The organism is Mesorhizobium sp. WSM4833 (genome assembly GCF_055811095.1).
In genome coordinates this window covers 110,967-166,458 of record NZ_JBVVQG010000008.1, presented here as the reverse complement: position 1 = coordinate 166,458, position 55,492 = coordinate 110,967, and the positions used below count along the sequence as shown (strand labels likewise).

The following is a 55,492-nucleotide window of genomic DNA, read 5'->3' as shown; positions in this document are numbered from 1 at the left end:
ACCACAATGGCGACGTGCCGTTGCTGAGGCTGATCGAGACCCTGTCCACGGCCCCGGCAAAACTGTTCGGACTGCCCGGTGGCACGCTGAAGCCCGGCGCTGTCGCCGATCTTGCGCTTGTCGACCTCGACGAACCCTGGATCGTCAGCGAAAGCGGCATTCGTTCGCGCTCGAAAAACACCTGTTTCGAAGGTGCGCGCCTGCAAGGCAAGGTCTTGCAAACGCTGGTTGCGGGCCGCACACTGTTCTCCGTCTGAGCCGGACAACCCGCGCACCGCGCCTGATCCGGCCAAACTGGGGGAAATGCGGGGGAAACAATGACTTACAGCCTCATCCCATCGCTTGTGTTCGGCTATCTCCTGGGCTCGATTCCGTTCGGGCTTCTGCTCACCCGCGCGGCCGGCCTTGGCGATGTGCGCCAGATCGGCTCGGGCAACATCGGCGCCACCAATGTTCTGCGCACCGGCAACAAGGGCCTAGCCGCGGCGACGCTGTTGCTCGACGTGCTGAAGGGCACGGCCGCCGTGCTGATTGCTGGCTATTTCGCGCCTGACCTGGCGATCTGGGCCGGTCTCGGCGCCTTTCTCGGTCATCTCTTCCCGGTATGGCTGGGCTTCAAGGGCGGCAAGGGCGTCGCCACCTATCTCGGCGTGCTGATCGGCCTTGCCTGGCAGGTAGCGCTGATCTTCGCCGTCGTCTGGCTGGTGATGGCATTCCTCTTCCGTTATTCCTCGCTTGCGGCGCTGACGGCGGCGGTCATCGTGCCGATCGCCCTCTATGTCCTGAGCACGCCGCAAATTGCCGGATTGTTCGTGGTGATGAGCGTCATCGTTTTCATCAAGCACCGGGAAAACATTTCGCGCCTGCTTGCCGGCACCGAGGGCAAGATCGGAGCCAAGGGATGAGCGAGCCGACCGCCGGGCCGCGCCTCAGCGACCGGCAGCGGCTGAGCTGGCTACGACTGATCCGCACCCAGAATGTCGGCCCTGCCTCCTTTCGCGACCTGATCAACCGCTTCGGCTCAGCCGAAGCGGCGCTTGAAATACTGCCGGAACTGATGATTTCGGGCGGCGCCATCCGGATCGCCCGCATCCCGTCCGTTGCCGAGGCCGAGGCCGAACTGGAAACAGCTGGAAAGGCCGGCGCCCGCTTTGTCGGCATCGGTGAAGCAGACTACCCACCCCTCTTGCGCAACATGGATCATCCGCCGCCCCTGCTGGCGGTAAAGGGCAACGCAGCTGTTTTCCGGCTGCCGGGTGTCGCCATAGTCGGGGCACGCAACGCGTCGCTGGCCGGCATCAAGATGGCGCGCATGCTGGCAGCCGACCTCGGCCGCGACGGCTACGCAATCGTCTCCGGCCTGGCGCGCGGCATCGACACAGCGGCGCATCAGGGCAGTCTTGCGACCGGCACGATCGGCGTGCTGGCCGGCGGCCTCGACCAGCCTTATCCGCCTGAAAATGCAGGCCTGTGCGAAGAGATTGCCGAGCGTGGCGCCATCATTTCGGAGATGCCCTTCGGCTGGCAGCCGCGCGCTCAGGATTTTCCGCGCCGCAACCGCCTTGTCGCGGGTGCGGTCCTTGGGCTGGTGGTGGTCGAGGCAGCGCAACGCTCTGGGTCCCTGATCAGCGCCAGGCTTGCCGGCGAAATGGGCCGACTGGTCTTCGCTGTACCGGGCTCACCGCTCGATCCACGCGCCGCCGGCGCCAATGGCCTGCTCAAGGATGGCGCCACCCTGGTCACCGAGGCATCGGATATTTCCAGGGCAATCGCGCCGCTGACCGGCATGCGAGCGCCCGACGTGCCGCCGTTCGAAGAGCCGCCCGACTTCTTGGCCGCACCACCGCCCGGCGAAAGCGACCGCGCCCGCGTCATCGAGGCGCTCGGCCCGACCCCAGTGCCGGTCGACGAGATCATCCGCCATACCCGCCTGCACCCGGCCCAAGTGTTCATGGTGCTGCTGGAACTCGATCTCGCCGGCCGGCTCGAGCGCCACGCCGGAGGACATGTATCGCTGGCGTTTGGGGATTCTTGAAGGGCAGCGTCGATCCGCGATCCGTCCGCCGCATGCGCACAGGCTCTATACGAGATCCAGCGTGTTTGGATTACCTCGCTCGCGCCTGAAACGATCGGCCCATTCGAGACTGATTGAATCTCGCTGTTGTTGGATCCCGACGCTAGAATCCGGGCTGCGTTGAAGCGTCACGTCCATCATGTCCGCGACTTGGCGGACGGCATGCCGTGGGTTTGCGACTATCGACTCATATTCAAGTCTGAGAGGATCAATCCCGGTTCGTGCAAAAAACATCTCCCAACGCGCCTTTTCCCGGACCAGTGCATCGAGTTGCCTCTGAATCAGCTCGGCGTCGAACACCGATTCTTGGCTCATCGGTTGAGTCGATCGGTATTGACCGGTCTGGAGTGCCCTCGCCCAGGATATGGCCTGACCGAGAAGATCTCGCCTTGATAGAAAGACGAACCGAAGCTTCGGAAGCGCGTCGAACCAGCCTATTTCTCCTGAAATCCAATCATGCTGGTGAGCAAATATTTTCAGGCCGTATATCTTGTTGGAGGTTGCTCCCATGGTGAGAATCTTTTCGACCTGCCCGACTACATCTTCGGGAAAGTCTGGGTCGTCGAAAAATCGGCGCGCCCTCCAATTGAAATACTCGAGTGGGTGCCCGAGTACACCAGTGCCATTTAGGTGCTGGCACAGAAAATTGCTGCCGGATCTCGGCGATGTGCAAATTGCATAGCCGCGAACGCTGTCGGACACCGTCAACCTCGCCCTCGGGCTCGAAGCAACATTTTTCTTATAAACCGCGGGATTATACCGTTGTAGAGTCGTTTGCTCTCGTTGACGAAATTGGAAAGGCCCAAAAGCTCTGCATCTATTCGATGCAATGCAGCCTGGCTCTCCTGGGCAGCGCTGTTGAGCGAAGCGGAGATATCAAGGATCGGGCCAATTTTTGCAATTTCAGGTCCAACGGATTTGACCTGCTCGCCAAGCTCCATCAACGACGCGGCATTGGTCTCCAGCGTTTTTGTGTTTGATCGCAACAATTCCACAAGCGCTGCCTGGTCCGGCGAAACTTTCCATCCATGCAGCTCCTTCACGATGGCGGCCCATCTGCGCGGTGCAAGCGAAACACCGAGTTCCTCGACCCAGCACGCGGTTGCCAATGACCGCTCGTCCGCCGTCGTGTCCACTTCGACCTCGATGGCCCGACTGTAGACCCTGAGATGCTCTTCGACGAAGCGCGAAACATCAGTCATTTCACGAAAATAGGTGGAAACTTTTGCGGCGTCGCCGGCATCGAACCGCGAGATTGCCTCCATCAGAATTTCGATGGTGGTCGGTCTCGTTAGAAGACCAACCCCGAGGTTCATTTGCCGCCACGCGTCCATGTTTGCCGTATCGAGCAAGCCAGCGAAGCCGCGCGCGTCGCAGACCACGACCGAGCATCCCACCGCAGCGGCTTCAAGGGCCATGCGGGCGGTTGCAAACACGATGTCGTATTCAAGCAAATCCTTTTCGAGTTGATGGGAAAAGCGTCCTGTAGCCGGACCCAACTCATCCAGCAGAACGTTGCTTTTCGAGCAAGCTTCGCGCACCGCCTGCTGGTGTTCGAAATTCTTGGTCAGTAGCAGCCCCCTGGCGGGTCTGGAAGGCAGCGGCAGGCGGGGCTTGAAACGTTGAAGGTCGACCGCGTTGTAGATGAGGTCCAATCTATCCCCCGGTACACCGCGTGACAGGCATTTGGCCTTGCACGCTTCATCGACCGCTATCCAGCGGCGTATCTGTGGATGAAGCATGGGAGCTTCGACCTCGAAGAAAGCGCTGTGGCAGGAAAACACGGCTGGCACGTCAGGAAACCGCGCCAGCGCGGTCAGGCAAGGCGCTAAATGCTGGCCATGGATTATGTCGGGCTTTTCGACGATCTCCGCAATCCGGTCGACCACATGGTGTCCGCGGCGGCGCATTCTGTCAGCCATATCGCCAAGGGTTGGAGCCAGCACCATGGTTTGATGACCGGCACCGCGAAGTCCGTCGGCCAGCAATTCGACAACGGCTTCGGTACCACTGTTGTGCGATACGAACAGATTGGTAATGAGAATGCGCAAACGCCACCTCCTTAGCTGTTTCGCAACCGCATTGGCGGCGCGGATAATAGGTGCTAGGCAGCGTTCTTAGTTTGAAGGCATTGACCAGACAAGTTTGGACAAAATTGACCGGCGCAAACTCGATGCTGGGAAACCCTTTGATGCCTGGTCTCTTTGGATCCAAACTAAAACGCGGATGTATGCCGAGACCTGGATTGGAGCCGCCGCTTGCCCGAAAAGTTGCAATATGTGCTGATCCTTGCACATCCAGGGCATGAACTTAGGATTCATCACTGGCTTGAGCTCACGAAACCGCGAATCTACCTTTTGACGGATGGTTCAGGCGGACGCCAGTCTGCCCGAACCCAATACTCACGCGACGTGGTGGAAGCTGCTGGCGCAACCGCCGGGGCAGTGTTTGGCGATATTCCGGACGCCGCTTGGTATAAAGCGCTGTTGGCCAGGGATAGTGGCATCTTTGCCGATGTGCTGGCGAGAATCAGCGCCGATGTCCCTGATACGCAGGACGCGCAAATCGTCTCGGACGCGGTCGATGGCTACAATCCAATGCACGATCTGGCATATGCATTCGGCAATGCCCTCAACAGGCTGCTGCAAAGCACACCGCCAGGACGCAAGCAGCTTTGCTCGGCTGCGGTTCCCAACGTGCCGGGGGTTGTCGAAGTGGAAATTCAGCTGGATTCTGCTGCTCGCGCCCGAAAGATGGCTGCGGTCAAAGCCTACACGCCATTGACGGATGAAGCGCGCCAGATTTTGGAACGGGATCCGCAGTGCTTCGACAGAGAACTTCTCATCTCGCAGCACTTTGACTGGGGTGCGCCCTGGACGCCAGAGTGGGAGCGAATTGGCAAAGAGCGTGTAGCGGACAAAATTTACGACAGGTGCATTACCTACAAGGAAAATGTGCAGCCGGTTGCGCAGCAACTTGTGTCGGGAAACGACCGAAAACACACGTAACGGAGAGCCGTCCGTCATCCGGATGCATCACTGCCTTCGAACCTCTTTCGGAGACTTCCGGTGACATCACGCTTTGGCCTTTCAGCCGCCCTTGCCACGCCTTTTGATGCCTCCGGGCAGATCGCCACCGCGCTCATGGTCGCCCAGGCCAGGCGTTGCCTGGCGGAGGGGTGCACCAGTGTTACGCTTTTTGGCACCACCGGCGAAGGCGCATCGGTTGGCACCGGGGAGCGGCGGTCGGTGACCGAAGCCATGCTGGCTGCCGGCATCCTGCCGCATCAGCTTGTTGCCGGCGTGCTGGTCGATGCGGCCGAAGACGCCGCTGAGCAGGCCCGGCATGCCTTGCAGCGCGGCGCCCGCAACATTCTGCTGGCGCCGCCGAGCTACTTCAAGAATGTCGGCGACGATGGTCTTTTCGGCTGGTTTTCCACTGTCTTTGCCGTGCTCGGTCCCCTCGCCCGTGGCGTTCTGCTCTACAACATTCCGTCGGTCACCATGGTGCAGCTCTCGCTTGACCTGATCGGCCGATTGCGTACGGCTTTTCCGGATGTCATTGCGGGGGTCAAGGATTCCGGCGGGGACTGGGACTATAGCGAGGCGCTGCTCGGCGCCCATGGCGATCTGGTGATCCTGATCGGTGACGAGCGGCATCTGGCACGAGCCGTGCGAATTGGCGCTCAAGGCGCAATCTCCGGCATGGCCAATTTCGTTACCAGCGAAATCCGCGCCATGGCCGAGGACGGGCGCGACGACACACGCGTCGAGCGTTTCGTGCTCGAATTGCTCAAATATCCGGTCACGCCGGCGGTGAAGGTCATGGTGGCGCGCAAGACCGGCGACGACCGCTGGCTGGCGGTCCGCCCGCCCCTGGAGCCGATCGGTTCGCAGGGGCGACAACAGCTGGCTGACGCCTATGATGGGCTGTTTGCCAGGGAATCAGCCTGACCAGCAAAGGGATACGCGCTGAAATGGAAGACGGCAGCGAGCCGACCACGCTTAGGGAAAAAGCCTATGCCAGCTTCACGCGGCATTTGCTGGCCCGCGATCTGCTGCCGGGCCAGTTCGTATCGCAGCGCGAACTGGTCGCCTTCACCGGTCTGCCGCTCGGCGCCATTCGCGAAATCGTGCCGCGTCTCGAGGCCGAAGGGCTTCTGACGACGATCCCGCAGCGCGGCATGCAGATCGCCCATATCGACATCAGCCTGATCCGCGAGGCTTTTCAGTTCCGCCTGTTCATGGAGCGCGAAGCGGTGGCGCTGTTCACCGCCAGCGCTTCCGATGACGAACTTGCCCGCCTGCGGCGCGAACACGAGGAGATGCTGGCTCAAGCCCTTTCGCAGGCGCCGACGCCGGAAATGGAAGCCAGGGCGCAGAGCATCGACTGGGCGATGCACCACACTTTCATCGATGCGCTGGGCAACGAGATCATCGCCAAGGCCTATCTGGTCAACTCGGTGAAGATCCGGCTGATCCATCAGGAGCGCTTCCGCATCGACGGGCGCGTCGTGCCGGTCATGCGTGAGCACCTTGCGGTCATCGAAGCCATGGAAAGCCGCGACCCGCAGAAGGCGGTCGAGGCGATCAGCCTGCACATCGACAAGGCGCGCCGGCTGGCGCTGCAAATCTGAGGAAGCATGAGCCGCGTCGCGGTCGCGACGCATTCGACAACGACAGCAACCGGGAGGAAGAAATGTCGTCCAATCTGTTCAACCCAACCAGGAGGCAACTCCTCCAGGGAACCGCGGCACTTGCCGCCGCCGGCCTTGTGGGTGTTCGCCCAGGCTTTGCCGCGGCCGTCGACTGGAAGCGCTTTGCCGGCACGACGCTTGACGTCAATCTGGTGAAAAGCCCGCGCAGCGACACCCTGATAAAATATCTCGCCGAGTTCGAGGAGTTGACCGGGATCAAGGTCAATGCCGAGGCAACGCCTGAGCAGCAGCAGCGCCAGAAGACGGTGATCGAATTGAGCTCCGGCAAGCCGAGCTTCGACGTCGTGCATCTGAGCTACCATGTGCAGAAGCGGCAGTTCGAAAAAGGCGGCTGGCTTGCCGACATATCAGGCTATCTCGCCGACCCCACCCTTACCGATCCGGGTCTGGTCGAAAACGATTTCGCCGACGCCGGCATGCTGTTCGCCAAGGACGGTCAGGGCGTGCTGCGCTCGCTGCCCTTCTCGGTCGACTACTGGATCGTTTACTGGAACAAGGAGTTGTTCGAGGCCAAGGGCCTCAAATATCCCGAAACCTTCGAGCAGCTGGTGGCCGCGGCCGAGGCGCTGACCGACCCGTCGACCAATACTTACGGTTTCGTCGCCCGCGGCATCAAGAACGCCAACACGCCGGTGTGGACATCGCTCATGCTCGGCTACGACATGACGCCACTCGACGCTCAGGGCAAGCTGCGCACGACGTCGCCCGAGGCGATCGAGGCCGCCGGCCTCTACCAGCGGCTGATGACCAAATCCGCGCCTCCAGGCGTCACTGGCTTCAACTGGGCCGAAGCGCAGTCCGCCTTCCTGCAAGGCAAGATCGGCATGTGGTTCGATGGCGTCGGCTTTGCCCCGCCGATGGAAAATCCGGAAAAATCGCGGGTGGTCGGCAAGGTCGGCTATGGCGTCATGCCCAAGGGTCCCAAGGCGCACGCGGCTGGCACCTTCGGCGACGGTATCGGCGTGACGGCCACCAGCGAGAAGAAGGAGGCCGCCTATCTGTTCTGCCAGTGGGCAGTGTCGCCGGTCATGGGCGCGCGCCTGCTGCAGGCAGGCGCCGGCGTACCGTTCCGCAAATCGGTGCTCGAAGATCCAAAGGTGCGCGAAGGTGTCACCATGCCGGCAAGCTGGCTCGATGCGGTGGTCGGCTCCGGCAATGTCAGCCGGCTGTCGCTGCCGGTCATCATCCCGGTCACAGAGTTCCGCGACATCTACGGCGTGGCGCTGACCAATTTGATCGCCGGCGCCGATCCCGCCGAGGAGTTGAAGAAGGCTACCGACCAATTCCAGCCGGTCCTCGACAGGAGCGAGCAAGGCTGATGTCCGCCACCACCCCAGAACGCACCGGGGTGACGACGCAAGCCATCGAAGGGAGCCAGACGATCCGGCTGGCTCCCAACTACTGGCCTTTCGTCGTTCCGGCGCTCGTCGTCGTCGGCGCCGTGATCGTCTTTCCCTGGGCCTTCACGCTGTGGATGAGCGTCAACCGCTGGACGCTCGGCCAGTCGCGAAGCTTTGCCGGGATGGAGAATTATCTGCGGCTGGCGTACGACCAACGCTTCTGGGAATCGCTTCTCCATACGTTGAGCTACACCTTCCTTTCGGTTGCCGCGCCGATGTTGCTCGGCACCATCGCCGCCCTGATCTTCGACGCCAGGTTTCCGCTGCGTGGCCTGCTGCGCGGCGTCTTCGTGATGCCTATGATGGCAACGCCCGTCGCCGTGGCGCTGGTCTGGACGATGATGTTCCACCCCCAGCTCGGCGTCCTCAACTATCTTCTGTCGCTGGTCGGCATTCCGGCGCAGGAATGGATCTTCAACGCCAACACGGTCATCCCGTCGCTGGTTGCGGTCGAGACCTGGCAGTGGACGCCGCTGGTGATGCTGATCGTGCTCGGCGGCCTGGCGTCCGTGCCGCGCGAGCCGTTCGAAAGCGCCGAAATCGACGGCGCCAATGCCTGGCAGCAATTCCGCTATCTCACCTTGCCGATGATCGCGCCGCTCCTGATGATCGCGGTGATCATCCGCACCATCGACGCACTGAAGAGTTTCGACATCATCTACGCGATGACCCAGGGCGGGCCGGGCACGGCCTCGGAGACCATCAACATCTATCTCTACAACACCGCCTTCTCCTACTACGACATCGGCTATGGCTCGGCCATGGCCGTGGTGTTCTTCATCGTCATCGTCGCCCTGTCCTTCATCCTCCTGATGTTGCGCCAGCGCTCGCAGTGGATCGGCGTGGAGGGCAAATAGATGAGTTCACGACTGCTCAACCGGATCGGGCTGTTCTTCGCGGCCCTGGTCTTCGTCTCGCCGGCGATCCTGTTCTTCCTCTGGATGATCTCGCTGTCGCTGAAATTCGAGATCGACAACGGCGCCTATCCGCCGATCCTGATCCCCGAACATCTCGCCTGGTCGAACTATGCAAAAGTGTTCGAGGAGAACAATTTCCTGCTCTATCTCTGGAATTCGGTTCTGGTGACAGGTACGGCGACGCTTTTGGCGCTGCTGATCGGCGTGCCGGCCGGCTATGGCATCGCGCGGCTCAAGGCGGAGCGATCGGCGGTGGTCATCATGATCGCCCGCATGACGCCGGGGCTTTCCTATCTCATCCCGCTGTTCCTGCTGTTCCAATGGGTCGGCATTCTCGGCACGCTGTGGCCGCAGATCATCATCCATCTGGTGGTGACCGTGCCGATCGTCGTCTGGGTGATGATCGGCTATTTCGAGACCACCCCGATGGAACTGGAAGAGGCCGCCAACATCGACGGCGCCAGTTCCTGGCAGGTGTTCCGGCTGGTCGCCTTGCCCATCGCCAAGCCGGGCATAGTGGTCGCCTTTATCCTGTCCGTCATCTTCTCATGGAACAATTTCGTCTTCGGCGTGGTGCTCGCCAGCCGTGAGACGCGCACGCTGCCGGTCGCCGTCTACAACATGCTCTCCTACGAGCAAGTGAGCTGGGGGCCGCTCGCCGCCGCGGCCCTGGTGGTGACACTGCCGGTACTGGTCCTGACCATGTTCGCACAAAGGCAGATCGTCGCCGGACTGACCGCGGGCGCCGTCAAGGGCGGCTGAAGGCACGCTACGGCATCGCACTCTTTTTCGAGGAAAACCCAATGGCATCGGTCACAATCAACAACGTGCAAAAGGCTTTCGGAACGGCCAGGATTATCCACGATGTCAGCGTCGATATCGCTGACGGCGAGTTCGTCATCCTGGTCGGCCCGTCGGGCTGCGGGAAGTCGACGCTGCTGCGCATGATTGCCGGACTTGAAACGATCTCGGGCGGCAGGATCGCCATTGGCGATCGCACCGTCAACAATCTGCGGGCGCGCGACCGGAACATCGCCATGGTGTTCCAGAACTACGCGCTTTATCCGCACATGACGGTGGCCGACAATATGGGCTTTGCCCTCAAGATCAAGAAAGCCGATCCGGCCGACACCGCAAGCCGCGTCGGCAGGGCCGCCAGCATCCTGGGCCTCGACAAGCTGCTCGACCGCTATCCGCGCCAGCTCTCCGGCGGCCAGCGCCAGCGCGTCGCCATGGGCCGCGCCATCGTGCGCGACCCGCAAGTCTTCCTGTTCGACGAGCCGCTCAGCAATCTCGACGCCAAATTGCGCGTCCAGATGCGCGGCGAGATCAAGGCGTTGCACCAGCGGCTGGGCACCACCACCATCTACGTCACGCATGATCAGATCGAGGCCATGACCATGGCCGACAAGATCGTCGTGCTGCATGACGGCCTTGTCGAGCAGATCGGTGCGCCGCTCGACCTCTATGACCGTCCGGCCAATCTGTTCGTTGCCGGCTTCATTGGCTCGCCGGCCATGAACTTCATTGCCGGCCGCGTCGAGGAAGGCGTTTTCCGCAGCGCCAGTGGGCTGACCCTACCGTTGCCGGAAGGCATCAACCTGGCAAAAATTCCCGCGGGTGAACTCATCTACGGCATCCGTCCCGAACATATCCGAGCAACGATTTCCCAGGGTATTGCCGGCACGATCGTGCTTCTGGAAGCCACGGGTTCGGAAATCTTCGCCAGGGTCGACTGCGCCGGCGAGGAAATCTCCTGCCTATTCCGGGAGCGGCTTGCGCTAAAGCAAGGCGCGCAGATGCGCATCGAGATCGACCGCGCCTGTGCTCATCTGTTCGACGCCAAGACCGGTCGGCGATTCTAGCGCAAAGGTCTGATATCCCCGCGCAAAGGTCTCAAGCCACGGTTCGCTCTTGCCACTCGCGTCGCTTGGCAGCAATCTCGGATCAAAGAGCCGCTCATCGGGTGGATGTAGGCGTTGTTGGATGCTGCCATGACACGCGACCAGATGCTCGCCCACCTTCGATCCGCCGGCGCGGTCGCGCGCGAGGCGGCGGCGCATGGGCATCATCCCTTTGGTTGCGTGCTGGTCGGGCCGGATGACCGCGTGCTGATGCGGCAGGGCAATCTCGACACGGTGCGCCATGCCGAGACGGAGCTCGCCCGGCGCGCCGCGGCTGCCTACGAGCCGGAGTTCCTGTGGCAATGCACGCTGGTCTCAACCTTCGAGCCGTGCGCGATGTGCGCCGGCACGATGTATTGGGCCAATATCGGGCGGCTGGTTTACGGGGTAGAGGAGACCGAGCTCCTGGCGCTCACCGGGGATCACGCGGAGAATCCTACGATGAGCCTCTCTTCGCGCACCGTCCTCGGCTCCGGCCAGAAAAAGATCGAGGTCTTTGGCCCCTTCCCCGAAATCGCCGACGAGATGCTCGCACCGCACCGCGATTTCTGGAAGCGCTGACGGCTTCGTCCCGGTTGGTAAGGTCGATCAATGGCAGCAGTGACTGTCGGATCGCGGTGGGAGTCGCCGCCGCCGTTCAACAAAATCAAAGACTTGTAGAATCAACGATCCGAAGTGGGACGATCTTGTCATGCGTTGCCCGTGGCGAGATCCTTGAGAAGGGCGTGCAGGCCGTGAAAACTCGCACAGTCGCTGCTTTTTTCAAAGACTTAAAGATCCTAAGTTGCTGATATTTAACGCTAAAACAATGGTGAGCGCGATGGGATTCGAACCCATGACCTACTGATTAAAAGTCAGTTGCTCTACCGGCTGAGCTACGCGCTCCCGCGGGCGAAAGGCGGCCCTCGAAATTGCGCGGAACATAGGGAGAGTGCCTCGACCGGTCAACCGGAAAAAGAGGTCTCGCAAACACGGGCGGCTTCGCCCTGTCGCGGCACTTGTCCCACGCGCTGTCGGGGGAGAACGGCCAAGGAACGCTGCCATTTATGCCTGACAGTGGCATCCAGTCTGGGGAACAATTGTATGCGCCGCTCGTTTTTCGGGCACAGGGACGTCCGCCAAACCATCGAGGAGAAGACCAATGAACAGAATCACAACGAGCCTGCTGGCGACCGCTCTCTCCGCCACATTCGTTGCGGCGGAGGCGGTGTCGGTTAATGCCCAACCGAACTATGTGCCGCAGTCCCAGGTCGCGGTGCCGGATGTACAGACAGTCCAGTACCGGGAGTGGCGCAAGGACCGCTACAATCGCAATTTTTCGCGTGACCGCAGTTTTTCGCGTGACCGCAATTTTTCCCGCAATCGCGGCGCGTATTGGAACGGCCATCGGGGCTATCGTGAATATCGCCCCGGCTACCGTCGTCACGGCGATTATTGGTTCCCGCTTGCGGCCTTCGCTACCGGCGCGCTGATTACCGGGGCAATCATCAACAACGAAAACAACCGCGTCTACGGGGGCAACGCCCACGTGCAGTGGTGCTACGACCACTATCGCAGCTACCGTGCTTCGGACAACACGTTCCAGCCGAATTACGGCCCTCGCAAGGAGTGCCGTTCGCCTTACTGATCCGAAGTGTGAGTACCGAGTAAAAATGGCCTGCGCCGGCAACAGCGCGGGCCATTTTTCGACGTGCCCAGGCGCGAGAGTGCTGGTCAGTTCGCCCAGCTGATACTTTTGAAAATCAAATAGAGCGCTCCACCCTCACCACGCGGTGAGCGATACGCACCGAGAGCATGGCAAATTCGAACCATTGTTCCCGTCAATTCCCAACCCAGCGCTTCCAGGTCATTGCCGGCGTTGGGCACATAGGCCTGGGCCAACTCATCTATGCTGTTCTTCTCGCCGAAGGAGCGAACCAGCTTGGCGTCGCTGAGAAGCTCGCTGGGCAAATTCGAATTTGCCCAAGCCCACAGCCAATTGCTGGCCTTGGCGCTCGTGGAGCCTGCAATCTGGATCTCAGTGACGATCTTGACGCCTCCTTCATCCGAGAACAGAAGCTTTCCGGCCGTGAGGTCATAGTCATAGCGTGACCAACTGCCGAGGCGAAAATCTCTATGCAAGCGGTCATTCTTGGCATGCAGTTGCTCAACGGCCGTCGCGCCAAGCAGGATACCAGTCTGGCTTCATTCTCCCCTCACCCTGATGGCTGCTCACTACACGCTCAGCGTCCGGCGCACAGCATCGCGCCAACCAGCAAGTTTGGCTGCGCGCGCGGAGCCATCCATGGCCGGCTGGAACCTCCGCTCCAGCGCCCAGCTCTTCGCGAATTTCTTGGCATCCGGCCACACGCCTGCCTTCGACCCGGCGAGCCACGCGGCACCCAGCGCCGTCGTCTCCAGGATGGTCGGACGGTCGACCGGCGCGTCGAGGATGTCGGCCAGCCTCTGCATGGTCCAGTCCGACGCAACCATGCCGCCGTCGACCCGCAGCACGGTCTTGGCCGAAGCTCCCTTCCAGTCCTTACGCATGGCGTCGAGCAGGTCGCGCGTCTGGTAGGCGACGGATTCGAGTGCGGCGCGGGCGAATTCCGCCGGCCCGGAATTGCGCGTCAGCCCGAAAATGGCGCCGCGTGCCTCGGCGTCCCAATGCGGCGCGCCGAGCCCGACGAAGGCCGGCACCAGGTAGACGTTTTGCGTTGGATCAGCCTCGGCAGCCAGCTTGCCGCTTTGCTCGGCCTTGCCGATCACCTTGATGCCGTCGCGCAGCCATTGGACCGCGGCGCCGGCAATGAAGATCGAGCCCTCCAGCGCATAAGTGGTCTTGCCGTTCAGCCTGTAGGCAATAGTGGTCAAGAGCCGGTTCTTCGAACGCACAAGGTCGCTGCCGGTGTTGAGCAGCGCAAAGCAGCCGGTGCCGTAGGTGGATTTCATCATGCCCGGCTCGAAACAGGCCTGGCCGATGGTCGCCGCGTGCTGGTCGCCGGCAACGCCAAGGATTCTTATCTCGGCGCCGAAGAGATTTTTCTCCGTGATTCCATAGTCATCGGCGCAGTCCTTTACCTCGGGTAGCATTTTTGCCGGGATGTTCAGTATCGACAGCAGTTCGTTGTCCCAGGCATTTTTCTCGATGTTGTAGACCAGCGTGCGCGACGCGTTGGTGGCATCCGTGGCGTGGACCTTGCCGCCGGTCAGCCGCCAGATCAGAAAGCTGTCGATGGTGCCGGCGAGCAACTCGCCCTTCTCGGCACGACGCCGCGCCCCTTTTACCTTGTCCAGCATCCAGGCGATCTTGGTACCGGAAAAATACGGATCAAGCAGCAGGCCGGTTTTTTTGGTGAACTTTTTCTCCAGTCCCTGCTTCTTCAGTTTCTGGCACAGCGGCGTGGTGCGCCGGTCCTGCCAGACAATGGCATTGTGGATCGGCTTGCCGGTCGCCTTGTCCCAGATGACGACGGTTTCGCGCTGATTGGTGATGCCGAGCGCGGCCACTTCGGATGCAGCCCGGCCGGCCTTCTTCAGCGCCGCCTTCACGGTCGTCACCACGCTCGCCCAGATGTCTTCGGGATCGTGCTCGACCCAGCCGGAGGCCGGATAGTGCTGGGTGAATTCCTTCTGCCCGCTGCCGGCAACCTTCATATCGCCGTCGAACAGGATCGCCCGGGTCGAAGTCGTGCCCTGGTCGATGGCAAGGATGTATCCGGTCATTCTGCTTCCCCGCTTAATGCATGTCGCCCAAAAATGACCTCGGTTTTGGGAGAACGACATGCACAAAAACAAAGACCTAAAGCGCGTTGCATGAATCCGTCTCAACGCGACGCGCTTTAGTCTTGTACACAAACAGGGGAGACGGCAAGATGCCGCCTCCCCCTATTCTCATGATGCTGGCGCGAGCGCCGACACCAAGGCTACTTCTGCCAGCTCTTCACCAGTTCGTCGTAGTTGATGGTGATCGGCTTTTCCTTCTCGTTCTCGATCTTCAACTGAGGAGCGAGATTGCCCTTCTTGACCGCGTCGGCGTTCCAGTAGGCGAGGTCATGCTCTTCGGCCATCTTCGGGCCGATATCGCCCTGAACGCCCGACTTCTCGATGCGGCTCATGACCTTTTCCTGTTCGCCGCAGAGCGAGTCCATCGCTTCCTGCGCGGTCTTGGCGCCCGACGACGCATCACCGATCGCCTGCCACCAGAGCTGTGCCAGCTTCGGATAGTCAGGCACGTTGGTGCCGGTCGGCGACCACTGGACACGGGCCGGCGAACGGTAGAACTCGATCAAGCCGCCGAGCTTCGGAGCCCGCTCGGTGAAGCTCTTGTCGTGGATCGTGCTCTCGCGGATGAAGGTCAAGCCGACATGGCTCTTCTTCACGTCGACTGTCTTCGAGGTGACGAACTGCGCGTAGAGCCAGGCGGCCTTGGCGCGGTCGGTCGGGGTCGACTTCATCAGCGTCCAGGAGCCGACGTCCTGATAGCCGAGCTTCATGCCGTCCTTCCAGTAGACGCCATGCGGCGACGGCGCCATGCGCCACTTGGGCGTACCGTCGTCGTTCAGCACCGCCTTGGCGCCGGCATCGACCATCGAAGCGGTGAAGGCGGTGTACCAGAAGATCTGCTGGGCAACCGCGCCCTGCGCCGGAACCGGGCCGGATTCGGAGAAGGTCATGCCCTGGGCTTCCGCCGGAGCGTAGGCCTTCAGCCAGTCGAGGTATTTCTGGATCGAGTAGACGGCGGCCGGGCCATTGGTGTCGCCGCCGCGCGCCGTGCAGGAGCCGACCGGACGCGAATTCTCGTCGACCTTGATGCCCCACTCATCGACAGGCAGACCGTTCGGCAGGCCCTTGTCGCCATTGCCGGCCATCGACAGCCAGGCGTCGGTGAACCGCCAGCCGAGCGACGGGTCCTTCTTGCCGTAGTCCATGTGGCCATAGACCTTCTTGCCGTCGATCTCGCGGCCGGTGAAGAACTCGGCGATGTCCTCATAGGCAGACCAGTTGACGGGAACGCCAAGGTCGTAGCCGTACTTGGCCTTGAAGTCCGCCTTGTTCTTCTCGTCGTTGAACCAGTCGTAACGGAACCAGTAGAGGTTCGCGAACTGCTGGTCGGGAAGCTGGTAGAGCTTCTTGTCCGGAGCGGTCGTGAACGAGGTGCCGATAAAATCCTTCAGGTCGAGGTTCGGGTTGGTGACATCCTTGCCCTCGCCCGCCATCCAGTCGGTCAGGTTGCGCACCTGCTGGTAGCGCCAGTGGGTGCCGATCAGGTCGGAATCGTTGACCCAGCCGTCATAAAGGTTCTGGCCCGTCTGCATCTGGGTCTGGATCTTCTCGACGACGTCGCCTTCCTGGATGACGTCATGCGTGATCTTGATGCCGGTGATGGCGGTAAAGGCCGGCGCCAGCACCTGTGATTCATACTGGTGCGTGGCGATGGTTTCCGAAACGACCTTGATGTCCATGCCGGCGAAAGGCTTTGCGGCATCGATGAACCACTGCATTTCGGCTTCCTGGCCAGCGCGGTCGAGCGTCGAGAGCGGGCCGATTTCCTTGTCCAGGAAAGCCTTTGCCTCGTCCATCCCGGCATAGGCATTGCCCACGCCCAGCAACAGGACAAGGGCCGTCGTTGATGTTAAAAATTGCCTTCGCATGTGTTTCCTCCACAGTTTTAAGGTTCAAGTGCGATCTGGAGCGGCCGCCGGCACGCGGTCGCTCCAACAGTTTCCCCCTCTATACGTAGCGGAACACGCCAATGGCGTAGACCACGGAGAGAGCGAGAGCCCACCACAGGTTGGATCCGACAAGACCCAACCAAGCGAGATGGATAAAGGCGCTGCCAAGCAGCGACAGGAAAAGACGGTCGCCGCGCGTTGTCTCGAAGCGCAGCACGCCGACGCGCGGATTGCCGCCCGGCGAGGCGTATTCCCACGCCGCCATGCCGCAAAGCAGCAGAAGGATGGTCCCGAAAAAGGCCGCCGTCGGCCACGTCCACGCCATCCAGGTGAGGTCGAAATTCATCGTCAAACCCTCCCCAGGGCGAAGCCCTTGGCGATATAATTGCGCACAAACCAGATGACGAGCGCGCCGGGGATCAACGTCAGCACGCCGGCGGCGGCGAGCAGGCCCCAGTCCATGCCAGCGGCCGAAACCGTGCGGGTCATGGTGGCGGCGATCGGCTTGGCGTCGGTGGTGGTCAGCGTGCGGGCAATCAACAGTTCCACCCAGGAGAACATGAAGCAGAAGAAGCAGGCCACGCCAATGCCGCTGGCGATCAGGGGCATGAAGATCCTGACGAAGAAGCGCGGGAACGAATAGCCGTCGATATAGGCGGTTTCGTCGATTTCCTTCGGCACACCCGACATGAAGCCTTCGAGGATCCACACCGCCAACGGCACGTTGAACAGGCAGTGCGCCAGCGCCACCGCAATGTGCGTGTCGATCAGGCCGAAGGCCGAATAGAGCTGGAAGAACGGCAGCGCGAACACCGCCGGCGGCGCCATGCGGTTGGTCAGCAGCCAGAAGAACAGGTGCTTGTCGCCGAGGAAGCGGTAGCGCGAGAAGGCGTAGGCTGCCGGCAGCGCGGCAGCCACCGAAATCACCATATTCATCACCACATAGGTGATCGAGTTGATGTAGCCCGAGTACCAGGAGGCGTCGGTGAAGATGGTGACGTAGTTGGCGAGCGTCGGCTGGTGCGGATAGAGCGTCAGCGAGGAGACGATCTCGGCATTGGTCTTGAAGCTCATATTAATGAGCCAGTAGATCGGCAGCAAAAGCACGACGATGTAGACCGTCGGCACGATCCACCACCAGCGCGATTCCTCGCCGCGTTTGCGCATCAGCCGGGCGACCTGATCCTGCGACAGTGTGCTCGCCAGTTTGCCCGCTGCTGTGGTCTCGCTCACTCTATCGGCTCTTTCGTTGGCGCCGGTCATCTCAGCGCTCCGCGTCGTAGTTGGTCATCACGGTGTAGAAGACCCATGACAGCAGAAGGACGATGAGGAAGTAGACCAGCGACATGGCTGCGGCCGGACCGAGGTCGAACTGGCCGAGCGCGGTCTTGACGAGGTCGATCGACAGGAATGTCGTCGAGTTGCCGGGACCGCCTCCCGTCACCACGAAGGGTTCGGTATAGATCATGAATGAGTCCATGAAGCGAAGCAGCACGGCGATCAGCAGCACCCTGTTCATCTTCGGCAGCTGGATGTAGCGGAACACCGCCCAGCGCGAGGCGCCATCGATCTTGGCCGCCTGATAGAAGGCATCCGGAATGGAGACCAGGCCGGCATAGCAGAGCAGCACGACGAGGCTGGTCCAGTGCCAGACATCCATGATGATGACGGTGACCCAGGCATCGAACGGATCCTGCACGTAGTTGTAGTCGATGCCGAGCGCGTTGACGTAGTAGCCGAGCAGGCCGATGTCGTTGCGGCCGAAGACCTGCCAGATGGTGCCGACGACGTTCCACGGAATCAGCAGCGGCAGCGCCATCAGGACCAGGCAGACCGGCACGCCCCACCCCTTTTTCGGCATGTTGAGCGCAATGAAGATGCCGAGTGGCACTTCGATGGCCAGGATGATGAAGGAGAAGATCAGGTTGCGGACCATCGCTTCCCAGAAGCGGCTGGAAGACAGCAGTTCCTCGAACCACTCGGTGCCGGCCCAGAAGAAGACGTTGTTGCCGAACGTGTCCTGCACCGAATAGTTGACGACGGTCATCAGCGGGATGACCGCCGAGAACGCCACCAGCACCAGCACCGGCAGCACCAGGAACCAGGCCTTGTTGTTCCAGGTCTTTTCCATCTATGCCCCCATCTCGACGCGCCAGGAATCGGCATAGATGTTGATGCCGGCCGGCTCGAACCGCACCTTCGGATCGGCTGGCACGGTCTCGTCCTCACCGATGACGGCCGCAATCTCGCGGCCTTCGAGCTTGGCGCGGACCACCTTGTGGCGGCCGAGATCCTCGACCTTGCTGACCTGCACGGCCATGCCGTCGCGGCCAAGCCGGACATATTCGGGACGGATGCCGAGTTCGATGGCGCCGCTGCCCGCTTTTGGCGCGCCCGGCAGTTCGATGCGCTGCGAGCCGAGCGTCGCCGTCTTGCCGTCGATCGCCACCGGCATGACGTTCATGCCGGGCGAGCCGATGAAATAACCGACAAAGGTATGGCGCGGCCGTTCGAACAGTTCGGCTGGCGTGCCGATCTGGACGATGCCGCCGTCATACATGACCACGACCTGGTCGGCGAAGGTCAGCGCCTCGGTCTGGTCGTGGGTCACATAGACCATGGTGTAGCCGAAGCGGCGGTGCAGCTGCTTCAGCTGCGAGCGCAGCACCCATTTCATATGCGGGTCGATGACGGTCAGCGGCTCGTCGAACAGGATGGCGTTGACGTCGGAGCGCACCAGCCCGCGGCCGAGCGAGATCTTCTGCTTCTGGTCGGCGGTCAGGCCCCTCGCCTTCTTCTTCGCCCAGGACGCCAGGTCGATCATCTCCAGCGTCTCGCGCACCTTGCGGTCGACATCGGCTTCCGGCACGCCGCGATTGCGCAGCGGGAAGGCCAGATTGTCGTAGACGGTCATGGTGTCGTAGATGACCGGGAACTGGAACACCTGCGCGATATTGCGCTCCTGCGTCGACAAATTGGTCACGTCCTTGCCGTTGAACAGCAACTGACCGTGCGACGGGTGCAGCAATCCCGAAATGATGTTGAGCAGCGTGGTCTTGCCGCAGCCCGATGGCCCGAGCAGCGCATAGGCGCCGCCGTCCTCGAAGGTGTGGTGCACTTCCCTGAGCGCGAAATCGGCATCCTTCCGAGGGTTCGGCAGATAGGAATGCCTGACATGATTGACGTCTATGCGTGCCATATCTTTCCCCTCAAGCCGCCAGCTTCGGCGCGGCCACGGCACGGCCGTGCTCGTCGAAGACCATGATGTGGCGCGGATCGATGAACACCTCGATCTCGGCGTCGGGTTCGAAGTCGCGGATGCCGTGGCTCAGCATCACCCAGCGTGCATCCGCGAAATCGAGATGGATGAAGCTTTCCGAGCCAGTGATTTCGGTGATCGTCACCTTGGCGCGCACCGGCACAGCGGTGGCATTGGGCCGATCGAGCGACAGGTGATGCGGCTGAAAACCGACCGTGTACATGGCATCGGCAATGCCGGCGAGATCGGCGGGCACCGGCAGTTTGACCCCACCTTCGAGCAGGAAATCCCCCCCTTTCTTGGCCAGCACGATGGTGTTGAGCGGCGGGTCGGCGAAAGTCTTGGCCGTCACCAGATCGACCGGTTTGCGGAACACGTCGATGGTCGGTCCGAACTGGGTGATGCGCCCTTCGGAAAGCGTCGCCGTGTTGCCGCCGAGCAGCAGCGCTTCGTGCGGCTCGGTCGTGGCGTAGACGAAGATGGTGCCGGCGGCGGCGAAGATCCTGGGCAATTCGGCGCGCAGTTCCTCGCGCAATTTGTAGTCGAGATTGGCGAGCGGTTCGTCGAGCAGCACCAGGCTGGCGTTCTTGACGATGGCGCGCGCCAGTGCGGTGCGCTGCTGCTGGCCACCGGACAGGCTCAGCGGCGTGCGGTCGAGATAGGGCGTCAGCTTGAGAAGTGCTGCGGCATGGCGCACTTCCTTGTCGATCTTCGCCTGATCGGTTCCCGCCACCCTGAGCGGCGAGGCGATGTTCTCATAGACGGTCATCGCCGGATAGTTGATGAACTGCTGGTAGACCATGGCGATCTTGCGCTTCTGCACCGGCACGCCGGTGACATTCTGGCCGTCGAACCAGATCGAACCGGAGGTCGGCACGTCGAGGCCGGCCATCAGCCGCATCAGGCTGGTCTTGCCCGAAAGCGTCGGTCCGAGCAGGACATTGAGCGAGCCGTGCTGGAGCGTCAGCGACACATCGCTTATATGCGCGACAGCACCGACCGTCTTGGTGACGTTTCTCAGTTCCAGCATGACGCCTCCTCCCAGGCCTTCCGCATCAGCTCAAACCCCTCTTCATTCGGCAGCCGCGACATGGCGCCGGCTTATGCCGTGCATGAATTCATCGAGAGCCGCCACCTGCTCGCGGCTGAGATGCAGACCGCGCTTGGTACGGCGCCACAATACATCTTCCGATGTGACGGCCCATTCGTTTTGAACGAGATAGCGCACCTCGGCCTCGTAGAGATCGGCGCCGAAGTTGCGGCCGAGATCGACGTTCGATTTGGCCAGCCCCAGCAGCATCCTTGCGCGGGTGCCATAGAGCCGGGTCAGCCGGCGAGCCAGGCGCGCGTCGAGGAACGGATAGGCGGTCTTCAGTTTCGCCACTTCGGCATCGAAACCGGTGGCCGGGAAATCGCCGCCCGGCAACGGCGCGTTTGCCGTCCACGGCTTGCCGCGTTTACCCAGAAAACCCTCGATCTTTTCCAGCATCGATTCCGACAGCCGGCGATAGGTGGTGATCTTGCCGCCGAAGGCGTTGACGATCGGGGCGGCACCCTCGCCGCCATCGGCCTTGAGCACATAGTCGCGCGTCGCTTCCTGCGCCTTGGAGGCTCCGTCATCATAGAGCGGACGGACGGCCGAATAGGTCCAGACGATGTCCGAACGCTTGACGGCTTCAGCGAAATATTCGCTTGCCGCGGCGCAGAGGTAGTCGATCTCGGTGTCGCTGATCCTCACGTCATGCGGATCGCCGGGGTAATCCTGGTCCGTGGTGCCGATCAGGGTGAACTCTTCCTCGTAGGGAATAGCGAAGATGATTCGACCATCCCTGTTCTGGAAGAAATAGGCGCGCGGATCGTCGAATTTCCTGGCGATGACGATGTGGCTGCCCTGCACGAGGCGGACATTGTGCACATCGTTGAGGCCGACGACGCCGGAAAGCACATGATCGACCCAGGGGCCGGCGGCATTGACCAGCAGTCGCGCCTTGATCTCCTCGGTCTCGCCGGTCTGCAGATCCTCGACCTGGACCGTCCACAGACTGTTTTCGCGGCGCGCGCCGGTCACTTTCGTGCGGGTGCGGACCGTTGCGCCGCGGTCGGCCGCATCACGTGCATTCAGCGCCACCAGCCGCGCATCATTGACCCAGCCATCCGAATATTCGAAGGCCTTCTTGAATAGCGGCTTCAAAGGCTTGCCGGCCGGATCCCTGGCCATGTCCAGCGTCCGGGTCGCCGGCAGCAATTTGCGCCCGCCAATGTGGTCGTAGAGGAAGAGACCGAGCCTGATCAGCCAGGCCGGGCGCAGGCCCTTGGCATAGGGCAGCACGAAGCGCATCGGCCAGATGATGTGAGGCGCGTTCTTCCACAGAACCTCGCGCTCCATCAGTGCCTCGCGCACCAGGCGGAATTCGTAGAATTCGAGGTAGCGCAGGCCGCCATGAATCAATTTGGTCGAGCCCGAGGAGGTCCCGCTGGCGAGGTCGTTCATCTCGGCGAGAAAGACGGAAAAGCCACGCCCGACGGCGTCGCGGGCGATACCGCAGCCATTGATGCCGCCGCCTATGACGAAAATGTCACGGATCGGAGATGCGTCCACAAATTCCTCCAGCGATTTCGCATTGCACCATTTTTGGGCTTTTACGAAACCGTGTCGGAATTATTTCGAAATGATAACGAATGTCAAACGAAATATCACGGGCGCGTGATATCAGCTGAAAAACCGCCTAGGCGAGCGACGTCTCGATCAGCTGAACCTCGGCCTCCTGGCAGATCTTGCGCACCGAGGGGATGTCGCAACGGTCGGTGATGAAGGTGTTGACCTGCGACAGATGGCCGATGCGCACCGGTGCGGTTCGCTCGAATTTGGTCTGGTCGGAAACCAGGATGACATGCCTTGCATTGGCGATGATCGCCTGCGCCACCTTGACCTCGCGAAAATCGAAGTCGAGCAAGGCCCCGTCATGGTCGATGGCGGATGCGCCGATCACCGCGTAATCGACCTTGAACTGCCTGATGAAATCGACCGCCGCCTCGCCGACCACACCGCCATCGGAACCGCGCACGACACCACCGGCGATCACCACTTCGATCGACGGATATATCCGCATCCTATTGGCAACATTGATGTTATTGGTGATGACCATGAGACCGTTGTGATCGAGCAACGCCTTGCTGACCGACTCGGTCGTGGTGCCGATGTTGATGAACAGCGAGGCGTTGTCGGGGATCAGCCTGGCTGCCGCACGGCCGATCGCCTCCTTCTCGTCGGCGGCAATCTTGCGTCTCGCCTCATACTCCATGTTCTCGATGCCGGAGGGGTACAGCGCGCCGCCATGGATGCGCGAGAGCAGCCGCTGATCGCACAAATCGTTGAGGTCCTTGCGTATGGTCTGCGGCGTCACATTGAAGTGGTTGGCCAGATCATCGACCAGCACGCGGCCGTGATCCTTGGCCATCTGGATAATCTCGGCATGGCGCGGCGACAGATACATGGGCAACCTCCCGTTTTCGTTTTTCTTGTCTATAGTCGAAAACGAAACCGATGAAAAGGCATAAGCCGACTAACGAAATCAGCGACCCAGGCCACGTGCGATTTCAGTAATCACCACAAAAGCCGTTTCGACATCGGCGGCGGTCGCCTCGAACTGTCCGACCTGGAACCGGATTGCGATCAGTCCATCAACCTTCGTCTGCGTCAGGTAGATGCGGCCATCGTCGTTGATCGCATTGACAAGGCGCAGATTGTGCTCGTCCCCGTCGGTTGCGGTCTTGTGCCGGAACGAGAACAACGACAGCATCGGTTCGCTGACGATCTGGAAATCCGGCTCCCTTGCCAGCCGCGCCGCCAGCCCTTCGCTCCACGCGACATGATTGCGGATCATCGTGCGCAGGCGTTCCAGGCCATGGGCGCGCAGCAGGAACCATAATTTCAACGCGCGAAATCGCCTGCCGAGCGGTACCGACCATTCGGAATAGTTGATGATGCCGTCATGACCGTGCGTCTTCAGATAATCCGGCTTGATGGCCAGCGTCCTGACATGGCTTTCAGGGTCGCGCAGGAACTGGATCGAGCAGTCGAACTGAGCGCCCAGCCATTTGTGCGGATTGAAAACGATCGAATCGGCGCCTTCGACGCCTGTCCAGAAATGCCGATATTCCGGACAGATCATCGCCGATCCCGCCCAGGCGGCATCGACATGGAGATAAAGCCCATGCCGCCGTGCCACCTCGGCAACCGCAGCAATGTCGTCGGTGCCGCCAGTGCTGGTGCCGCCGACGCAAGCGATGATGCCCGCCGGCAGCATGCCGGCTTCCCGGTCGGCGACGATTGCCGCCTCGAGCGCGGCCGTGTCCATGGCGCGAAAGCGGCCGCTGACGGGAATGCGCACGAGATTGTCCTCGCCGACGCCGGACACCCAGATCGCCCGGTCGATCGAAGTGTGCACCTGGTCGGAGGAGTAGATGCGCAGCCGCGCCTGCCCTGCCAGGCCCTGTTTGTTGCCTTGCCAGTCGAGTGCCCGTTCGCGCATGGTCAGCACCGCGGCCAACGTCGCCGATGAGGCTGAATCCTGGATTACGCCCGAGAAGCCTTCCGGCAGACCGAGCGCCTGGCGCATCCAGTCGACGGTGCGCGTTTCGAGTTCGGTCGCCGCCGGCGACGTCTGCCACAGCATGCATTGCGCGGCCATCGCCGAAACCAGATATTCCGCCACCACCGAAACCGGCGCCGCATTGGCCGGGAAATAGGCGAAGAAGCGCGGATGCTGCCAATGCGTCATTCCCGGCAGGATCTTCTCTTCGAAATCGGCGAAGATCCGGTCCATCGGTTCGGCGTCTTCGGGCGGCGAAACCTCGATGCTTTTAGAAATGGCGCCGGGTTCTACCAGTGGCCGCACGGGGCGGTCGCGCAGATTGTTGCGATAGTCAGCGCCCCAGTCGGCGGCCCGCCGCGACCATTGCCGGAAATCATCATTGTTCATCCTGTCCTCCCGACATGATCCATCGCTACCATCCGTCGCGGTTGGTCTCTTATTAATTAACGCGTGAAATATATGCAACCAGCAAGAGATGCCGCACGCCTCAGCCAGGGAAATCCGGCAGGCTGGCAAAAGCCGTCTTCAGCGCATTCGACCAGCCATCGGAGATCGTGCGGTAATACTGGTCGTCCTGGCCGATCCGCTTCTTCAATCCGACCTTGAAAGCGTCCTTCTCCAGGAAGAGCAGGTCGAGCGGCAAGCCGACAGACAGGTTCGACTTCAACGTCGAATCGAACGACACCAAAAGCAGCTTCACCGTCTCGGCGAGGCTCATCGTCTTTTCGTAGGCGCGGATGATGATCGGCTTGCCGTATTTGGTCTCGCCTATCTGGAAGAACGGCGTGTCATCGGTCGATTCGATGAAATTGCCTTCGGGATAGATCATGAACAGGCGCGGCTCGCTGCCCTTGATCTGACCGCCGAGGATGAAGGACGCATTGAAATAGGAATCCGCCTTCTCGCCAGCGGGTGACGAATTGGCGATAACCTCCTTGACCGTGTCGCCAACAATGCGGACCGTTTGGTACATCGACGGCGTTTCGAGCAGTGTGGAATGTCTTTCGGAGACTGCCTTGGTGCGCTCGTCAAGCAGGCTGACCACGGCCTGCGTCGTCGCCAGATTGCCCGCCGACATCAAAACGATGACGCGTTCGCCCGGCTCTTCCCAGACATGCATCTTGCGAAAGGTGGAGATGGAATCCATGCCTGCATTGGTGCGCGTGTCGGACATGAACACGAGCCCGCGATCGATCTTCAGGCCAACGCAATAGGTCATGGAATCTCTTCTAGAGCAATTCCAGGAAAAGTGTGAAGCGGTTTTCCGTCCGGAATTGCGTTAAAACAAAGGGATAGAGCGGTTCGGGGTTCCTTGAAACGATGAACCGCTCGGCAGCAATCTTGCGGAGGATTACTGCTCCACCGTGACGGTGACCGCAAGCTGTTCTTCCGCCTGTCCCAGCCGAATTCCCGACACCGGCGTGGCGTCGCGGTAATCGCGGCCCGTCGCCACCTTTACATAGCGCTCGTCGGGCGAGATGCCATTGGCGGCATCGAAGGCAACCCAGCCGAGACCCGAAACATGCGCTTCGGCCCAGGCATGGCTGGCCGCCTGCTCGACCGTCGCATCCAGCATCAGATAGCCGCTGACATAGCGGGCCGGAAAGCCCATGGCACGGGCGGCGGCGGCAAAGATATGGGTATGATCCTGGCAGACCCCGGTCTTGAGCGCCAAGGCTTCCTCCGCCGGCGTCGTCGCATTGGTCGTGCCGGGCGTGTAGGCGACGCGCTCTCCGATGACAGCCATCAGCCGGTGCAGCCGTTCGATGTCGCTGCCCTTGCCAACCGATGCGGCGAGTTCGCGGATACCGCTGCCGATCACCGTCAATGGTGTCTCATGGCTGTACAGCCAGAGCGGCGTGAAGCCCTGGTGTGGCCCCGAGACGCCCGCGGTGTCGCGCGTCACCACTTCGCCCGACGCCTCCACCGTGATGAAGTCGCGCTCGCCCTCGACGCTCAACAGCCTTGTGTCGTTGCCGAAATGGTCGACAAAGCGGACCTCTTCGCGCGCGCCTTCGATCGCCAGAGCCCAGGACAGAACGGTCTGCGTCGACCCGCTGACTGGAAGCAGCCGCAGCCGCTGCAACAGATAGTGCACCGGCGTATCGTAACGGTACTCAGTTCGGTGGGTAATCTTCAGCCGCATGCTTCTATTCCGTTTGTGAGCGCGATCTCCGGACCAACGGTTTCCGTTTGTCTAAGAAAACCGGCTCCACCTTTCGGGACCATGCTCAATTGAACCGATAATCTTGTGCGATTTCGTCGCCCAGCTTGGTGTTGTCGCGAATGAAATTGGCCAGGAATTCATGCAGCCCGGTATCGAAGATATCCTTGATCGACCCGGCTCTCAGCATTGTCTGCGTCTTCTCGGCCGTTGCGTGGCAGGCATGGCGCTCGCCGTAATCGTCGCCGAGGAATTTCAGATGCTCCGACAGGAAGCGATAGCAGAACATCAGCGAACGCGGCATGCGGACATTGAGGATCAGATAGTCGGCAATGTTGGTCGGCTTGTAATCAGCATCGTAGACCCAGCGATAGGAGCGATGCGCCGAGACCGAACGCAGGATCGATTCCCACTGATAATTGTCGAGCGTCGAGCCAACCCAGGAGATCGACGGCAGCAGCACATAATATTTCACGTCGAGGATGCGCGCCGTGTTGTCGGCGCGCTCGACGTAAGTGCCGAGTTGCGAGAAGTCGAAGATCTCGTTGCGCAGCATGGTGCCGTAGAACGAGCCGCGGATCAGCGCCGTCTCGCGCTTGATGGCGTCGAGCACGCTTGGCAGGTCGCGCTCGTCGATCGGCTTGGCCAGCATCCGCTTCAGCGCCATCCAGGCTTCGTTGATGCTTTCCCAGGTCTCGCGCGTCAGCGCGGTGCGCACCATGCGGGCATTGTTGCGGGCTGTCTCGATGGACGACATCGTGCTCGATGGGTTCGACGTGTCGCGCAACAGGAAGTCGGCGACATTGGCGGCGGTATAGTCGGAATATTTCTGGCTGAAGGTGACGTCGGAACCAGCGCTGAGCAGCACCGAATTCCACTCTTCCGAGGCGCTTTGGGTGCGGGTCAGCGCCATGCGCAGGCCGGCATCGACCAAGCGCGCCATGTTTTCCGCCCGCTCGATATAGCGGTTCATCCAATAGAGCCCGTTTGCGGTGCGGCCTAAAAGCATGAAGTGGCCCTTCGGGCTAGTGAGTAGCGAATAGTGAGCAGTGAATATTAAGCAATTGAATCTCAATGAAATATGGCATTTCCTGTCCCTCTATTTCCGCTGCTGACTACTGACTATTCCCTACTCACTCGTCTCAATCATCCAACACCCAAGTATCTTTCGTCCCGCCACCCTGCGACGAGTTCACAACCAGCGAACCTTCCTTCAACGCGACGCGTGTGAGGCCCCCAGGCACGATCTGGATGCGGTCGGAGACCAGCACATAGGGCCTGAGATCGACGTGGCGCGGCGCCAGCCCTTTTTCCGTCAGGATCGGGCATGTCGACAGCGCCAGCGTCGGCTGGGCAATATAATTCGATGGCTTGGCCGCCAACTTCTTGGCGAAGGTCTCGCATTCCTTCTTGGTTGCCGCAGGCCCGACCAGCATGCCGTAGCCGCCGGAACCGTGCACTTCCTTGATCACCAGCTCGTCGATGTGTTCGAGCACATATTTCAGGCTGTCGGGCTCCGAGCAGCGCCAGGTCGGAATGTTGCCCAGGATTGCCTTGCGACCGGTGTAGAACTCGATGATCTCGGGCATGTAGGAATAGATCGCCTTGTCGTCGGCTATGCCGGTGCCCGGCGCATTGGCGATGGTGATGTTGCCGGCGCGATAGACATCCATGATGCCGGGTATGCCGAGAGCGGAATCCGGACGGAACGTCAGCGGGTCGAGGAAAGAATCGTCGACGCGGCGGTAGAGCACATCGATCTGCTTGTAGCCTTCCGTCGTGCGCATGGCGACATGGCCGTCGACCACGCGCAGGTCCTGGCCTTCGACCAACTGCACGCCCATCTGGTCGGCAAGGAAGGCGTGTTCGAAATAGGCGGAGTTAAAGCTGCCGGGCGTCAGCACCGCAATGGTCGGCGCACCTTTGGTGCTTTGCGGCCGCACCGCCGCCAGCGACTGACGCAGAAGCTGCGGGTAGTTTTCCACCGGCCGCACCTTGATCTTCTGGAACAGTTCGGGGAACAGCTGCATCATCGTCTCGCGGTTCTCCAGCATGTAGGAGACGCCGGACGGCGTGCGCGCATTGTCCTCCAGCACGTAGAACTCGTCCTCCGAGATGCGGACGATGTCGACGCCGATGATGTGGGTATAGACGCCGGCCGGCGGCCTGACCCCGATCATCTCCGGCAGGAATGCCTCATTCCTGGCGATCAATTCCCTGGGGACGCGCCCTGCCCGCAGGATTTCCTGGCGATGATAGATGTCGTCGAGGAAGGCGTTCAGCGCCTGCACGCGCTGCTCGATTCCCTGCGTGAGGCGCCGCCATTCATTGCCTGAAATGATGCGGGGAACGATGTCGAACGGGATCAGCCGCTCGGAGGCTTCTTGCTCACCATAGACGGCGAAGGTGATGCCGGTCTTGCGGAAGACGCGTTCAGCGTCCTGCATCTTCTCGGTCAGCCTGGCTGGATCCTGCTCCTTCAGCCAGCGATCATACGTCGAATACGGTCTTCTCAATCCGGAGACTTCCGGAAGCATTTCATCGAACGCTGCCAATCGCATACTCCCCTGTGACGCCATTTCACTGGCGTCGCCGGAGAAAATCAAGCGCAATCGGTGATTTGGGAGATACGGGCGATCAGTATGTTGCGTCTGCCTAAAATTGAGGCAGCTGAAATATGACCTTGATCAGCCTTTGCCTCGTGCCCGGGCAAATGCGTTTACCAGCTAGAAAGCACGGAACGTGACGACGGTGAACGTGTCCTTGATGCCGGGGAGAATCTGCACCTTTTCGTTGACGAAATGGCCGACGTCTTCCTCGTCGTCGACATAGAATTTGGCGAGCAGATCGTAGTTGCCGGCGGTGGAGTAGATTTCCGAGGCGATCTCGGCATCGGCAAGCGCGCTGGCAACCTCATAGGATTTGCCGAGCTCGCATTTGATCTGCACGAAAAACGCCTTCATGGCTTCGTCCCGCTAAACGTCCAAGTCCAGCGGCCCTTCTGGCAGACTGGAGGCGGGCTTTCAAGCGCTGGAATCCGTACTCTGCCGGCCCAGGCCTGGGCTGCGACCTGCCGCAGCTCTCCGCCAGCATGCAACCTGCCGCCGAGCGCCAGCGATTATTCGCGATCGCTGAAACCGCGATGCGCTGCCAAGCGTATGTTATGATGCGTCTTCGGACAGCACCATTTCAAGGGAAGATGTTTCGCGGGACAACGGAGACAGGCCATGCGCCGCGCCTTTTTCGCATTCGCAGTCGTTCCATTCCTCTGGGTGTCGTCGGCATTGGCCGGCGATGCCGAGATCAAGGCAGGCCAGTCCGTCATCGACGGTCAGCTAAAGGCCCTCATCGCCAATGACGGCGCCACCGCCTACAGCTTCGCCGCCCCGAATGTGAAGCGGATCTTCCCGACCGTCGATGCCTTCATGAACATGGTGACCAACGGCTATCCGCCGGTGCGCAAGCCGCAGACTTATTCCTTCGGCAAGGTCGAGGAGACCGGTCCGGGTTCGATCGTCCAGCAGGTGCTGATCGTCGGCCCCGATGGCAAGGATTACGAGGCGGTCTATACGCTGCAGCAGCAGCCCGACGGCACGTTCCAGATCACCGGCTGCAGCCTGCGCGCCTCGAATTCGCTCAGCACTTGAGGCCTTACAGCAACGGGATATCGCCCCTCGCCCAGACCTCGGTGATTTCGGCGCCGCGCGCCTCGAAGGTGCCAGCCTCGATCGCAGCGCGGATGTCCTGCATCAGTTTCTGGTAGTAGGACAGGTTGTTCCACGTCAAAAGCATGGCGCCGAGCGCTTCCTGCGAGCGCACCAGATGATGCAGATAGGCGCGTGAGTAGTCCCGGGCGGCCGGGCAGTCGCTTTCCTCGTCGAGTGGGCGCGGATCGTCAGCATGGCGGGCGTTGCGCAGATTGACCTTTCCGCGCCTTGTATAGGCAAGGCCGTGGCGGCCGGCCCGTGTCGGCATCACGCAGTCGAACATGTCGATGCCGCGCGCCACCGACTTCAGGATATCGTCAGGCGTGCCGACGCCCATCAGATAGCGCGGCTTGTTATCAGGCAGCTCCGGACAGGTGATGTCGAGCATCTCGAGCATCACCGCTTGCGGTTCGCCGACGGCCAGGCCGCCGACTGCATAGCCCTTCAACTCCATCGCGCTCAGCGCCTGCGCCGATCGCACCCGCAGCGCTGCGTTGTCGCCGCCTTGCACGATGCCGAACATCGCCTTGCCCGGCTGGTCGCCGAACGCCGTCTTGCAGCGCTCGGCCCAGCGCAGCGACAGCTCCATGGCGCGCTCGATCTCCTTCATTTCGGCCGGCAGCGCCGTGCATTCGTCGAGCTGCATCTGGATATCGGAATCGAGCAGCCCCTGAATCTCGATGGACCGCTCCGGCGACATCTCGTAGGCGGCGCCATCGATATGCGAGCGGAAGGTGACGCCCTTTTCAGTCAGCTTTCTCAGCTTCGACAGCGACATTACCTGGAAACCGCCACTGTCGGTCAGGATCGGATGCGGCCAGCGGGCGAATTCATGCAAGCCGCCGAGCCGCGCCACACGCTCGGCGCCTGGCCGCAGCATCAGATGGTAGGTGTTGCCAAGGATGATGTCGGCGCCGACGCCGCGCACCTGGTCCATATACATCGTCTTGACGGTACCGCCGGTGCCGACCGGCATGAAGGCCGGCGTGCGGATTTCGCCGCGCGGCATGTCGATCACGCCGCGCCGCGCCTTGCCGTCGATTGCCAGAACCTTGAAGCTGAACTGCTTAGCCATTGAATTCCTTGTCGTGGACCGGGGCGTCCGGCGCCTGCTTGTCGAGCGACTGGCGGTAGTGGATGCAGCCGCGCATGAATTTTGGCCAGGGCGGCACGGCGATCGATGGTTCGGTTTTTTCCGGCAGCAGGTCCCACAGATCGGGGTGATGCCAGCACAATTCATGGCCGGTGGAATCGCGGTGCTGGCGAATGCCGGCGCGCAGTTTTTTCACCTCCGCGATCAGCTCATCGCGGTCAAAGGCTTGCAGATCATCGTCCATCGCTCGTCTCCGCTCGATAAAGCAGGCTTGCGTCTCCATAGGAGTAGAATCTGTAACGGTTCTCGATCGCATGGGCATAGGCCGCGCGCATCGTGTCGAGGCCGCTGAAGGCCGAAACCAGCATGAACAGCGTCGAGCGCGGCAGATGGAAATTGGTCATCAGCATGTCGGCGGTGCGAAAACGGTAGCCGGGCGTGATGAAGATATCGGTCGGGCCGGACCACGCAGCCAGAGTACCGTCTTCACGCGCCGCACTCTCCAGCAGACGCAGCGAGGTCGTGCCGACAGCAACGATGCGCCCGCCCCTTGCTCTTGCGGCATTCAGGGCGTCCGCAGTGGCTTCGCTGACCGACCCGGTCTCGGCATGCATCTTGTGGTCGGCGGTGTCGTCCGCCTTCACCGGCAGGAACGTACCGGCGCCGACATGCAAGGTGACGAAGCGGCGTTCGACGCCTTTGGCGTCAAGCGCTGCAAAAAGCTCCGGCGTGAAATGCAGGCCCGCTGTCGGAGCCGCGACGGCGCCCTCCTCGCTTGCATAGATGGTCTGGTAGTCGGCCCGGTCGCGTTCGTCATCGTCGCGTTTCGAGGCGATATAGGGTGGCAGCGGAATATGGCCTACCGCGTGCAGCGCCTCGTCGAGGAACGGCCCCGACAGGTCGAAGCCAAGCAGCGCCTCGCCGCCCTCGCCTTTCTCGATCACCGTGGCGTCGAGCTGGCCAAGGAAACAGGAATTGCCGTCATGGCCGAAATGGATGCGGTCGCCGGCGGCAATGCGCTTGCCCGGCCTCATGAAGGCCAGCCAGCGGTCCGGCGCCATGCGCATATGCAGCGTGGCTTCGACCTGCGCCGTCGCCTCGCCCCGCCGCCTTATGCCTTTGAGTTGCGCCGGAATGACCTTGGTGTCGTTGAACACCAGCACGTCGCCGGCACTGAGCAAGGACGGCAGGTCGCCAACCGTCCGGTCCTCGAGCCCTTCGCCGGGCTTGACCAGAAGCATCTTGGCGCTGTCACGCGGCTGCGCCGGGCGGAGCGCGATGCGCTCCTCCGGCAGCTCGAAGTCAAAGAGATCGACGCGCATCAGTAGAGCCGGACGAGCAGCGCTCCGGCCAAGAGCAGCACCGCGCCGGCAACGCGTCCCAGCGAGATTTCACGCACCGCGACGCCGAGGAAGCCGACGCGGTCGATGAGCATGCCGGCCAGCAACTGGCCGGCGACCAGAAACGCCATCAGCGCGGCAGCACCTATGCGTGGCGTCAGGATCGTCGACAGCGTGACATAGAAACCGCCGAGCATGCCGCCGGCCACGAACAGCCAGGGCGCCGGCGCTTTCCAGTCGAGCGAGATGCCTTGCAGCTTCACCACCGTAACGGAGATGATGCCGAGCACGATCGCGCCCGACAGGAACGAAAACGCAGCCGCCGCGACCGGGAGACCCAGGCCGCGCGCCAGCTGCGAATTGATCGGCGCCTGAATGGCAATGAAGGCGCCGGACAGGATGCCGAGAAGCGACCAGACGACGCCCATCATTGTCGTTTGCCCTTACTTGACGTCGGCCGCGACCTTCAGCGACACGATCTTGTCGGGATCCTGCACCGGCTCGCCGCGCTTGATCTTGTCGACATTGTCCATGCCTTCGATGACCTGGCCCCAGACCGTGTACTGGCGGTTGAGGAAGGCGGCATCGTCGAAGCAGATGAAGAACTGCGAATTGGCCGAGTTCGGGTTCTGCGAACGGGCCATCGAGCAGGTGCCGCGGCCATGGTTGGCGTTGGAAAATTCGGCCTTCAGGTCCGGCTTCTCAGAGCCGCCCATGCCCGCGCGGGACGGCGCGAAGGAAGGCTTGCTCGAATTGCCGAACTTGACGTCGCCGGTCTGGGCCATGAAGCCTTCGATAACGCGGTGGAAGACCACGCCGTCATAGGCGCCTTCCCTAGCCAGTTCCTTGATGCGGGCGACGTGGCCCGGCGCCAGGTCGGGGAAAAGTTCGATGACGACCGTGCCCTTGGTCGTTTCCATGATGAGCGCGTTCTCGCGGTCCTTGATTTCGGCCATGTCAGATATCCTTTTGAGAAAACAGAGTTATTTGACAATTTTACTTGTCTGCGGCGATGCGCACCTTGATCATCCGGTCGGGGTCGGAGACCGTGCCGTTGTCCGCCTGGTCGCCCTTCTTGATGTGATCCACCAGTTCCATACCGCTGACGACATTGCCGACGATGGTGTACTGGCCGTCGAGCGGCGGTGCCGGAGCGAACATGATGAAGAACTGCGAATTGGCCGAATTGGGGTCCTGCGAGCGGGCCATGCCGACCACGCCGCGCTTGTAATGTTCGGTCTGCGAGAATTCGGCCGGCAGGTCGGGCAGGTCGGAACCGCCGGTGCCGACGGCCTCTGCGCTGAAACCTTTTTTCATATTGCCGAACTTGACGTCGCCGGTCTGCGCCATGAAGCCGTCTATGACGCGGTGGAAGGCGACGTTGTCATAGGCGCCTTGGCGCACCAGCTTCTTGATCTGCTCGACATGCTTTGGCGCCAGATCGGGCCGAAGCGCAATGGTGACGTCTCCGTCCTTCAGCGTGATGATCATGGTGTTTTCCGGGTCAGCGGCGAAGGCCGAGACCGATGCGGTCACAAGGCCGGCAAGCACAACGAGGAACGAGGCGAGCTTTTTCAGCTGCATATCTATCTCCGGAATCTTATTTCGCGAATTTGGCGGTGAGCGCACCGGCAACCGCCGCCGGCACGAAGGGGCGGATGTTGCCTCCCATAGAGGCAATCTGGCGGACAAGTGTGGCGGTAATGGTGCGCACGGACGGGCTGGCGGGCAGAAAAACCGTCTGCAACTCAGGTGCCATAGTCTCGTTCATGCCGGCCATCTGCATCTCATAGTCGAGGTCGGTGCCGTCGCGCAGGCCGCGGATCATGATCGAGGCGCCGTGCTTCCTGGCGGCGTCGATGACCAGCCCGTCGAAGGCGACGACCTTGATACGGGCACCATCGCTGCCGAATTCCGCCTTCGCCGCGGTCTCGATCAGCTTCACCCGCTCCTCGAAGGAAAACAGCGGCTGCTTGCCCGGATGGATGCCGATCGCCGCATAGACGATGTCGGCCACGGCCAGCGAAGCCTTCAGCACATCGAGATGGCCGTTGGTCAGCGGGTCGAAGGAGCCGGCATAGAGGGCGATGCGTTCGGTCATGGCAGGTGCTTCTAATGCATGATCCCAAAAAGTGGAAACCGGTTTTTGCGGACAAACGGTTTTTCGTTTGTCCTAGAGATCATGCTCAAATGAAAGCTAGAGCCTGTTCCATCTTCCGTCCACCAAGATGGAACAGGCTCTAGCGAGCCTCTCTCGCAAAGGCAAACCCGATCGGCGTGCCGGCCGTGAACCTTTTCCGGCACATGAACGACAGATGAACACGCTGATCACGAAGCCTTCACGCAGCGTTCACTAGGTTGCACCTTAATTAGATGAAACCAAAATCCCATCTATCCGTTGTTAGGCGCAGGAGAACACGCACATGCTGATCTACATGCTCGCCACCGCAATGACCGTCGCCATGCTGATCGCCACCGTATTTGGGCTGCATCAGGAGGCACAACGCATCCGCGTCAAGGCAAACACCAAGCGCTTCGAAGGCTTCGGCCCGCGTAAGCCATATCGCCACTACTGATAAAGCCTGAACTTGCTGCCGCGCCGGCCAGCTGGCCGGCGTTGCCATGTCAAAACCTGGGTGCCGGACTTAGTCCGCACCCTCCGGACCGGCGTCAGACGCCGCAGCGGCATCGGCACCGCCCTCGACGGTCTCTTCGCTTTCTTCGTCCGCTTGCGGTTCAGAAATCCGCTCGACCGAAACCACCTTTTCGCCTTCAGCCGTGTTGAAGATGGTCACGCCCTTGGTGGCGCGGCTGGCGAAACGAATGCCGTTGACCGGCACCCGGATGACGGTGCCGCCGTCCGACACCAGCATGATCTGGTCGTCATTGCCGACCGGGAAGGTCGCCACCAGCCTGCCAATCTCGGCTGCCTTCGACACGTCGGTGGCGCGAATGCCCTTGCCGCCGCGCCCAGTCAGCCGGAAATCATAGGACGACGAACGCTTGCCGTAGCCGAATTCGGTCACCGTCAGCACGTACTGTTCGTGCGCCTTGAGTTCTTCGTATCGGCTGTCGGAAAGCTCTGTCTCCTCGCCGATCTCCTCATTGGTCAGCGCGATCTCTTCCTCTTCTCCGGCCGTTTCCGTGGCAAGCCGCCGCTCCGCCGCCGCGCGCTTCAGGTAAGCGGCGCGTTCCGCCGGCGAAGCATCGACATGCTCGATCACCGACATCGAGATGATGCGGTCGGTCTCGGCCATGGTTATGCCGCGCACACCGACCGAATTGCGGCTCTGGAAGACGCGCACGTCGCCGACGGAGAAGCGTATGCACTGGCCGGAACTGGCGGTCAGCAGCACGTCGTCCTTGTCGGTGCAGGTTTCGACGCCGAGGATCTCGTCGCCTTCTTCCTCCAGCTTCATGGCGATCTTGCCGTTGCGGTTGACCTGGACGAAGTCGGATAGATCGTTGCGGCGCACGGTGCCACGCGTGGTGGCGAACATCACGTAGAGTTCGCCCCAACTGGCCTCGTCCTCCGGCAGCGGCATGATGGTGGTGATGCGCTCGCCCTGCTCCAGCGGCAGCATGTTGATCAGCGCCTTGCCGCGTGACTGCGGATTGCCGATCGGCAGCCGCCAGACCTTTTCCTTGTAGACGATGCCGCGCGAGGAGAAGAACAGCACCGGCGTATGGGTGTTGGCGACGAACAGCCGGGTGACGAAATCCTCTTCCTTGGTCGACATGCCGGAGCGGCCCTTGCCGCCGCGGCGCTGCGCCCGGTAGAGCGACAGCGGCACGCGCTTGATGTAGCCGGAATGGCTCACCGTCACGACCATGTCTTCGCGCTGGATCAGATCCTCGTCTTCCATGTCCGAACCGCCGTCGGTGAGCTCGGTGCGGCGCGGCGTGCCGAACTCGTCGCGCACGGCGGCAAGCTCGTCCTTGACGATCTGCTGGACGCGCGCGCGGGAAGACAAAATGTCCAGATAATCGATGATTTCGGCGCCGATCGTGTTCAACTCGTCGGCGATCTCGTCGCGGCCGAGCGCGGTCAGGCGCTGCAGGCGCAGCTCGAGGATGGCACGCGCCTGCTCCTCGGACAGATTGTAGGTACCGTCCTCGTTGATCCGGTGGCGTGGGTCATCGATCAGGAGGATCAGAGATTCCACGTCGCCAGAGGGCCAGCGCCGCTCCATCAACTGCTCACGCGCCGTCTGCGGATCCGGCGCGGTGCGGATCAGCTTGATGACTTCGTCGATGTTGGCGACTGCGATAGCGAGACCGACCAGCACATGGGCGCGATCGCGCGCCTTGCGCAGCAGGAACTTCGTCCGCCTTGTGATCACCTCCTCGCGGAAGGCGACGAAAGCCTTCAGCATATCGGTCAGGTTCATCACTTCCGGCTTGCCGCCATTCAGCGCCACCATATTGGCGCCGAAAGAGGTCTGCAGCGGCGTGAAGCGGTAGAGCTGGTTGAGGATGACGTCGGCAACGGCGTCGCGCTTCAGCTCGATGACGACCCGGTAGCCCTGGCGGTCGCTCTCGTCGCGGATATCGGAAATGCCCTCGATGCGCTTGTCGCGTACCAGTTCAGCCATCTTCTCGATCATCGACGACTTGTTCACCTGGTAGGGAACTTCGGTGATGATGATGGACTCGCGGTCGTTGCCGCGCTGTTCGATGTTGACGCGCCCGCGCATGACGATGGAGCCGCGGCCGGTCGAATAGGCGCTGTAGATGCCCGAACGGCCAAGCACGATGCCACCGGTCGGAAAATCAGGGCCAGGAATGATCTCCATCAGCGCCGGCAGGTCGATCGCCGGATTGTCGATGATGGCGATGGCGCCATTGCAGACTTCACCGAGATTGTGCGGCGGGATGTTGGTCGCCATGCCGACGGCGATGCCGCCCGAGCCATTGACCAGAAGGTTGGGAAAACGTGCCGGCAGAACCTTCGGTTCGCTGCCGGAAGCATCATACGTGTCCTGGAAATCGACGGTATCCTTGTCGATATCCTCCAGGAGCTCGTGCGCGACCTTGGTCAGCCGCGCTTCCGTGTAGCGCATCGCCGCAGGCGGATCGCCGTCGATGGAGCCGAAATTGCCCTGCCCGTCGATCAACGGAACGCGCAACGACCAGTCCTGCGCCATGCGCACCAAGGCGTCATAGATGGAAGCATCGCCATGCGGATGGTATTTACCCATCACGTCGGCGACAGGACGCGCCGACTTCACATATTTGCGGTTCCAATGGTAGCCGCTCTCATGGGCGGCGAAGAGAATGCGGCGATGCACCGGCTTCAGGCCGTCGCGCACGTCCGGCAGCGCACGGCTGACGATCACGCTCATGGCGTAATCGAGATAGGAGCGCTGCATCTCCTCGACGATGGATATCGGCTCGATGCCGGTGGGGCCGCCGTCGGCGCCGCGCGGTGTCTTCTGGTCGGTCAAATCGGATCACAATCTAATCAGGAATCACTTGGTGCTTATATAGGAAGCAAGCCCGAAACTCCAACCTTCACGGCACTTTTCCAGTGTCATTTTTGATGGTAATTTCAAATGGATACCGATGATTGCGACGATATGGCCAAGGCGGTTTTCGCCGCCCTGACGCAAAAGCCTGCGTGTCTGCCTTGCGGTGCACCGGGCCGATTCACCAAGCAGAAACGACCTATGCGCCAAGGCGGCTGCGATACTGGCTTGGCGTCTGCCCCATGATCCGCCGAAAACGACGATTGAAGGTCGACAGATCGCTGAAGCCAGCGCCGAAAGCGATCGCGGAAACCGTATCGTCCGACATGCGTAGCCGCACCGCGGCCCTGTGCAATCGCGTCTTGAGCAGGAATTGGTAGGGCGTCATGCCCGCGACCTGTCGGAAGATGCGCAGGAAATGATACGGACTGGTCGCCGTCTCATCGGCAAGTGCTGAAAGCGAGACCGGTCCGTCTGCATCGAGTTCGATGCGCCGCACAGCTTCGGCAACCCGTTTTTGATCGCGGCGGCTCGGCGCGCGCCTGACATGCGTAGCGCCGGAGGCTGTAGCCACGGCAGCACCGGCCATGCGCAGGGAAAGTTCCTCGAAGGCGTCGATGTCGGCCGTCTCGCGCGCGGTCTCCGCCTCGGCCAGGAGTGGCGCCAGGACCGGCAAAGGCGGCAGGCGCGCCGCCTCGAAAGCCAGCTTCCTGGCGCCCGGCACGTCAGCCGCGATCCGCTCCATGTAGGACGGCCTGAAATGGAACGAGAGGCAACGATCGCCGCCGCCATGCTCGTGCCCGCATTCGTAACATGTGCCGGGATTGCCGAGCAGGAGCGCGCCGGGCGCCAGCATCGCCGTTCCTTGTTGGGCGCGGTAGCGGAACGTGCCGCTGGTGACTGCAGCCACACAGAAATCCTGATGCGCCTCCTCGAAGGGCCGGCCGGCGCCGGCCGTGCAGATCACATCCGTCACATGCCAACCGGCTCCGGATGCGAGACTATGCGTGGTCGTCGTCATGGTCGAAATATAGCAATTTTTCCCAAGCCCAGAACCCCGTAACCGCCTATTCCCTCCCAATCTCCTGACAAGAAGAGGCCACAACCATGTTCGATCAATCTTCGTTTGCCGATGCCCTGCATAGCCCCGGACCGATCGAAGGCCTTGCCGAAAAACTGAGCCTTTACGGCCGCTTCGTCGGTGCCTGGACTTTCGACGCCTCGCGCCACCTCGAGGACGGAACGGTGCTGACAGGGCGTGGCGAGGTGCATTTCGGCTGGGTGCTGGAAGGCCGGGCGATCCAGGACGTCTGGATCCTGCCCGCGCGGGACACTGGTTCCCAGCCTTCGCTCGGCAAATGGACTTTTTATGGCACGACGCTGCGCGTCTATGATCCCGGCGCGGATGCCTGGCACATCTTCTGGAGCGACCCGCGCAACCAGTATTTCAGCCGCCAGCTCGGCCGCGCCGAGGGCGACACGATCGTGCAAGTGGGCACCGACGGCACCGGCAGCTCAGTACGCTGGGGCTTTTCACGCATCACCGAAAACGCCTTCCGATGGCTGGGCGAGCGCTCGCACGACAATGGCGCGACATGGCGGCTGGAGGTCGAGTTCCTGGCGCGCCGAGCGGTTTGATCGCCGAAGAATGCAGCAGCCCGGAATAAAAGCGTCGCGACCCTTGCGCCCTCCGCTGTCTCGCCGGCATCAACCACTTTCTCACGAACAGTTCCCACCGAACGGGCTTTGCTCTACCAATTATCCTGGTACGGGCTCGGCCCGGCGGGAGGGGTCAGAGATGCCGAGTTTCGACAGCCTGTTCAATGCCTTCGTCACCATTCTCGTGACCATCGACCCGCCCGGCCTGGCGCCGCTGTTTCTTGCCGTGACGCGCGGCATGAACCGCGAGGAGCGCCAGCAGGTCTCCGTCCGCGCATCGATCATCGGCTTCCTGGTGATGGCGCTGTTTGCGGTTGCCGGCGCCTCGATCCTGTCCGTGTTCGGCATCACGCTGCCCGCCTTCCGTGTCGCCGGCGGCTTCCTGCTGTTCTTCATCGCCTTCGAAATGGTGTTCGAGCGCCGGCAGGACCGCAAGGAAAAGATCGGCGACGTCGCCATCACCAAGGACATGATCCACAACATCGCCGCCTTCCCGCTGGCGATCCCGCTGATCGCCGGCCCTGGCGCCATCTCGGCGACGGTGCTGCTGTCCGGCTCGTTTGAAGGCTTCGCGGCTCAGGCGGCGCTGGTCGGCATCATCTTCGTCTGCCTCGCCATCACCTATCTGGTGTTCGTGCTGTCGGAACGCATAGACCGCATCCTCGGCCAGACCGGCCGCTCGATCCTGACCCGGCTGCTCGGTGTCATCCTGGCGGCACTGGCCGTGCAGTTCGTCGCCGATGGCATCAAGGCGCTGATGGCGGGCTGAACGACAATCCCTACTGCCTACTTCGCCGTCGTATCGATCACTTCGAAATCGTGCGTAATCGTAGCGGTCTTGGCCAGCATCGCGGAGGCCGAGCAATATTTTTCGATCGAAAGATCGATTGCGCGTTTGACCTTGTCGGGCGACAGCGCCCTGCCCTTGACGACGAAATGCATATGGATGCGGGTGAACACTTTCGGTTCGGTTTCCGCCCGATCGGCGTCGAGTTCGACGACGCAGTCCTCGATCGCTTCGCGCCCCTTTTTCAGGATATGGACGACATCATAGGCCGAACAGCCGCCGGTGCCGATCAGCACCAGCTCCATCGGGCTCGGTCCCGGCGTCCTGCCTTCCGGTCCGGGCGCGGTTCCCAGCACCAGTTTGTGGCCGCTACCGGACTCGCCGACGAAAGTGCGTTCCTCGACCCATTTTACGCGTGCTTTCATCGAACTCGTCCTTCGCCATATTTCGTTGATCGCCATGTCGGCGTTCAGTTCGACAATGCAAAACCCCGAAAGTCCATGAGGGACTCTCGGGGCGCAATGTTTGACTTAAGCCAAAAACAACATCTGCTGTTGCGATCAGAACGGGATTTCGTCGTCCAGTTCGCGCGACGAACCGCCACCGCCGCCGCTCTTGGCACCGCCACCACCGCGATTGAAGCCTTCGCTCGGGCTGGACTGGCCGAAATCGGAACCACGGCTGCTGCTGCCACCGGTATAGCCGCCGACCTGACCGCCCTCACCCTGCCCGCGCGCGTCGAGCATCTGCAGCTCACCGCGGAATTTCTGCAGCACGACTTCCGTCGTGTACTTGTCGGCGCCGGTCTGGTCCTGCCATTTGCGCGTCTGCAGCTGGCCCTCTACATAGACCTTCATGCCCTTCTTCAAATACTGCTCCGCCACCTTGGCGATGCCCTCATTGAAGATGACGACGTTGTGCCATTCGGTCTTTTCCTTGCGCTCGCCGGAATTCTTGTCACGCCAGCTTTCCGACGTCGCAATGCGAATGTTGACGACCGGCTCGCCCGAGTTGAGGCGACGGATTTCGGGATCCGCGCCGAGGTTTCCGACCAAAATGACCTTGTTGACGCTACCCGCCATGATATTTCTCCGCGCTCATCCGAAACAAATTTTTTTGTCGCAGCACCTTACAGGCTGCAGGCGTCAGCCGCTTGCCGTGGCTGCCTTTACCCACAAGGTTTTTGTTCCCTGTTCGTTCTATGGTGCAGATGACGTTCTGTCAATGTTTGTCAGCAAGATGTAGTGTCCCGGCCGGAAATTTCCATGAAATCGGATCTGACCGGGGGCGATCAAATGAAGTCTGTCGCACATGAGGACCAGCAGCGCGAGCAATGGCGAGCAGGTGTGGAAACACGCATGCATTTGTCGGCCAGCAATGGTGCATCGCAACTTTGCATATTCGAGCAATGGGTCGAGCCCACGGTCGGCGCCCCAACGCATTGGCATCCCGTGGAGGAAGTGCTGACCGTTATCGCCGGTAGGGCTGAGATGTGGATCGACGATGAGCATACAATCGTGACATCGGGCCAGTCTCTCGTTGTCCCCGCGAACAGGAAACACGGGTTCAAGAACGCCGGCACTGGAACGCTTCACATCCACGCCGTCCTTGCGTCGCCGATTTTCGAGGCGACGTTCGATGGGCCTGCAGGAATGGTGAGACGCTGGCTTCCGACAATCTCGTAAAACAGTGCTTGCCAAATCAATAAGTATTCACTTATGCTTTTGACATGATCGAAGCAGAGATTTTTCGCGCACTGGCCGACCCGACGCGCCGCGCCGTCTTTGAGCGGCTGGCCGCAGGCGAGATGAGCGTGTCGGAATTGCGCACCGGTATGACGGTGTCGCAGCCCGCGGTGTCGCAGCATTTGGCCGTCCTGCGTGGCGCAGGCCTGGTGGTCGAGCGGCGAGCCGGCCGCAACGCCTATTACCGCGCCGATCCGCAGGGGCTCGCTCCCTTGCTCTCCTGGATCGAACGCTACCGGACTTTCTGGCCGGAACGCATCGAAAGGCTGAAGGCGGTTTTGAAGGACATGGATCAATGAAGAAGGCGGGATCAACGACCAACGAGGGCCAAATCGACGCCGCGGATGCGCTCGAGTTCGAGTACGACCTTGCCGAGCCGCCGGAAAAGGTCTGGCGGGCCCTGACCGTACCGGAATTGCTCGCCGCCTGGATGATGCCCAACGACATGAGACCCGAGATCGGCAACCGTTTTGCCTTCGCCGGGACGGGCGCGCCGATCGAATGCGAAATCCTCGACGCCGAACCCGAGAAGTTGCTGCGCTATTCCTGGCGGGAGCAGCCGGGCGACGCAGCCAGGCAGGATCCGCTCGACAGTACCGTCACCTTCACACTTGCCCGAACCGTTTCCGGCGGCACGCATCTGCGTGTCGTCCATGACGGCTTTGCCCGCAAGGCCATGCCTGCCATCGCCATGGCAGGCGCCGGCTGCCGTCTTTCGCTCGGTTTGCGCGCAATTGGAAAGCCCATCGCCGCGAACGCACCGCGCCTTCTGCGCGCGGCATAATAGAAAATCGGAGAAGAAAAATGAGCGGTGTTGCCAGTCTGGTGCCGATGGTCATCGAGCAATCGAACCGCGGCGAACGCGCCTTCGACATCTTTTCGCGGCTGCTGCGCGAGCGCATCATCTTCATCAACGGCGAGATCAACGACGACATCTCGGCGCTGGTCTGCGCGCAGCTTTTGTCGCTGGAATCGGACAATCCGGACAAGGAGATCTCGCTCTACATCAACTCGCCGGGCGGCGTGGTGACCAGTGGTTTCGCCATCTACGACACGATGCAATATATCAGCTGTCCGGTGTCGACCGTATGCATGGGCTTTGCCGCTTCGATGGGCTCGTTCCTGCTGATGGCAGGCACACCGGGGCGCCGGATTTCCCTGCCGAACGCCACCATCCTGCTGCATCAGCCGCTGGGCGGGTTCCAGGGCCAGGCCTCCGACATCCAGCGACATGCCGAGCGCATCGGCAGGACGAAACGGCACATGACCGAGCTCTACGCGCAGCATTGCGGCCGTACCTATGAAGAGGTCGAGCGCACGCTGGACCGCGACCACTTCATGACCGCCCGCGAGGCGCAGGCATGGGGCATCGTCGACCATGTTTTCGACACGCGCAAAAAGGCGGCGTAAGCCAGGGCCGGAGCGGAGTCCGGCCGGCTGCCGAAGATTTGACGATGCCGGTCTGGTTCCATCGGCGGCGCGCCACTATAGTCCTGGGATGACCGACACTCATCCTTCCAGACCACTGCGTCCCGTCATCGCCGTCATGGTGCTCGCTGTTGCCAGCCTCGTGAGCGGCGCGGCTCTTGCAGAGGATAGTTCGCCGTCGACGCAAAAAAGCGCCCTGCCCGGGGTGACCGGCGACTACCGCATCGCCAAGCCGGCTCCCGAGCCGGACGATGCGCTGCCGGCCGGCGAGAACGGCACATTCAAGATCGGCGATACGGATGTCAGGATTTCCGGCAGCATCACCGTCGATGTCGGCGCCGGCTCGATCGGGCCGCCGCGTCACTGAGTGCGCGCGGAAATGAGCGTTCCCCACATAAAACGGCCCCGCCGTGCCTTGGGCAAACGGACGGGGCCTTCTGGATCTCAAATCCAACTTTGCCGGGAGTGTACTGCCGGCGTTTGATTTCGGATGCACCGCGGCGTTCGGCCGACGATCCGACTAGCAGTCTCTGATTTTCAGGAGATATGGCAGGTCACGGTTTGCCGGGTGGCGCAGACGCTAAACCCTGGCACTTATGCCTGCCGCGGCTCCAGTGACAACTGGAACCCTAGGGGACGATCCGGTGGCGTCATAGCTCCGCTCCTCTGTCCGTTGCGATTGTTGTCAATTCGAAGCACAAATCGCAAATGCCTGCGGCGTCTCGCAGGCCGCCTTTGGGCGGCGAGGCCATCGAAAGACGGCCGGCTTCGTTGACTTCCGGAGACTGCGCTCCTGGGTTGCCCGCGTCAACCATCAATAGCCGGTTACCGAAAAACGTGATCGCCGGGAGGTTACGTACAAGTCAGTTTTTGCACAGCTTTGTCAGGAGCGTGTTCGGCCTTTGTTCTTTCCGCTTGCCCGTTCACGCGAAAGACGCTTAAACGCTTTTGTCGGGAATTGTGGCGTCTCTCGACGTGGCGGCAAAACTACCTACATAGGGGATGGCCGGGAAAACCCGCCATTCCAGGAAATTCCAGATTCTGAGGCGGCGACCGGCTATGGCCGACCATAAATATCTTTCCATTCGCGGGGCGCGCGAACACAATCTGAAGAATGTCGATCTCGACCTGCCGCGTGACAGCCTGATTGTCATGACCGGCCTGTCGGGGTCCGGCAAGTCATCGCTTGCCTTCGACACGATCTATGCCGAGGGCCAGCGCCGCTACGTCGAAAGCCTGTCGGCCTACGCGCGGCAATTCCTCGAAATGATGCAGAAGCCTGACGTCGACCAGATCGACGGCCTGTCGCCTGCCATTTCCATCGAGCAGAAGACCACATCGAAGAACCCGCGTTCGACGGTCGGCACCGTCACCGAGATCTACGACTATATGCGCCTGCTTTTTGCGCGCGTCGGCATCCCCTATTCGCCGGCCACCGGCCTGCCGATCGAGAGCCAGACGGTTTCGCAGATGGTCGACCGCGTGCTGGCGATCGAGGAAGGCACGCGCCTGTTCATTCTGGCGCCGATGGTGCGCGGCCGCAAAGGCGAGTACCGCAAGGAATTGCTGGAACTGCAGAAGAAGGGCTTTCAGCGCGTCAAGGTCGACGGCGTCTTCTATGACATCGCCGACGTGCCGGCGCTGGACAAGAAGTACAAGCATGACCTCGATGTCGTCGTCGACCGCATCGTCGTGCGCGGCGATCTCGCGACGCGGCTTGCCGATTCCATCGAAACGGCGCTGAAGCTGGCCGATGGGCTGGCGGTCGCCGAATTCGCCGACAAGCCGCTCGATTCCAGCCAGACCGGCGAGGATTCGGTCAACAAGTCGAAGAACGAGACGCATGAGCGCATCCTGTTCTCGGAAAAGTTCGCTTGCCCGGTCTCCGGCTTCACCATTCCGGAAATCGAACCGCGGCTGTTTTCGTTCAACAATCCGTTCGGCGCCTGCCCGACTTGCGACGGTCTCGGCAGCCAGCGCGCCATCGACGGCAATCTGATCGTGCCGGATGAAAACATCTCGCTGCGCGACGGCGCCGTCAGCCCGTGGGCGAAGTCGACCTCGCCCTATTACGCGCAGACGCTGGAGGCATTGGGCAAGGCCTATGGCTTCAAGCTCGGCGACAAGTTCAAGGATTTGTCCGAAGAGGCCAAGGAAGCCGTCCTGCGCGGCACCGGCGAGCGCGAGATCACCTTCCAGTATGATGACGGCCTGCGCTCCTACAAGACGACGAAGACTTTCGAAGGCGTCATCCCCAATCTCGAGCGGCGCTGGAAAGAGACCGAATCCGCCTGGATGCGCGAGGAGATCGAGCGCTTCATGTCGGCCACACCCTGCCCGGTCTGCAAGGGCTATCGGCTGAAGCCCGAGTCGCTGGCGGTGAAGATCGCCGGCAGGCACATCGGCGAAGTCACCGAGCTTTCCATCCGCAAGGCCGACCAGTGGTTCACCGACCTGCCCGCGTCGCTCAACGACAAGCAGAACGAAATCGCGGTGCGTGTGCTCAAGGAAATCCGTGAACGGCTGCGCTTCCTCAACGATGTCGGGCTCGACTATCTGACGCTGTCGCGCAATTCCGGCACGCTGTCGGGCGGCGAGAGCCAGCGCATCCGGCTGGCATCGCAGATCGGCTCCGGCCTGACCGGCGTGCTCTATGTGCTGGACGAGCCGTCGATCGGCCTGCACCAGCGCGACAATGCGCGCCTGCTCGATACGCTGAAGCACCTGCGCGACATCGGCAACACGGTGATCGTCGTCGAGCATGACGAGGACGCCATCCTGCATGCCGACTATGTCGTCGACATGGGCCCGGCCGCAGGCATCCATGGCGGCGAGATCATCGCCCAGGGCACGCCGCAGCAGGTCATGGCCAATCCCAATTCGATCACCGGCAAATATCTGTCGGGCGCGCTCGAAGTGGCGACGCCCGGCGTGCGGCGGGAAGCGAAGAAGAACCGCCGCATCAAGATCGTCGGCGCGCGCGGCAACAATCTGAAGAACGTCACCGCCGAAATCCCGCTCGGCACCTTCACCGCCGTCACTGGCGTGTCCGGCGGCGGCAAGTCGACCTTCCTGATCGAGACGCTGTTCAAGGCCGCCTCGAGACGCATCATGGGCTCGCGCGAACATCCGGCCGACCACGACCGCATCGAGGGCCTCGAATTCCTCGACAAGGTCATCGACATCGACCAGTCGCCGATCGGCCGCACACCGCGTTCAAACCCGGCCACCTATACCGGCGCCTTCACGCCGATCCGCGACTGGTTCGCTGGCCTGCCGGAGGCCAAGGCGCGCGGCTATCAGCCGGGACGCTTCTCGTTCAACGTCAAGGGCGGCCGCTGCGAGGCCTGCCAGGGCGACGGCGTCATCAAGATCGAGATGCACTTCCTGCCCGACGTCTACGTCACCTGCGACGTCTGTCACGGCAAGCGTTATAACCGCGAGACGCTCGATGTCCTGTTCAAGGGCAAGTCGATCGCCGACGTGCTCGACATGACGGTCGAGGAAGGCGTCGATTTCTTCGCCGCCGTGCCCGGCGTGCGCGACAAGCTCGACACGCTGAAGCAGGTCGGCCTCGGCTACATCCATATCGGCCAGCAGGCGACAACGCTGTCCGGCGGCGAGGCGCAGCGCATCAAGCTCGCCAAGGAACTGTCGCGCAAGGCGACCGGCAAGACGCTCTACATCCTGGATGAGCCGACCACCGGCCTGCATTTCCACGACGTTGCCAAACTGCTGGAAGTGCTGCACGAACTGGTAGACCAGGGCAACACGGTGGTGGTCATCGAGCACAATCTCGAAGTGATAAAAACCGCGGACTGGGTGCTCGACCTCGGCCCCGAAGGCGGCGACGGCGGCGGCGAACTGGTCGCCTCCGGCACGCCGGAAGCCATCGTGCGCGAAAAGCGCAGCTACACCGGCCAGTTCCTCAAGGAGCTTCTGGAGCGACGTCCCGGAGGCAAACGCGAAGCGGCGGAGTGATCGACCGGTTGGCGCCTGGAGAGCTCTGGAGAGCTTTTGAATGACAATCAGAAGAGCGCTTGCCGGTGATCTCCAAACCGTCGTCTCGCTGACGGAAGCGGCCTATGCGCCTTACATCGCACTGTTCGGCGCGCCGCCGGTCCCGGTCACCGAGGACTATGCACCGCGCATCGTGCGCGGCGAGGTCTGGTTGCTGGAAAGTGGCGGCGAGCTTGCCGGGCTGATCACGCTGGAGCGACATGACGACCACGCGATGATCTTCTCCGTCGCGGTCTCCCCCGACTTTCAAGGCAAGGGCTTCGGCATTGCGCTGCTGAAACACGCGGATGAGCAGACCCATCTCTGGGGTCTGCCAGAAGTGCGGCTCTACACCAACGCCAGGATGGAGCGGAACATTGCGCTCTATCTTGCCTATGGTTTCCACGAAACGGGTCGCCGGCCCAATCCCTACCGGCCAGGATGGGTGCTCGTCGACATGGCCAAAACCGTCGATCAGATCACCGCGGCCTGATCTTTTTCTGCATTGGGAGGATGACAATGAGCACATCGGGAACAATCCGCGCCGGCATGGGCGGCTGGACCTTCGAACCCTGGGATACGTCCTTCTATCCCGACAAGCTTCCCAAGGCCAAACAGTTGAACTACGCCACTCGCCAGGTGCCGAGCATCGAGGTCAACGGCACTTACTATTCCAGCTTCAAGGAGCCGACCTTCGTCAAATGGGCCAGCGAGGCGCCGGACGGCTTTGTCTATTCGCTGAAGGGCAACCGCTTCGTCACCAACCGGCGCGTGCTGGGCGAGGCCGGCGAATCGATGATGCGCTTCCTTGGCTCCGGCGTGGCGGCGCTCGGCGAAAAGCTCGGGCCGATCCTGTGGCAGTTCGCGCCGACCAAGAAATTCGATCCGGACGATTTCGAAGCCTTCCTGAAGCTGCTACCGGAAAAGCAGGACGGCGTTGCGCTGCGCCATGCGCTCGAAGTCCGCAACGACAGTTTTGTCGTGCCGGAATTCGCAGCACTTGCCCGAAAATACAAGGCCGCGATCGTCTACGCCGACCATGCCAAATATCCTGATATCGCCGACATCACCGCCGATTTCGTCTACGCCCGGCTGCAGACCGGCAGCGATGACAATCCCGACTGCTATACGCCGAAAGGCCTCGATGAATGGGCCGCGCGGGTAAAGACCTGGGCGCAAGGCAAGCAGCCGGCCGACCTGCGGCGCGCCGACCCCGCCACCGATGCGCCGGTCAAGCCGCGCGACGTGTTCGTTTACTTCATCACCGAGGGCAAGGTGCGCGCGCCGTTCGGCGCCACGGCACTGATGAAGCGAGTGGACCAGGGTCAACCGGTGCCCTGACGCAGCGGAATCATGGCATCTTCGCCACCGTCGTAACCTTATCGATACCTCCTTGCTGCATGAATCCAGCCAGACCAGTCGCAGATCTGGGCCGCCACGGGCAAGGACGAGGGGCATGTCGCTCGACTACACTTCACTTCTCCTGGCTGTCGGTTTTTCCGCGGCCTGCCTGAGCCTGACATTGTTCGGCATGTGGCTGACCGCTCGCTCGGAGAAATTCCTGCTGACATGGGCGATCAGCCTGGTGTTCGTGGTCGGCGATATTTTTGTCTATGACGCCTATATCGACATGCCCGGGCGCCTGCTGGGCATCGCCACGCTGGCTTTCCTCCTGCTCGGTTTCTCGACAATGCTAGGCGCGGCCTACCAGTTCAGAACCGGCGGCTCGCCAGTGCCCCGAACTGTACTTGGCAGCGCCATTTCGCTGGCCGTGACGTTGCCTCCCATGGCCCTAGGCTATGATGGGCTGGGCTTCATGTTCGAAAATGCCTTCGCCGCCTTGCTTCTGTTCGCAACGGCGGTCGAATACTGGAAGGGCCGCGACGAAGCCCCTGCCCTGACGATCGGTATCACCGCGCTCTATTCTGCCACGGCCGCATCCTTCGCTCTCTGCGCCATGGTTTTAGCCTTGGATGGAAAGCTGGTCCTTGGACATGCGCCAAGCAACTGGGCCGAGGAACTGAGCCTCATCATCGTCATCGCCAGCATGACCGGGATTGGAGCGCTTTCCCTGGCCCTGAATCAGGGACGCTTGGCCCGGCATCACCGCCACAATGCCCTGACCGACCCGCTGACCGGCCTGCTCAACCGCCGCGCCCTGTTCGACCTGCACGGCGATGCGCCGGTCGGCGCCTTCACGGCGGTGGTCGTCTTCGATCTCGACAACTTCAAGGCCATCAACGACGAATTCGGCCACGCCGCCGGTGATGAGGTGCTGAGGGTGTTTGCACGGGAACTCGCCAGCAATCGCCGCCCGGCCGACGTCGCCGCGCGCATGGGCGGCGAGGAGTTCGCGCTGGTGCTGAAGCGGACCTTGCCCGAAACGGTGGAGGCCACCGCCGAGGCCATACGGGCAGCTTTCGCCGCGCACCGCATCGAAACCGAGACAGGCTCGCTGATATGCACCGTCAGTGCCGGATTTGCTTTCGGCACCAAGGAAGGCCTCGGCTTCGACAAGGTGCTCAACGCCGCCGACAAGGCGCTCTACGACGCCAAGCGCGGAGGCCGTAACCGCGTCACCGCGTCTCCGTTCAGGCGCGCAAGCTAATCGCGCAACACCGGCCTCTGATCGTGGGGAGACGAATGCGGCTCCTAGGCCGCCATGACAATCTCATTGAAGGTATCGAGATCGACATAGAAGACCTTGGTGATCTCCTCGATCAGATCGTCGTAGTCGCAGCCCTGTGATCTCAAGATATTGATGGCAGCGATGATGTCGACGCGTTCGGTAAGCCGCCGCTTCTGGTAATCCTCGACGTAACGTTCCATGGCTGTCCTTTAGCCTGTGTGCCCAAACGCGTTTGAACGACAGAGATCGCAGGAGGGAAGCTAGGCAGCCTTGCTTGCGTGAAACTTGCCCGACATTGGCCGTGGTCCTCGATCTGCGATAACCAGACTGATACGGAAGCGGCCGACTCACAAAGCCATGGAAAAGACTAGCACGCGATATTGAGCGTGCCAGAGACGCAGGTGATCGGATGGAGAAATATTGGACTTGGCAAGAACTTCGGATCGCCAACTGAAGTTCACCGCCAATTCTAGACGGTAAGGAACTTCCGCACATCAGCCCGGTCTAAATCTTCAGCCGGGCCGGTATGGACGATCACGCCCCGGTCCATGATGTTGACCTCGTCGGCGAGCTCGCGGCAGAAATCGAGATATTGTTCGACCAAAAGCACGGCGATGCCCGCCTGGTCGCGCAGATAGCGGATGGCGCGGCCGATGTCCTTAATGATCGACGGCTGTATGCCCTCAGTCGGTTCATCGAGCACGAGCAGTTTCGGCCGCATCACCAGCGCCCGCCCGATGGCGAGCTGTTGCTGCTGGCCGCCGGAAAGATCGCCGCCGCGACGGCCGAGCATCTGCTTCAGCACAGGGAACAATTCGAAGACATGCGCCGGAATGTTGCGGTCGGCTCGCCTCAGCGGCGCAAAGCCTGATTCCAGGTTCTCCCGCACGGTGAGCAGCGGAAAGACCTCCCTGCCCTGCGGTACGAATGCGATGCCCGACCGGGCGCGGTCATACGCCGCGCTCCGGTCGAGCGCCTTCCCCTCGAAGGCAACGCTTCCGCTCGTCAGCCGGTGGTGGCCGACGATCGATCTCATCAAACTGGTCTTGCCGACGCCGTTGCGGCCGAGCACGCAGGTGATCTTGCCGGCGCCCGCCTTCAGCGATACGCCGCGCAGCGCCTGGGCGGCGCCGTAGTGCAGCGTGGCATTGGAAACTTCGAGCATGTCAGCGCCGTCTCCAGAACCTGAGAAACGACAGATCGAAGTGATGGAACTGAACCCGCCAGACCATGCTCATCTCCCCAGATAGACTTCGACGACACGCTCGTCGGCCGACACGAAATCGAGTGTGCCTTCCGAGAGCACCGAGCCCTCGTGCAGGCAGGTGACCTTGACGCCGAGTTCGCGCACGAAATGCATGTCGTGCTCGACGACGATGACCGAATGGTCGCGGGCGATATCCTTGAGCAGCCGCGCGGTTTCCTCGGTCTCGGCATCGGTCATGCCGGCGACCGGCTCGTCAACCAGAAGCAGTTTCGGGTCCTGCGCCAAGAGCATGCCGATCTCCAGCCACTGCTTTTGCCCATGGCTGAGATTGGCCGCCAGTTCGTCACGCTTGTCGCCAAGCCTGATGATGCCGAGGATGTCATCGATCTGCCGCGTCTCGGCGGCCGAGCGGCGGTGAAACAGCGCCGGGAAGATCGAGCGAGGACCCTTCAGCGCCAGCATCAGGTTTTCCTCGATCGTGTGGCTTTCGAAGACGGTCGGCTTCTGGAATTTACGGCCAATGCCCATCATGGCGATCTCGGCCTCGTCGTGCTTGGTGAGATCGACTTGGCCGTCGAAGAACACCTCGCCCTCGTCGGGCCGCGTCTTGCCGGTGACGATGTCCATCATCGTCGTCTTGCCGGCGCCGTTGGGGCCGATGATGGCGCGCATCTCGCCCTTGTCGAGCACCAGCGACAGATTGTTGATGGCGCGAAAGCCGTCGAAGGAGACCGAGACGCCGTCGAGATAAAGGATCGTGTTCGACTTTGACATGGTCGCTCACTCCGCCGGCTGTGGTTCGGGGTTGCTGGCGGACCAGTCACCTGGCTTTCTTGCTTCACTGCGAACGATTTTCGCCGGCGGCGAGACATCGGCATCGGTGCCGGCTTCCTCGGCAATCGAAGCAGCTCGCAACGCCTTGGCGTTGCCGCGCCAGCTGTCCCACATGCCGATGATGCCCTTGGGCAGCAAAAGCGTGACGGCGACGAACAGTCCACCCAGTGCAAACAGCCAGAACTCCGGCAGTACGCCGGTGAACCAGGATTTTCCGGCATTGACCAGCAACGCACCGATGATCGGCCCGACAATGGTGCCGCGCCCGCCGACAGCCGCCCAGACGACGACTTCAATCGAATTGGCCGGCTCGAATTCACCCGGATTGATGATGCCGACCTGCGGCACGTAGAGCGCGCCGGCTATGCCGGCCATGACGGCCGAGACGGTGAAGGCGAACAGTTTCACGTTCTCCGCCCGCCAGCCGAGGAAGCGCGTGCGGCTCTCGGCATCGCGTACCGCCATCAAGAGCTTGCCGTATTTTGAGCCGACGATCGCCCAGGTGACGAAGACGGCAAGTGCCAGCATCACCGCGCTGGCGGCAAACAGCGCCGAGCGCGTCGCGTCGGCCTGCACGTTGAAGCCCAGAATATCCTTGAAATCGGTCAGGCCGTTGTTGCCGCCGAAACCCATGTCGTTGCGGAAAAAGGCAAGCAGCAGCGCATACGTCATCGCCTGGGTAATGATGGAGAGATAAACGCCGGTGACGCGGCTGCGGAAGGCGAACCAGCCGAAGACGAAAGCGAGCAGGCCAGGCACCGCGAGCACCATGAGGCCGGCGAACCAGAAATGGTCGAAGCCATACCAGAACCATGGCAGTTCCTTGTAGTTCAGGAACACCATGAAGTCGGGCAAGACGGGATTGCCATAGACGCCGCGCGAGCCGATCTGGCGCATCAGATACATGCCCATCGCATAGCCGCCGAGCGCGAAGAAGGCGCCGTGACCGAGCGAAAGAATGCCGCAATAGCCCCAGACCAGGTCGAGCGCCAAGGCAAGCAGCGCATAGCAGAGATATTTGCCAGTCAGCGCGACGATGTAGGATGGGATGTAGAAGGCGCTGGTAGGAGACACCGCAAGGTTGAGCAACGGCACGATGACGGCCACCGCCAGCAGGATGGAGATCGTAATGGCGATGCGGCGGTCCGCGCCGGCGGCAAAGAAGCGTCCCGTGATCATGCTTCCACCGCCCTGCCCTTGAGCGCGAACAGGCCGCGCGGGCGTTTCTGGATGAACAGGATGATCAGCACCAGCACGACGATCTTGCCGAGCACCGCGCCCGCATAAGGCTCGAGGAACTTGTTGACGATGCCGAGCGAGAAGGCGCCGACCAGCGTGCCCCACAGATTGCCGACGCCGCCGAAGACAACGACCATGAAGCTGTCGATGATGTACCCGCGGCCGAGATTGGGCGAGACGTTGTCGATCTGGCTCAGCGCGACGCCGGCAATGCCGGCAATGCCGGAGCCGAGCGCGAAGGTCAGCGCGTCGACCCACGGCGTCCTGATGCCCATCGAGGCAGCCATGCGCCGGTTGGCGGTGACGGCGCGCATCTGCAGGCCCCAGGGCGTGCGCTTCATCACGTAGAGCAGGATGCCGAAGACAGCGAGCGCGAAAACCAGGATCCACAGGCGGTTCCAGGTGATCGCCAACTGTCCGACATTGAACGAGCCCGACATCCAGGATGGGTTGCCGACCTCCTGGTTGGTCGGCCCGAAGATTGAGCGCACGGCCTGTTGCAGGATCAGCGAGACGCCCCATGTCGCCAGCAGTGTTTCAAGCGGCCGGCCATAGAGGAAGCGGATGACGCCGCGCTCGATGATCAGGCCAACCAGAGCGGCGACGAGAAAGGCCAGCGGCAGTGCGATGACCAGCGACCAGTCGAACAGGTCAGGGAAGGATGTACGGATCACCTGCTGGACGACGAAGGTCGTGTAGGCGCCGAGCATGACCATCTCGCCATGCGCCATGTTGATGACGCCCATGACGCCGAACGTGATGGCGAGGCCGATTGCCGCCAGCAGCAGCACCGAGCCCAGCGAGATGCCGTACCAGACGTTCTGCCCGGCGTCCCAGAAGGCCAGCGTCGAATTGATGTTGGCGATCGCGGCTGTCGCCGCTTGCCTAACCGCGTCGGTGGAATTCGCCACGACCGAAGTGAGCAGCGAAACAGCATCGCGATCGCCCCGTGCCCCGATAAGCGCGATGGCGGCGAGCTTGTCGGCTTCGGGCCGATCCGAGACAAGAACTGACGCGGCACGGGCCTGTTCGAGCAGAGCCTTGACGCTGGCCACGGCCTCACCGGCGATCGCCGTATCGAGGGGGGCGATATTTGCGGCGTCAGGTGTCTTGAACATGGTGTCGGCGGCGGCGATGCGGACAGCCGGATCCTTGGCGCCGAGCGTCAGCGTGCCCAACGCATCGCGGATGACGCGACGCAGCGTGTTGTTGACCTTGATCTTGGTGATGCCGTCCTTGGCCGCCTCACCCGATGCCTCCCCGCTCAACGGGTCGGAAAGCTGGACGCTCTCGCCCGCTTCCTTGCCGACAAACACCAGGGAATCGGCCTTGCGGACATAGAGGTTGCCGTCGGCAAGTGCCGCAAGCGGCCGCTCCACCGCCGGGTCGCCGGCGGCTGCCAGTTCGTGGACGACGGCTCCGATCTCGGAAAAGCCCTTGGCCGTGGCGAATTTGGCGATCATGCCGCGCAGATCGGTTTCGCCAGCGCCCGATGACGACAGTGTCGCCAGCAGGAACAACAGCATCAAACCCGTGCGGATTAAGGTCATCGGTTTCTGGTAACCCCTGAAGGTTGAAGTGGGCGTGGGGGGGGGGGGGGGGGGGGAGGGCGCGCCCCCCCCCGGGGGGGGGGGGGCGCGGGGGGGGGCGGGGGGGGGGGCGAGGCCCCCCCC

The 55,492-nt window shown here is 61.7% G+C and carries 59 protein-coding genes and 1 tRNA gene (1 of these 60 running past the window's edge); 25 read left to right on the top strand and 35 right to left on the bottom strand.

Translation table 11 applies throughout. From position 1 onward, the window contains the following. The 3 genes in view from AC0L2D_RS17900 to dprA are tightly spaced (at most 60 nt apart) and all read left to right on the top strand, a layout consistent with a single transcriptional unit that may run on beyond the window. Window positions 1–257: the 3' portion of a dihydroorotase gene (locus AC0L2D_RS17900; RefSeq protein ID WP_473541714.1), read on the top strand. 1,030 nt of this gene lie to the left of the window's left edge; only the last 257 of its 1,287 coding nucleotides appear in the window; the start codon falls outside the window, past its left edge; the stop codon is at window positions 255–257. Window positions 258–317: 60 nt separating this feature from the next. After that, on the top strand, window positions 318–905 hold the full coding sequence (gene plsY / locus AC0L2D_RS17895; protein ID WP_013531796.1) for a glycerol-3-phosphate 1-O-acyltransferase PlsY: 588 nt from the start codon (window positions 318–320) through the stop codon (window positions 903–905). Further along, a complete protein-coding gene (dprA, locus tag AC0L2D_RS17890) occupies window positions 902–2,035 on the top strand; it encodes a DNA-processing protein DprA (protein ID WP_473541712.1) in 1,134 nt (377 codons plus the stop codon). The genes plsY and dprA overlap by 4 nt, the downstream gene beginning before the upstream one ends. Before the next feature lie 45 nt (window positions 2,036–2,080). On the opposite strand, the gene AC0L2D_RS17885 is transcribed toward dprA, so the two are convergent. Continuing rightward, entirely contained in the window at window positions 2,081–2,776 is a 696-nt protein-coding gene (locus AC0L2D_RS17885) for a Stf0 family sulfotransferase (RefSeq protein WP_473541710.1), read from the bottom strand. Window positions 2,777–2,778: 2 nt separating this feature from the next. Next, window positions 2,779–4,125 carry a glycosyltransferase gene (locus AC0L2D_RS17880; RefSeq protein WP_473541708.1) on the bottom strand — a complete coding sequence of 449 codons (1,347 nt, stop codon included), beginning with the start codon at window positions 4,123–4,125 and terminating at the stop codon, window positions 2,779–2,781. A gap of 207 nt (window positions 4,126–4,332) precedes the next feature. Between AC0L2D_RS17880 and AC0L2D_RS17875 the strand changes: the two genes are divergently transcribed. The 8 genes from AC0L2D_RS17875 (at window position 4,333) to AC0L2D_RS17840 (ending at window position 11,573) form a co-directional block, all read left to right on the top strand. Continuing rightward, window positions 4,333–5,082 carry a hypothetical protein gene (locus tag AC0L2D_RS17875; RefSeq protein WP_473541706.1) on the top strand — a complete coding sequence of 250 codons (750 nt, stop codon included), beginning with the start codon at window positions 4,333–4,335 and terminating at the stop codon, window positions 5,080–5,082. 60 nt (window positions 5,083–5,142) lie between these two features. Beyond that, on the top strand, window positions 5,143–6,027 hold the full coding sequence (locus AC0L2D_RS17870; protein WP_473541704.1) for a dihydrodipicolinate synthase family protein: 885 nt from the start codon (window positions 5,143–5,145) through the stop codon (window positions 6,025–6,027). A gap of 23 nt (window positions 6,028–6,050) precedes the next feature. After that, a complete protein-coding gene (locus AC0L2D_RS17865; RefSeq protein ID WP_473541702.1) occupies window positions 6,051–6,710 on the top strand; it encodes a GntR family transcriptional regulator in 660 nt (219 codons plus the stop codon). Window positions 6,711–6,772: 62 nt separating this feature from the next. Next, window positions 6,773–8,110 (top strand): ABC transporter substrate-binding protein, encoded by a 1,338-nt coding sequence (locus AC0L2D_RS17860; RefSeq protein ID WP_027161536.1) that lies wholly within the window; start codon window positions 6,773–6,775, stop codon window positions 8,108–8,110. Next, window positions 8,110–9,048, top strand: a complete 939-nt coding sequence (locus AC0L2D_RS17855) for a carbohydrate ABC transporter permease (protein ID WP_473541700.1) — start codon at window positions 8,110–8,112, stop codon at window positions 9,046–9,048. The genes AC0L2D_RS17860 and AC0L2D_RS17855 overlap by 1 nt, the downstream gene beginning before the upstream one ends. Continuing rightward, window positions 9,049–9,870 carry a carbohydrate ABC transporter permease gene (locus tag AC0L2D_RS17850; protein ID WP_013531802.1) on the top strand — a complete coding sequence of 274 codons (822 nt, stop codon included), beginning with the start codon at window positions 9,049–9,051 and terminating at the stop codon, window positions 9,868–9,870. 41 nt (window positions 9,871–9,911) lie between these two features. Then, window positions 9,912–10,973 (top strand): ABC transporter ATP-binding protein, encoded by a 1,062-nt coding sequence (locus AC0L2D_RS17845; protein WP_275953089.1) that lies wholly within the window; start codon window positions 9,912–9,914, stop codon window positions 10,971–10,973. A 129-nt stretch (window positions 10,974–11,102) separates the two neighbouring features. Next, window positions 11,103–11,573, top strand: a complete 471-nt coding sequence (locus tag AC0L2D_RS17840; RefSeq protein ID WP_275953090.1) for a nucleoside deaminase — start codon at window positions 11,103–11,105, stop codon at window positions 11,571–11,573. 248 nt (window positions 11,574–11,821) lie between these two features. On the opposite strand, the gene AC0L2D_RS17835 is transcribed toward AC0L2D_RS17840, so the two are convergent. Beyond that, window positions 11,822–11,897, bottom strand: a tRNA-Lys gene (locus AC0L2D_RS17835). A 256-nt stretch (window positions 11,898–12,153) separates the two neighbouring features. Here AC0L2D_RS17835 and AC0L2D_RS17830 point away from each other — a divergent pair. After that, window positions 12,154–12,639, top strand: a complete 486-nt coding sequence (locus AC0L2D_RS17830; RefSeq protein ID WP_013531805.1) for a BA14K family protein — start codon at window positions 12,154–12,156, stop codon at window positions 12,637–12,639. A gap of 86 nt (window positions 12,640–12,725) precedes the next feature. Here the strand turns inward: AC0L2D_RS17830 and AC0L2D_RS17825 are convergent, their stop codons facing one another. The 16 genes from AC0L2D_RS17825 to AC0L2D_RS17750 form a co-directional block, all read right to left on the bottom strand. Next, a complete protein-coding gene (locus AC0L2D_RS17825) occupies window positions 12,726–13,133 on the bottom strand; it encodes a DUF6882 domain-containing protein (protein ID WP_224672845.1) in 408 nt (135 codons plus the stop codon). 93 nt (window positions 13,134–13,226) lie between these two features. After that, window positions 13,227–14,717 carry a glycerol kinase GlpK gene (gene glpK, locus AC0L2D_RS17820; protein ID WP_473541696.1) on the bottom strand — a complete coding sequence of 497 codons (1,491 nt, stop codon included), beginning with the start codon at window positions 14,715–14,717 and terminating at the stop codon, window positions 13,227–13,229. 200 nt (window positions 14,718–14,917) lie between these two features. Continuing rightward, window positions 14,918–16,645 (bottom strand): ABC transporter substrate-binding protein, encoded by a 1,728-nt coding sequence (locus AC0L2D_RS17815; protein WP_013531807.1) that lies wholly within the window; start codon window positions 16,643–16,645, stop codon window positions 14,918–14,920. Between the two features lie 79 nt (window positions 16,646–16,724). Continuing rightward, window positions 16,725–17,012, bottom strand: coding sequence for a DUF2160 domain-containing protein (locus AC0L2D_RS17810; RefSeq protein WP_013531808.1), 288 nt, complete (start codon window positions 17,010–17,012; stop codon window positions 16,725–16,727). 2 nt (window positions 17,013–17,014) lie between these two features. After that, window positions 17,015–17,929 carry a carbohydrate ABC transporter permease gene (locus tag AC0L2D_RS17805; RefSeq protein WP_063167946.1) on the bottom strand — a complete coding sequence of 305 codons (915 nt, stop codon included), beginning with the start codon at window positions 17,927–17,929 and terminating at the stop codon, window positions 17,015–17,017. A gap of 1 nt (window position 17,930) precedes the next feature. After that, window positions 17,931–18,797, bottom strand: coding sequence for a carbohydrate ABC transporter permease (locus tag AC0L2D_RS17800; RefSeq protein ID WP_013531810.1), 867 nt, complete (start codon window positions 18,795–18,797; stop codon window positions 17,931–17,933). After that, on the bottom strand, window positions 18,798–19,865 hold the full coding sequence (locus tag AC0L2D_RS17795) for an ABC transporter ATP-binding protein (RefSeq protein WP_013531811.1): 1,068 nt from the start codon (window positions 19,863–19,865) through the stop codon (window positions 18,798–18,800). Window positions 19,866–19,875: 10 nt separating this feature from the next. Beyond that, a complete protein-coding gene (locus tag AC0L2D_RS17790) occupies window positions 19,876–20,955 on the bottom strand; it encodes an ABC transporter ATP-binding protein (protein WP_064995842.1) in 1,080 nt (359 codons plus the stop codon). Between the two features lie 42 nt (window positions 20,956–20,997). Beyond that, a complete protein-coding gene (gene glpD / locus AC0L2D_RS17785; protein WP_224619272.1) occupies window positions 20,998–22,524 on the bottom strand; it encodes a glycerol-3-phosphate dehydrogenase in 1,527 nt (508 codons plus the stop codon). Between the two features lie 127 nt (window positions 22,525–22,651). Next, the gene (locus AC0L2D_RS17780) at window positions 22,652–23,419 is read right to left on the bottom strand and encodes a DeoR/GlpR family DNA-binding transcription regulator (RefSeq protein ID WP_013531814.1); all 768 of its coding nucleotides are present in this window, start codon (window positions 23,417–23,419) and stop codon (window positions 22,652–22,654) included. 78 nt (window positions 23,420–23,497) lie between these two features. Beyond that, window positions 23,498–24,907 carry a pyridoxal phosphate-dependent decarboxylase family protein gene (locus AC0L2D_RS17775; protein WP_473541692.1) on the bottom strand — a complete coding sequence of 470 codons (1,410 nt, stop codon included), beginning with the start codon at window positions 24,905–24,907 and terminating at the stop codon, window positions 23,498–23,500. A 100-nt stretch (window positions 24,908–25,007) separates the two neighbouring features. Continuing rightward, window positions 25,008–25,739 (bottom strand): proteasome-type protease, encoded by a 732-nt coding sequence (locus tag AC0L2D_RS17770; RefSeq protein WP_027161528.1) that lies wholly within the window; start codon window positions 25,737–25,739, stop codon window positions 25,008–25,010. Between the two features lie 132 nt (window positions 25,740–25,871). After that, window positions 25,872–26,666 (bottom strand): transglutaminase family protein, encoded by a 795-nt coding sequence (locus tag AC0L2D_RS17765; RefSeq protein ID WP_063172085.1) that lies wholly within the window; start codon window positions 26,664–26,666, stop codon window positions 25,872–25,874. 85 nt (window positions 26,667–26,751) lie between these two features. After that, a complete protein-coding gene (locus AC0L2D_RS17760) occupies window positions 26,752–27,693 on the bottom strand; it encodes an alpha-E domain-containing protein (RefSeq protein ID WP_024503501.1) in 942 nt (313 codons plus the stop codon). Window positions 27,694–27,826: 133 nt separating this feature from the next. Beyond that, a complete protein-coding gene (locus AC0L2D_RS17755; protein ID WP_473541690.1) occupies window positions 27,827–29,239 on the bottom strand; it encodes a circularly permuted type 2 ATP-grasp protein in 1,413 nt (470 codons plus the stop codon). Window positions 29,240–29,410: 171 nt separating this feature from the next. After that, window positions 29,411–29,647, bottom strand: coding sequence for an Lrp/AsnC family transcriptional regulator (locus tag AC0L2D_RS17750; RefSeq protein ID WP_010909609.1), 237 nt, complete (start codon window positions 29,645–29,647; stop codon window positions 29,411–29,413). 264 nt (window positions 29,648–29,911) lie between these two features. Here AC0L2D_RS17750 and AC0L2D_RS17745 point away from each other — a divergent pair, with 264 nt between their 5' ends. Continuing rightward, entirely contained in the window at window positions 29,912–30,331 is a 420-nt protein-coding gene (locus tag AC0L2D_RS17745; protein ID WP_013531820.1) for a DUF4864 domain-containing protein, read from the top strand. 4 nt (window positions 30,332–30,335) lie between these two features. On the opposite strand, the gene tgt is transcribed toward AC0L2D_RS17745, so the two are convergent. The 7 genes from tgt to coaD all read right to left on the bottom strand — a co-directional run bounded on the left by tgt (window position 30,336) and on the right by coaD (window position 34,925). After that, window positions 30,336–31,466: a tRNA guanosine(34) transglycosylase Tgt gene (tgt, locus tag AC0L2D_RS17740; RefSeq protein ID WP_473541688.1), complete on the bottom strand. Its 1,131-nt coding sequence runs from the start codon at window positions 31,464–31,466 to the stop codon at window positions 30,336–30,338. Next, window positions 31,459–31,728 (bottom strand): hypothetical protein, encoded by a 270-nt coding sequence (locus AC0L2D_RS17735; protein WP_473541686.1) that lies wholly within the window; start codon window positions 31,726–31,728, stop codon window positions 31,459–31,461. The genes tgt and AC0L2D_RS17735 overlap by 8 nt, the downstream gene beginning before the upstream one ends. Then, window positions 31,718–32,806: a tRNA preQ1(34) S-adenosylmethionine ribosyltransferase-isomerase QueA gene (gene queA / locus AC0L2D_RS17730; RefSeq protein WP_473541684.1), complete on the bottom strand. Its 1,089-nt coding sequence runs from the start codon at window positions 32,804–32,806 to the stop codon at window positions 31,718–31,720. The genes AC0L2D_RS17735 and queA overlap by 11 nt, the downstream gene beginning before the upstream one ends. Next, on the bottom strand, window positions 32,806–33,255 hold the full coding sequence (locus AC0L2D_RS17725) for a DMT family transporter (protein WP_013531824.1): 450 nt from the start codon (window positions 33,253–33,255) through the stop codon (window positions 32,806–32,808). The genes queA and AC0L2D_RS17725 overlap by 1 nt, the downstream gene beginning before the upstream one ends. 12 nt (window positions 33,256–33,267) lie before the next feature. Next, window positions 33,268–33,780, bottom strand: a complete 513-nt coding sequence (locus AC0L2D_RS17720; protein WP_473541682.1) for a peptidylprolyl isomerase — start codon at window positions 33,778–33,780, stop codon at window positions 33,268–33,270. A 40-nt stretch (window positions 33,781–33,820) separates the two neighbouring features. Continuing rightward, window positions 33,821–34,315, bottom strand: coding sequence for a peptidylprolyl isomerase (locus AC0L2D_RS17715; protein ID WP_244506973.1), 495 nt, complete (start codon window positions 34,313–34,315; stop codon window positions 33,821–33,823). A gap of 109 nt (window positions 34,316–34,424) precedes the next feature. Beyond that, window positions 34,425–34,925, bottom strand: coding sequence for a pantetheine-phosphate adenylyltransferase (coaD, locus tag AC0L2D_RS17710; RefSeq protein WP_013531827.1), 501 nt, complete (start codon window positions 34,923–34,925; stop codon window positions 34,425–34,427). 322 nt (window positions 34,926–35,247) lie between these two features. Between coaD and AC0L2D_RS17705 the strand changes: the two genes are divergently transcribed. Further along, window positions 35,248–35,400 (top strand): hypothetical protein, encoded by a 153-nt coding sequence (locus AC0L2D_RS17705; protein WP_081714296.1) that lies wholly within the window; start codon window positions 35,248–35,250, stop codon window positions 35,398–35,400. Window positions 35,401–35,469: 69 nt separating this feature from the next. On the opposite strand, the gene gyrA is transcribed toward AC0L2D_RS17705, so the two are convergent. Next, window positions 35,470–38,271, bottom strand: coding sequence for a DNA gyrase subunit A (gene gyrA, locus AC0L2D_RS17700; protein WP_013531829.1), 2,802 nt, complete (start codon window positions 38,269–38,271; stop codon window positions 35,470–35,472). A gap of 220 nt (window positions 38,272–38,491) precedes the next feature. Then, window positions 38,492–39,313, bottom strand: coding sequence for a helix-turn-helix transcriptional regulator (locus tag AC0L2D_RS17695; protein WP_473541679.1), 822 nt, complete (start codon window positions 39,311–39,313; stop codon window positions 38,492–38,494). Between the two features lie 86 nt (window positions 39,314–39,399). Between AC0L2D_RS17695 and AC0L2D_RS17690 the strand changes: the two genes are divergently transcribed. Beyond that, window positions 39,400–39,930 (top strand): hypothetical protein, encoded by a 531-nt coding sequence (locus AC0L2D_RS17690; RefSeq protein WP_013531831.1) that lies wholly within the window; start codon window positions 39,400–39,402, stop codon window positions 39,928–39,930. 160 nt (window positions 39,931–40,090) lie between these two features. Next, a complete protein-coding gene (locus tag AC0L2D_RS17685; protein ID WP_352735407.1) occupies window positions 40,091–40,720 on the top strand; it encodes a MarC family protein in 630 nt (209 codons plus the stop codon). Window positions 40,721–40,737: 17 nt separating this feature from the next. Here the strand turns inward: AC0L2D_RS17685 and AC0L2D_RS17680 are convergent, their stop codons facing one another. Then, the gene (locus AC0L2D_RS17680) at window positions 40,738–41,163 is read right to left on the bottom strand and encodes an OsmC family protein (RefSeq protein WP_473541676.1); all 426 of its coding nucleotides are present in this window, start codon (window positions 41,161–41,163) and stop codon (window positions 40,738–40,740) included. A 135-nt stretch (window positions 41,164–41,298) separates the two neighbouring features. Next, window positions 41,299–41,820 (bottom strand): single-stranded DNA-binding protein, encoded by a 522-nt coding sequence (locus AC0L2D_RS17675; protein ID WP_473541674.1) that lies wholly within the window; start codon window positions 41,818–41,820, stop codon window positions 41,299–41,301. Window positions 41,821–42,003: 183 nt separating this feature from the next. Here AC0L2D_RS17675 and AC0L2D_RS17670 point away from each other — a divergent pair, with 183 nt between their 5' ends. From AC0L2D_RS17670 to AC0L2D_RS17630, 9 genes are all read left to right on the top strand, one after another. Further along, a complete protein-coding gene (locus tag AC0L2D_RS17670; RefSeq protein WP_473541672.1) occupies window positions 42,004–42,423 on the top strand; it encodes a cupin domain-containing protein in 420 nt (139 codons plus the stop codon). A 44-nt stretch (window positions 42,424–42,467) separates the two neighbouring features. Beyond that, window positions 42,468–42,782 (top strand): ArsR/SmtB family transcription factor, encoded by a 315-nt coding sequence (locus AC0L2D_RS17665; RefSeq protein WP_013531836.1) that lies wholly within the window; start codon window positions 42,468–42,470, stop codon window positions 42,780–42,782. Further along, window positions 42,779–43,267: an SRPBCC family protein gene (locus AC0L2D_RS17660; protein WP_027161518.1), complete on the top strand. Its 489-nt coding sequence runs from the start codon at window positions 42,779–42,781 to the stop codon at window positions 43,265–43,267. Before AC0L2D_RS17665 ends, AC0L2D_RS17660 begins: the two co-directional genes overlap by 4 nt. A 20-nt stretch (window positions 43,268–43,287) precedes the next feature. Then, window positions 43,288–43,893, top strand: a complete 606-nt coding sequence (locus tag AC0L2D_RS17655) for an ATP-dependent Clp protease proteolytic subunit (RefSeq protein ID WP_473541670.1) — start codon at window positions 43,288–43,290, stop codon at window positions 43,891–43,893. Window positions 43,894–43,981: 88 nt separating this feature from the next. After that, window positions 43,982–44,278 carry a hypothetical protein gene (locus AC0L2D_RS17650; RefSeq protein ID WP_024503514.1) on the top strand — a complete coding sequence of 99 codons (297 nt, stop codon included), beginning with the start codon at window positions 43,982–43,984 and terminating at the stop codon, window positions 44,276–44,278. Between the two features lie 692 nt (window positions 44,279–44,970). Further along, window positions 44,971–47,892: an excinuclease ABC subunit UvrA gene (gene uvrA, locus AC0L2D_RS17645; protein ID WP_473541668.1), complete on the top strand. Its 2,922-nt coding sequence runs from the start codon at window positions 44,971–44,973 to the stop codon at window positions 47,890–47,892. A 40-nt stretch (window positions 47,893–47,932) separates the two neighbouring features. Continuing rightward, on the top strand, window positions 47,933–48,403 hold the full coding sequence (locus AC0L2D_RS17640) for a GNAT family N-acetyltransferase (RefSeq protein ID WP_063167931.1): 471 nt from the start codon (window positions 47,933–47,935) through the stop codon (window positions 48,401–48,403). Window positions 48,404–48,429: 26 nt separating this feature from the next. Further along, window positions 48,430–49,251, top strand: coding sequence for a DUF72 domain-containing protein (locus tag AC0L2D_RS17635; RefSeq protein WP_473541667.1), 822 nt, complete (start codon window positions 48,430–48,432; stop codon window positions 49,249–49,251). Window positions 49,252–49,366: 115 nt separating this feature from the next. Beyond that, complete coding sequence (locus tag AC0L2D_RS17630) at window positions 49,367–50,518, top strand: GGDEF domain-containing protein (protein WP_013531843.1); 1,152 nt, start codon at window positions 49,367–49,369, stop codon at window positions 50,516–50,518. A 44-nt stretch (window positions 50,519–50,562) separates the two neighbouring features. On the opposite strand, the gene AC0L2D_RS17625 is transcribed toward AC0L2D_RS17630, so the two are convergent. The 5 genes from AC0L2D_RS17625 to urtB form a co-directional block, all read right to left on the bottom strand. Beyond that, window positions 50,563–50,739 carry a hypothetical protein gene (locus AC0L2D_RS17625; RefSeq protein WP_013531844.1) on the bottom strand — a complete coding sequence of 59 codons (177 nt, stop codon included), beginning with the start codon at window positions 50,737–50,739 and terminating at the stop codon, window positions 50,563–50,565. 269 nt (window positions 50,740–51,008) lie between these two features. Continuing rightward, window positions 51,009–51,704 (bottom strand): urea ABC transporter ATP-binding subunit UrtE, encoded by a 696-nt coding sequence (urtE, locus tag AC0L2D_RS17620; RefSeq protein WP_013531845.1) that lies wholly within the window; start codon window positions 51,702–51,704, stop codon window positions 51,009–51,011. Window positions 51,705–51,773: 69 nt separating this feature from the next. Further along, window positions 51,774–52,520 carry an urea ABC transporter ATP-binding protein UrtD gene (urtD, locus tag AC0L2D_RS17615; protein ID WP_013531846.1) on the bottom strand — a complete coding sequence of 249 codons (747 nt, stop codon included), beginning with the start codon at window positions 52,518–52,520 and terminating at the stop codon, window positions 51,774–51,776. Window positions 52,521–52,526: 6 nt separating this feature from the next. After that, entirely contained in the window at window positions 52,527–53,759 is a 1,233-nt protein-coding gene (gene urtC, locus AC0L2D_RS17610; RefSeq protein WP_027161511.1) for an urea ABC transporter permease subunit UrtC, read from the bottom strand. Further along, complete coding sequence (urtB, locus tag AC0L2D_RS17605; protein WP_473541666.1) at window positions 53,756–55,369, bottom strand: urea ABC transporter permease subunit UrtB; 1,614 nt, start codon at window positions 55,367–55,369, stop codon at window positions 53,756–53,758. The genes urtC and urtB overlap by 4 nt, the downstream gene beginning before the upstream one ends. Window positions 55,370–55,492: the final 123 nt, after the last annotated feature.

Excerpts from the sequence above, each read along its gene's own strand:
- AC0L2D_RS17660 (WP_027161518.1), top strand. The coding sequence starts at position 42,779 with ATGAAGAAGGCGGGATCAACGACCAACGAGGGCCAAATCGACGCCGCG.
- AC0L2D_RS17775 (WP_473541692.1), bottom strand. The coding sequence starts at position 24,907 with ATGAACAATGATGATTTCCGGCAATGGTCGCGGCGGGCCGCCGACTGG.
- AC0L2D_RS17735 (WP_473541686.1), bottom strand. The coding sequence starts at position 31,728 with ATGGACGATGATCTGCAAGCCTTTGACCGCGATGAGCTGATCGCGGAG.
- urtD (WP_013531846.1), bottom strand. The coding sequence starts at position 52,520 with ATGTCAAAGTCGAACACGATCCTTTATCTCGACGGCGTCTCGGTCTCC.
- tgt (WP_473541688.1), bottom strand. The coding sequence starts at position 31,466 with ATGGCTAAGCAGTTCAGCTTCAAGGTTCTGGCAATCGACGGCAAGGCG.
- AC0L2D_RS17800 (WP_013531810.1), bottom strand. The coding sequence starts at position 18,797 with ATGGAAAAGACCTGGAACAACAAGGCCTGGTTCCTGGTGCTGCCGGTG.
- AC0L2D_RS17765 (WP_063172085.1), bottom strand. The coding sequence starts at position 26,666 with ATGCGGCTGAAGATTACCCACCGAACTGAGTACCGTTACGATACGCCG.
- AC0L2D_RS17630 (WP_013531843.1), top strand. The coding sequence starts at position 49,367 with ATGTCGCTCGACTACACTTCACTTCTCCTGGCTGTCGGTTTTTCCGCG.
- AC0L2D_RS17665 (WP_013531836.1), top strand. The coding sequence starts at position 42,468 with ATGATCGAAGCAGAGATTTTTCGCGCACTGGCCGACCCGACGCGCCGC.
- urtB (WP_473541666.1), bottom strand. The coding sequence starts at position 55,369 with ATGACCTTAATCCGCACGGGTTTGATGCTGTTGTTCCTGCTGGCGACA.
- AC0L2D_RS17725 (WP_013531824.1), bottom strand. The coding sequence starts at position 33,255 with ATGATGGGCGTCGTCTGGTCGCTTCTCGGCATCCTGTCCGGCGCCTTC.
- uvrA (WP_473541668.1), top strand. The coding sequence starts at position 44,971 with ATGGCCGACCATAAATATCTTTCCATTCGCGGGGCGCGCGAACACAAT.
- AC0L2D_RS17760 (WP_024503501.1), bottom strand. The coding sequence starts at position 27,693 with ATGCTTTTAGGCCGCACCGCAAACGGGCTCTATTGGATGAACCGCTAT.
- AC0L2D_RS17685 (WP_352735407.1), top strand. The coding sequence starts at position 40,091 with ATGCCGAGTTTCGACAGCCTGTTCAATGCCTTCGTCACCATTCTCGTG.
- AC0L2D_RS17690 (WP_013531831.1), top strand. The coding sequence starts at position 39,400 with ATGTTCGATCAATCTTCGTTTGCCGATGCCCTGCATAGCCCCGGACCG.
- AC0L2D_RS17795 (WP_013531811.1), bottom strand. The coding sequence starts at position 19,865 with ATGGCACGCATAGACGTCAATCATGTCAGGCATTCCTATCTGCCGAAC.
- AC0L2D_RS17830 (WP_013531805.1), top strand. The coding sequence starts at position 12,154 with ATGAACAGAATCACAACGAGCCTGCTGGCGACCGCTCTCTCCGCCACA.
- AC0L2D_RS17705 (WP_081714296.1), top strand. The coding sequence starts at position 35,248 with ATGCTGATCTACATGCTCGCCACCGCAATGACCGTCGCCATGCTGATC.
- glpK (WP_473541696.1), bottom strand. The coding sequence starts at position 14,717 with ATGACCGGATACATCCTTGCCATCGACCAGGGCACGACTTCGACCCGG.
- AC0L2D_RS17805 (WP_063167946.1), bottom strand. The coding sequence starts at position 17,929 with ATGACCGGCGCCAACGAAAGAGCCGATAGAGTGAGCGAGACCACAGCA.
- AC0L2D_RS17655 (WP_473541670.1), top strand. The coding sequence starts at position 43,288 with ATGAGCGGTGTTGCCAGTCTGGTGCCGATGGTCATCGAGCAATCGAAC.
- AC0L2D_RS17790 (WP_064995842.1), bottom strand. The coding sequence starts at position 20,955 with ATGCTGGAACTGAGAAACGTCACCAAGACGGTCGGTGCTGTCGCGCAT.
- AC0L2D_RS17840 (WP_275953090.1), top strand. The coding sequence starts at position 11,103 with ATGACACGCGACCAGATGCTCGCCCACCTTCGATCCGCCGGCGCGGTC.
- AC0L2D_RS17850 (WP_013531802.1), top strand. The coding sequence starts at position 9,049 with ATGAGTTCACGACTGCTCAACCGGATCGGGCTGTTCTTCGCGGCCCTG.
- urtC (WP_027161511.1), bottom strand. The coding sequence starts at position 53,759 with ATGATCACGGGACGCTTCTTTGCCGCCGGCGCGGACCGCCGCATCGCC.
- AC0L2D_RS17815 (WP_013531807.1), bottom strand. The coding sequence starts at position 16,645 with ATGCGAAGGCAATTTTTAACATCAACGACGGCCCTTGTCCTGTTGCTG.
- AC0L2D_RS17865 (WP_473541702.1), top strand. The coding sequence starts at position 6,051 with ATGGAAGACGGCAGCGAGCCGACCACGCTTAGGGAAAAAGCCTATGCC.
- coaD (WP_013531827.1), bottom strand. The coding sequence starts at position 34,925 with ATGACCGAACGCATCGCCCTCTATGCCGGCTCCTTCGACCCGCTGACC.
- AC0L2D_RS17625 (WP_013531844.1), bottom strand. The coding sequence starts at position 50,739 with ATGGAACGTTACGTCGAGGATTACCAGAAGCGGCGGCTTACCGAACGC.
- queA (WP_473541684.1), bottom strand. The coding sequence starts at position 32,806 with ATGCGCGTCGATCTCTTTGACTTCGAGCTGCCGGAGGAGCGCATCGCG.
- AC0L2D_RS17635 (WP_473541667.1), top strand. The coding sequence starts at position 48,430 with ATGAGCACATCGGGAACAATCCGCGCCGGCATGGGCGGCTGGACCTTC.
- AC0L2D_RS17845 (WP_275953089.1), top strand. The coding sequence starts at position 9,912 with ATGGCATCGGTCACAATCAACAACGTGCAAAAGGCTTTCGGAACGGCC.
- AC0L2D_RS17680 (WP_473541676.1), bottom strand. The coding sequence starts at position 41,163 with ATGAAAGCACGCGTAAAATGGGTCGAGGAACGCACTTTCGTCGGCGAG.
- AC0L2D_RS17750 (WP_010909609.1), bottom strand. The coding sequence starts at position 29,647 with ATGAAGGCGTTTTTCGTGCAGATCAAATGCGAGCTCGGCAAATCCTAT.
- AC0L2D_RS17745 (WP_013531820.1), top strand. The coding sequence starts at position 29,912 with ATGCGCCGCGCCTTTTTCGCATTCGCAGTCGTTCCATTCCTCTGGGTG.
- AC0L2D_RS17810 (WP_013531808.1), bottom strand. The coding sequence starts at position 17,012 with ATGAATTTCGACCTCACCTGGATGGCGTGGACGTGGCCGACGGCGGCC.
- AC0L2D_RS17780 (WP_013531814.1), bottom strand. The coding sequence starts at position 23,419 with ATGTATCTGTCGCCGCGCCATGCCGAGATTATCCAGATGGCCAAGGAT.
- AC0L2D_RS17860 (WP_027161536.1), top strand. The coding sequence starts at position 6,773 with ATGTCGTCCAATCTGTTCAACCCAACCAGGAGGCAACTCCTCCAGGGA.
- AC0L2D_RS17770 (WP_027161528.1), bottom strand. The coding sequence starts at position 25,739 with ATGACCTATTGCGTTGGCCTGAAGATCGATCGCGGGCTCGTGTTCATG.
- plsY (WP_013531796.1), top strand. The coding sequence starts at position 318 with ATGACTTACAGCCTCATCCCATCGCTTGTGTTCGGCTATCTCCTGGGC.
- dprA (WP_473541712.1), top strand. The coding sequence starts at position 902 with ATGAGCGAGCCGACCGCCGGGCCGCGCCTCAGCGACCGGCAGCGGCTG.
- AC0L2D_RS17715 (WP_244506973.1), bottom strand. The coding sequence starts at position 34,315 with ATGATCATCACGCTGAAGGACGGAGACGTCACCATTGCGCTTCGGCCC.
- AC0L2D_RS17670 (WP_473541672.1), top strand. The coding sequence starts at position 42,004 with ATGAAATCGGATCTGACCGGGGGCGATCAAATGAAGTCTGTCGCACAT.
- AC0L2D_RS17855 (WP_473541700.1), top strand. The coding sequence starts at position 8,110 with ATGTCCGCCACCACCCCAGAACGCACCGGGGTGACGACGCAAGCCATC.
- AC0L2D_RS17675 (WP_473541674.1), bottom strand. The coding sequence starts at position 41,820 with ATGGCGGGTAGCGTCAACAAGGTCATTTTGGTCGGAAACCTCGGCGCG.
- AC0L2D_RS17720 (WP_473541682.1), bottom strand. The coding sequence starts at position 33,780 with ATGGCCGAAATCAAGGACCGCGAGAACGCGCTCATCATGGAAACGACC.
- urtE (WP_013531845.1), bottom strand. The coding sequence starts at position 51,704 with ATGCTCGAAGTTTCCAATGCCACGCTGCACTACGGCGCCGCCCAGGCG.
- AC0L2D_RS17640 (WP_063167931.1), top strand. The coding sequence starts at position 47,933 with ATGACAATCAGAAGAGCGCTTGCCGGTGATCTCCAAACCGTCGTCTCG.
- AC0L2D_RS17695 (WP_473541679.1), bottom strand. The coding sequence starts at position 39,313 with ATGACGACGACCACGCATAGTCTCGCATCCGGAGCCGGTTGGCATGTG.
- AC0L2D_RS17650 (WP_024503514.1), top strand. The coding sequence starts at position 43,982 with ATGACCGACACTCATCCTTCCAGACCACTGCGTCCCGTCATCGCCGTC.